The organism is Streptomyces violaceorubidus (assembly GCF_000717995.1).
GTDB classification, from domain to species: Bacteria; Actinomycetota; Actinomycetes; order Streptomycetales; family Streptomycetaceae; genus Streptomyces; species Streptomyces violaceorubidus.
In genome coordinates, this window is record NZ_JODM01000028.1 from 1 (window position 1) to 55,312 (window position 55,312).

Annotated in this window: 53 protein-coding genes and 5 pseudogenes; 26 read left to right on the top strand and 32 right to left on the bottom strand. The window is 73.6% G+C overall.

Annotated elements, in window-relative coordinates; all coding sequences use genetic code 11:
- A pseudogene (locus IE94_RS39535) lies at positions 1–113 on the top strand (IS5/IS1182 family transposase); the annotation flags it as partial.
- Positions 114–1,086: 973 nt separating this feature from the next.
- On the opposite strand, the gene IE94_RS0127015 reads toward IE94_RS39535, so the two are convergent.
- Both IE94_RS0127015 and IE94_RS0127020 read right to left on the bottom strand, forming a co-directional pair.
- Positions 1,087–1,584: a hypothetical protein gene (locus IE94_RS0127015; protein WP_030189245.1), complete on the bottom strand. Its 498-nt coding sequence runs from the start codon at positions 1,582–1,584 to the stop codon at positions 1,087–1,089.
- A 75-nt stretch (positions 1,585–1,659) separates the two neighbouring features.
- Entirely contained in the window at positions 1,660–3,279 is a 1,620-nt protein-coding gene (locus tag IE94_RS0127020; protein ID WP_030189248.1) for a recombinase family protein, read from the bottom strand.
- A gap of 26 nt (positions 3,280–3,305) precedes the next feature.
- On the opposite strand from IE94_RS0127020, the pseudogene IE94_RS36105 reads away from it, so the two are divergent.
- From IE94_RS36105 to IE94_RS0127040, 4 genes and pseudogenes are all read left to right on the top strand, one after another.
- Positions 3,306–4,194 (top strand): annotated as a pseudogene (locus IE94_RS36105) (alkaline phosphatase D family protein); the annotation flags it as partial.
- A gap of 151 nt (positions 4,195–4,345) precedes the next feature.
- Positions 4,346–5,749, top strand: a complete 1,404-nt coding sequence (locus tag IE94_RS0127030) for an SWIM zinc finger family protein (protein WP_030189253.1) — start codon at positions 4,346–4,348, stop codon at positions 5,747–5,749.
- A complete protein-coding gene (locus IE94_RS0127035) occupies positions 5,746–8,454 on the top strand; it encodes a DUF7825 domain-containing protein (protein ID WP_030189256.1) in 2,709 nt (902 codons plus the stop codon). Before IE94_RS0127030 ends, IE94_RS0127035 begins: the two co-directional genes overlap by 4 nt.
- 117 nt (positions 8,455–8,571) lie before the next feature.
- Positions 8,572–9,915, top strand: a complete 1,344-nt coding sequence (locus IE94_RS0127040; RefSeq protein ID WP_030189257.1) for a GNAT family N-acetyltransferase — start codon at positions 8,572–8,574, stop codon at positions 9,913–9,915.
- Between the two features lie 24 nt (positions 9,916–9,939).
- On the opposite strand, the gene IE94_RS0127045 is transcribed toward IE94_RS0127040, so the two are convergent.
- Positions 9,940–11,163, bottom strand: a complete 1,224-nt coding sequence (locus IE94_RS0127045; RefSeq protein WP_030189258.1) for a trans-sulfuration enzyme family protein — start codon at positions 11,161–11,163, stop codon at positions 9,940–9,942.
- A gap of 59 nt (positions 11,164–11,222) precedes the next feature.
- Between IE94_RS0127045 and IE94_RS0127050 the strand changes: the two genes are divergently transcribed.
- Positions 11,223–11,750 (top strand): Lrp/AsnC family transcriptional regulator, encoded by a 528-nt coding sequence (locus IE94_RS0127050; protein ID WP_037923657.1) that lies wholly within the window; start codon positions 11,223–11,225, stop codon positions 11,748–11,750.
- A 78-nt stretch (positions 11,751–11,828) separates the two neighbouring features.
- Positions 11,829–13,517 (top strand): DUF885 domain-containing protein, encoded by a 1,689-nt coding sequence (locus IE94_RS0127055; protein WP_030189261.1) that lies wholly within the window; start codon positions 11,829–11,831, stop codon positions 13,515–13,517.
- A gap of 22 nt (positions 13,518–13,539) precedes the next feature.
- On the opposite strand, the pseudogene IE94_RS36110 reads toward IE94_RS0127055, so the two are convergent.
- The 3 genes and pseudogenes from IE94_RS36110 to IE94_RS0127070 all read right to left on the bottom strand — a co-directional run.
- Positions 13,540–13,737, bottom strand: a pseudogene (locus IE94_RS36110) (SDR family oxidoreductase); the annotation flags it as partial.
- A 185-nt stretch (positions 13,738–13,922) separates the two neighbouring features.
- Positions 13,923–14,441 (bottom strand): immunity 21 family protein, encoded by a 519-nt coding sequence (locus IE94_RS0127065; RefSeq protein ID WP_030189265.1) that lies wholly within the window; start codon positions 14,439–14,441, stop codon positions 13,923–13,925.
- Positions 14,442–14,462: 21 nt separating this feature from the next.
- Entirely contained in the window at positions 14,463–14,954 is a 492-nt protein-coding gene (locus IE94_RS0127070) for a rhodanese-like domain-containing protein (protein ID WP_030189267.1), read from the bottom strand.
- 121 nt (positions 14,955–15,075) lie between these two features.
- On the opposite strand from IE94_RS0127070, the gene IE94_RS0127075 reads away from it, so the two are divergent.
- Complete coding sequence (locus tag IE94_RS0127075; RefSeq protein WP_030189269.1) at positions 15,076–15,522, top strand: Lrp/AsnC family transcriptional regulator; 447 nt, start codon at positions 15,076–15,078, stop codon at positions 15,520–15,522.
- A gap of 28 nt (positions 15,523–15,550) precedes the next feature.
- On the opposite strand, the gene IE94_RS0127080 is transcribed toward IE94_RS0127075, so the two are convergent.
- The 4 genes from IE94_RS0127080 to IE94_RS0127095 all read right to left on the bottom strand — a co-directional run bounded on the left by IE94_RS0127080 (position 15,551) and on the right by IE94_RS0127095 (position 21,242).
- On the bottom strand, positions 15,551–18,547 hold the full coding sequence (locus IE94_RS0127080; protein WP_030189270.1) for an AAA family ATPase: 2,997 nt from the start codon (positions 18,545–18,547) through the stop codon (positions 15,551–15,553).
- On the bottom strand, positions 18,544–19,707 hold the full coding sequence (locus tag IE94_RS0127085) for an exonuclease SbcCD subunit D (RefSeq protein ID WP_030189271.1): 1,164 nt from the start codon (positions 19,705–19,707) through the stop codon (positions 18,544–18,546). The genes IE94_RS0127080 and IE94_RS0127085 overlap by 4 nt, the downstream gene beginning before the upstream one ends.
- 105 nt (positions 19,708–19,812) lie before the next feature.
- Entirely contained in the window at positions 19,813–20,439 is a 627-nt protein-coding gene (locus IE94_RS0127090; RefSeq protein WP_030189272.1) for a YigZ family protein, read from the bottom strand.
- Between the two features lie 71 nt (positions 20,440–20,510).
- Positions 20,511–21,242, bottom strand: a complete 732-nt coding sequence (locus IE94_RS0127095) for a hypothetical protein (RefSeq protein WP_030189279.1) — start codon at positions 21,240–21,242, stop codon at positions 20,511–20,513.
- Positions 21,243–21,393: 151 nt separating this feature from the next.
- Here IE94_RS0127095 and IE94_RS0127100 point away from each other — a divergent pair, with 151 nt between their 5' ends.
- Together IE94_RS0127100 and IE94_RS36115 are read left to right on the top strand one after the other, a co-directional pair.
- Complete coding sequence (locus IE94_RS0127100; protein WP_030189281.1) at positions 21,394–21,801, top strand: CoA-binding protein; 408 nt, start codon at positions 21,394–21,396, stop codon at positions 21,799–21,801.
- A 32-nt stretch (positions 21,802–21,833) separates the two neighbouring features.
- Positions 21,834–22,866 (top strand): annotated as a pseudogene (locus IE94_RS36115) (4-hydroxybenzoate 3-monooxygenase); the annotation flags it as partial.
- Positions 22,867–22,896: 30 nt separating this feature from the next.
- Here the strand turns inward: IE94_RS36115 and IE94_RS0127110 are convergent.
- On the bottom strand, positions 22,897–23,256 hold the full coding sequence (locus IE94_RS0127110; protein WP_037923662.1) for an ArsR/SmtB family transcription factor: 360 nt from the start codon (positions 23,254–23,256) through the stop codon (positions 22,897–22,899).
- Between the two features lie 100 nt (positions 23,257–23,356).
- Here IE94_RS0127110 and IE94_RS0127115 point away from each other — a divergent pair, with 100 nt between their 5' ends.
- Complete coding sequence (locus IE94_RS0127115) at positions 23,357–24,424, top strand: cation diffusion facilitator family transporter (protein WP_030189286.1); 1,068 nt, start codon at positions 23,357–23,359, stop codon at positions 24,422–24,424.
- 25 nt (positions 24,425–24,449) lie between these two features.
- Here IE94_RS0127115 and IE94_RS0127120 read toward each other — a convergent pair whose 3' ends face one another.
- From IE94_RS0127120 to IE94_RS0127130, 3 genes are all read right to left on the bottom strand, one after another.
- Positions 24,450–25,007 (bottom strand): YbaK/EbsC family protein, encoded by a 558-nt coding sequence (locus tag IE94_RS0127120; protein WP_030189288.1) that lies wholly within the window; start codon positions 25,005–25,007, stop codon positions 24,450–24,452.
- A 43-nt stretch (positions 25,008–25,050) separates the two neighbouring features.
- Positions 25,051–25,623, bottom strand: coding sequence for a helix-turn-helix domain-containing protein (locus tag IE94_RS0127125; protein WP_030189290.1), 573 nt, complete (start codon positions 25,621–25,623; stop codon positions 25,051–25,053).
- Between the two features lie 154 nt (positions 25,624–25,777).
- Positions 25,778–26,584, bottom strand: coding sequence for an acyltransferase (locus tag IE94_RS0127130; RefSeq protein ID WP_030189292.1), 807 nt, complete (start codon positions 26,582–26,584; stop codon positions 25,778–25,780).
- 107 nt (positions 26,585–26,691) lie between these two features.
- Between IE94_RS0127130 and IE94_RS0127135 the strand changes: the two genes are divergently transcribed.
- On the top strand, positions 26,692–27,228 hold the full coding sequence (locus tag IE94_RS0127135; RefSeq protein ID WP_030189295.1) for a gamma carbonic anhydrase family protein: 537 nt from the start codon (positions 26,692–26,694) through the stop codon (positions 27,226–27,228).
- A gap of 78 nt (positions 27,229–27,306) precedes the next feature.
- Here the strand turns inward: IE94_RS0127135 and IE94_RS0127140 are convergent, their stop codons facing one another.
- Together IE94_RS0127140 and IE94_RS0127145 are read right to left on the bottom strand one after the other, a co-directional pair.
- Positions 27,307–27,930 carry a DedA family protein gene (locus tag IE94_RS0127140; RefSeq protein ID WP_030189297.1) on the bottom strand — a complete coding sequence of 208 codons (624 nt, stop codon included), beginning with the start codon at positions 27,928–27,930 and terminating at the stop codon, positions 27,307–27,309.
- A gap of 82 nt (positions 27,931–28,012) precedes the next feature.
- Positions 28,013–28,450, bottom strand: coding sequence for a DUF4442 domain-containing protein (locus IE94_RS0127145; RefSeq protein WP_030189303.1), 438 nt, complete (start codon positions 28,448–28,450; stop codon positions 28,013–28,015).
- A gap of 206 nt (positions 28,451–28,656) precedes the next feature.
- On the opposite strand from IE94_RS0127145, the gene IE94_RS0127150 reads away from it, so the two are divergent.
- On the top strand, positions 28,657–29,691 hold the full coding sequence (locus IE94_RS0127150) for a DUF8017 domain-containing protein (RefSeq protein WP_030189305.1): 1,035 nt from the start codon (positions 28,657–28,659) through the stop codon (positions 29,689–29,691).
- A 29-nt stretch (positions 29,692–29,720) separates the two neighbouring features.
- Here IE94_RS0127150 and IE94_RS0127155 read toward each other — a convergent pair whose 3' ends face one another.
- The 3 genes from IE94_RS0127155 to IE94_RS0127170 all read right to left on the bottom strand — a co-directional run bounded on the left by IE94_RS0127155 (position 29,721) and on the right by IE94_RS0127170 (position 32,781).
- The gene (locus IE94_RS0127155) at positions 29,721–30,566 is read right to left on the bottom strand and encodes a spermidine synthase (protein ID WP_030189308.1); all 846 of its coding nucleotides are present in this window, start codon (positions 30,564–30,566) and stop codon (positions 29,721–29,723) included.
- A gap of 31 nt (positions 30,567–30,597) precedes the next feature.
- Entirely contained in the window at positions 30,598–31,767 is a 1,170-nt protein-coding gene (gene tuf, locus IE94_RS0127160) for an elongation factor Tu (protein WP_030189310.1), read from the bottom strand.
- Positions 31,768–32,058: 291 nt separating this feature from the next.
- Entirely contained in the window at positions 32,059–32,781 is a 723-nt protein-coding gene (locus IE94_RS0127170; protein ID WP_030189312.1) for a DNA alkylation repair protein, read from the bottom strand.
- 49 nt (positions 32,782–32,830) lie between these two features.
- Here IE94_RS0127170 and IE94_RS0127175 point away from each other — a divergent pair, with 49 nt between their 5' ends.
- The 3 genes from IE94_RS0127175 to IE94_RS0127185 all read left to right on the top strand — a co-directional run bounded on the left by IE94_RS0127175 (position 32,831) and on the right by IE94_RS0127185 (position 35,000).
- Positions 32,831–33,628, top strand: a complete 798-nt coding sequence (locus IE94_RS0127175) for a TVP38/TMEM64 family protein (protein ID WP_030189314.1) — start codon at positions 32,831–32,833, stop codon at positions 33,626–33,628.
- Positions 33,629–33,866: 238 nt separating this feature from the next.
- Positions 33,867–34,742 carry an undecaprenyl-diphosphate phosphatase gene (locus tag IE94_RS0127180; RefSeq protein ID WP_030189321.1) on the top strand — a complete coding sequence of 292 codons (876 nt, stop codon included), beginning with the start codon at positions 33,867–33,869 and terminating at the stop codon, positions 34,740–34,742.
- A gap of 63 nt (positions 34,743–34,805) precedes the next feature.
- Complete coding sequence (locus tag IE94_RS0127185; RefSeq protein ID WP_030189324.1) at positions 34,806–35,000, top strand: hypothetical protein; 195 nt, start codon at positions 34,806–34,808, stop codon at positions 34,998–35,000.
- Between the two features lie 216 nt (positions 35,001–35,216).
- Here IE94_RS0127185 and IE94_RS0127190 read toward each other — a convergent pair whose 3' ends face one another.
- Entirely contained in the window at positions 35,217–35,957 is a 741-nt protein-coding gene (locus IE94_RS0127190) for an SDR family oxidoreductase (RefSeq protein WP_030189326.1), read from the bottom strand.
- A 172-nt stretch (positions 35,958–36,129) separates the two neighbouring features.
- On the opposite strand from IE94_RS0127190, the gene lnt reads away from it, so the two are divergent.
- A complete protein-coding gene (lnt, locus tag IE94_RS0127195; RefSeq protein WP_030189328.1) occupies positions 36,130–37,704 on the top strand; it encodes an apolipoprotein N-acyltransferase in 1,575 nt (524 codons plus the stop codon).
- On the opposite strand, the gene IE94_RS0127200 is transcribed toward lnt, so the two are convergent.
- Both IE94_RS0127200 and IE94_RS36120 read right to left on the bottom strand, forming a co-directional pair.
- Positions 37,628–38,533 carry a Gfo/Idh/MocA family protein gene (locus tag IE94_RS0127200; RefSeq protein WP_030189330.1) on the bottom strand — a complete coding sequence of 302 codons (906 nt, stop codon included), beginning with the start codon at positions 38,531–38,533 and terminating at the stop codon, positions 37,628–37,630. The two genes, lnt and IE94_RS0127200, sit on opposite strands and share 77 nt — an antisense overlap.
- Before the next feature lie 13 nt (positions 38,534–38,546).
- Positions 38,547–38,807, bottom strand: a pseudogene (locus IE94_RS36120) (monooxygenase); the annotation flags it as partial.
- Positions 38,808–38,897: 90 nt separating this feature from the next.
- On the opposite strand from IE94_RS36120, the gene IE94_RS38450 reads away from it, so the two are divergent.
- The 3 genes from IE94_RS38450 to IE94_RS0127220 all read left to right on the top strand — a co-directional run bounded on the left by IE94_RS38450 (position 38,898) and on the right by IE94_RS0127220 (position 40,208).
- A complete protein-coding gene (locus tag IE94_RS38450) occupies positions 38,898–39,044 on the top strand; it encodes a hypothetical protein (protein WP_425337985.1) in 147 nt (48 codons plus the stop codon).
- Between the two features lie 41 nt (positions 39,045–39,085).
- Positions 39,086–39,598 carry a DinB family protein gene (locus IE94_RS0127215; RefSeq protein WP_030189333.1) on the top strand — a complete coding sequence of 171 codons (513 nt, stop codon included), beginning with the start codon at positions 39,086–39,088 and terminating at the stop codon, positions 39,596–39,598.
- 145 nt (positions 39,599–39,743) lie between these two features.
- Positions 39,744–40,208: a hypothetical protein gene (locus IE94_RS0127220; protein WP_245235321.1), complete on the top strand. Its 465-nt coding sequence runs from the start codon at positions 39,744–39,746 to the stop codon at positions 40,206–40,208.
- Between the two features lie 44 nt (positions 40,209–40,252).
- Here IE94_RS0127220 and IE94_RS0127225 read toward each other — a convergent pair whose 3' ends face one another.
- The 5 genes from IE94_RS0127225 to fabG form a co-directional block, all read right to left on the bottom strand.
- Complete coding sequence (locus tag IE94_RS0127225) at positions 40,253–40,795, bottom strand: hypothetical protein (RefSeq protein WP_030189337.1); 543 nt, start codon at positions 40,793–40,795, stop codon at positions 40,253–40,255.
- Between the two features lie 84 nt (positions 40,796–40,879).
- On the bottom strand, positions 40,880–41,563 hold the full coding sequence (gene ung / locus IE94_RS0127230) for a uracil-DNA glycosylase (protein ID WP_030189339.1): 684 nt from the start codon (positions 41,561–41,563) through the stop codon (positions 40,880–40,882).
- 74 nt (positions 41,564–41,637) lie between these two features.
- Positions 41,638–43,224, bottom strand: coding sequence for an ABC transporter substrate-binding protein (locus IE94_RS0127235; protein ID WP_030189341.1), 1,587 nt, complete (start codon positions 43,222–43,224; stop codon positions 41,638–41,640).
- 208 nt (positions 43,225–43,432) lie between these two features.
- A complete protein-coding gene (locus IE94_RS0127240) occupies positions 43,433–44,194 on the bottom strand; it encodes an SDR family oxidoreductase (protein ID WP_030189342.1) in 762 nt (253 codons plus the stop codon).
- A 43-nt stretch (positions 44,195–44,237) separates the two neighbouring features.
- Complete coding sequence (fabG, locus tag IE94_RS0127245; RefSeq protein ID WP_030189348.1) at positions 44,238–44,999, bottom strand: 3-oxoacyl-ACP reductase FabG; 762 nt, start codon at positions 44,997–44,999, stop codon at positions 44,238–44,240.
- A gap of 265 nt (positions 45,000–45,264) precedes the next feature.
- Here fabG and IE94_RS0127250 point away from each other — a divergent pair, with 265 nt between their 5' ends.
- The gene (locus IE94_RS0127250) at positions 45,265–46,029 is read left to right on the top strand and encodes a hypothetical protein (RefSeq protein WP_030189352.1); all 765 of its coding nucleotides are present in this window, start codon (positions 45,265–45,267) and stop codon (positions 46,027–46,029) included.
- Positions 46,030–46,078: 49 nt separating this feature from the next.
- Here IE94_RS0127250 and IE94_RS0127255 read toward each other — a convergent pair whose 3' ends face one another.
- The 3 genes from IE94_RS0127255 to IE94_RS0127265 form a co-directional block, all read right to left on the bottom strand.
- Entirely contained in the window at positions 46,079–46,462 is a 384-nt protein-coding gene (locus IE94_RS0127255) for a DUF3037 domain-containing protein (protein ID WP_030189354.1), read from the bottom strand.
- Positions 46,459–47,214, bottom strand: coding sequence for a HipA family kinase (locus tag IE94_RS0127260; RefSeq protein WP_030189355.1), 756 nt, complete (start codon positions 47,212–47,214; stop codon positions 46,459–46,461). Before IE94_RS0127260 ends, IE94_RS0127255 begins: the two co-directional genes overlap by 4 nt.
- Before the next feature lie 178 nt (positions 47,215–47,392).
- The gene (locus IE94_RS0127265) at positions 47,393–48,805 is read right to left on the bottom strand and encodes an aminopeptidase P family protein (protein ID WP_030189357.1); all 1,413 of its coding nucleotides are present in this window, start codon (positions 48,803–48,805) and stop codon (positions 47,393–47,395) included.
- 173 nt (positions 48,806–48,978) lie between these two features.
- On the opposite strand from IE94_RS0127265, the gene IE94_RS0127270 reads away from it, so the two are divergent.
- The 3 genes from IE94_RS0127270 (at position 48,979) to IE94_RS0127280 (ending at position 51,182) form a co-directional block, all read left to right on the top strand.
- Positions 48,979–49,962, top strand: a complete 984-nt coding sequence (locus tag IE94_RS0127270) for a helix-turn-helix transcriptional regulator (RefSeq protein ID WP_030189359.1) — start codon at positions 48,979–48,981, stop codon at positions 49,960–49,962.
- A gap of 261 nt (positions 49,963–50,223) precedes the next feature.
- On the top strand, positions 50,224–50,718 hold the full coding sequence (locus IE94_RS0127275; protein ID WP_030189361.1) for a Rieske (2Fe-2S) protein: 495 nt from the start codon (positions 50,224–50,226) through the stop codon (positions 50,716–50,718).
- Positions 50,715–51,182, top strand: a complete 468-nt coding sequence (locus tag IE94_RS0127280; RefSeq protein WP_030189363.1) for a pyridoxamine 5'-phosphate oxidase family protein — start codon at positions 50,715–50,717, stop codon at positions 51,180–51,182. The genes IE94_RS0127275 and IE94_RS0127280 overlap by 4 nt, the downstream gene beginning before the upstream one ends.
- A 22-nt stretch (positions 51,183–51,204) precedes the next feature.
- On the opposite strand, the gene IE94_RS0127285 is transcribed toward IE94_RS0127280, so the two are convergent.
- Complete coding sequence (locus IE94_RS0127285; protein WP_030189365.1) at positions 51,205–52,116, bottom strand: LysR family transcriptional regulator; 912 nt, start codon at positions 52,114–52,116, stop codon at positions 51,205–51,207.
- 74 nt (positions 52,117–52,190) lie between these two features.
- Between IE94_RS0127285 and IE94_RS0127290 the strand changes: the two genes are divergently transcribed.
- The gene (locus IE94_RS0127290; protein ID WP_037923671.1) at positions 52,191–53,180 is read left to right on the top strand and encodes a DMT family transporter; all 990 of its coding nucleotides are present in this window, start codon (positions 52,191–52,193) and stop codon (positions 53,178–53,180) included.
- Positions 53,181–53,199: 19 nt separating this feature from the next.
- Here the strand turns inward: IE94_RS0127290 and IE94_RS0127295 are convergent, their stop codons facing one another.
- On the bottom strand, positions 53,200–54,537 hold the full coding sequence (locus IE94_RS0127295) for an aminotransferase class I/II-fold pyridoxal phosphate-dependent enzyme (protein ID WP_030189369.1): 1,338 nt from the start codon (positions 54,535–54,537) through the stop codon (positions 53,200–53,202).
- Between the two features lie 35 nt (positions 54,538–54,572).
- On the opposite strand from IE94_RS0127295, the gene IE94_RS0127300 reads away from it, so the two are divergent.
- Positions 54,573–55,259 carry a pyridoxamine 5'-phosphate oxidase family protein gene (locus tag IE94_RS0127300; protein WP_030189371.1) on the top strand — a complete coding sequence of 229 codons (687 nt, stop codon included), beginning with the start codon at positions 54,573–54,575 and terminating at the stop codon, positions 55,257–55,259.
- Positions 55,260–55,312 lie beyond the last annotated feature (53 nt).

Below are 55,312 nucleotides of genomic sequence, written 5' to 3' on the forward strand. Positions count from 1 at the left end.
AACGAGGCATGGCACGGCTGAAGTCCTGGCAGACCTTCCGCAGATCCCGCGTCAGCCCCAACCGCATGAGCGTCATCACCAAAGCCGTCCTCACCCTGGAGAAGCAACGCTGAAAATGCTCAGTGACGCTCACCTCCCCGACGTACGGAGGCTCTACGTCGGCCGCGCGTCCGGGACGCCGACGCTCCGGGCGCTCCTCCGGATTCTCTGAGAGATCGTGCCACTCGTCGAAGAGCCGCTCACCACGCTCGAAGGGGTCTTCCTCTTCGAGAGGATCCCTCGAAGAGAGCCCTCTCCACGGCGTGGTGTAGCCGGGCGAGACGTACGCCCCGCCCTCTTCCAGCTCTTCGACGAACGCCTCCTCCTCCAGCTCCTCGTAGCTGCGGCGGGTAGGACGGCACGCCGGTCCGCTGAACTCGTCGTAGGTCACAGTGATCCCCAATCGTCGGTGAACCGCGGAATGCGGTCACACCTTTGTTATGGGGCGTGGAGCGCGGGATGTTTGGCCAAGAGGCCGACGGATGTGGGGAGCGACATCGAGGAGGGGCGGGGACCTGGTTTTGGTGACTGTGTGTGATAATCGCCAGTTCGACCCCTCGATAGGGGCTCCGGAGACCCAAAACGCCGTAGCGGCCCCTGGTGCCCCTCAGGGGCGAACGAGGGTCTGGTGAGCCTGGGGGGGGGGACCCGAAGCGACTGCAAGACCCTCAGGTGGGCACACAGCCCCTTCGTGAGCCTCCATCGCCTCCACTGCCCCCGTCAGGTGGACGCCTCCGCCTCCCGTGGTCAGAGTCGGGGTCAAAGTGTCGAACTAAACGGCATTTTCCTTTTACTCCCTACGCGCTAAGGAAGAATTGAGAAGTACCCCCAATTTCGTCCAGTCTGGAATCCTTGCAGGTCAGAGGCGGTGGCAAACTGGCCAGTTTGGAGGAGGTTTGTCGACGGGGAGGACGCACCTCGGCGTGAACAAGCCAAGGTGACTGGAACAAGCCCCTTCGGATGCCGCCGAGCTGGCTCCGGCGAACGCGACGAACCCCGCTCCCGGAGTGTCCGGGGCGGGGTTTCCGTCACGCAGAGTGAAGATCGTCAGGCGGCGACGGGGAGGACGCCGCGGACGCAGCCGACGTGAACGGGGAGCCACGTCTCACCCCGCTCGACGATCTCCGTCGACGTGTCGGCGCCGTCACCGCACCACGCGCACACAGCCTCACCCCGGCACGTCGCGCACGTCATGTCGCCGTACTCGTCGGTGACGGTGCGGATCGTCTGGCGCTGCCCGCAGTCGTCGCAGCGTCCCGCAGCCTGCGGCCCCTGGGGCTCCAGGACGGGCACGCCGGCCGCCAGCGCCTCCCCCACGAGAACGAGCGTCGGAGCGTCGCGCAGCTCCGTGACGGAGCCGAGGACGAACACGGCGGCGAAGTCGGTGACGGAGTGGTCGGTGTGCGTGGCGTAGGTAGCGGAGGCGCCCATCTGCTGCGCGACGTCGAAGGCGTAGCCGCGGAGGTTGTCGACGTTGTCCTCCGTCGCGACGGGGCCGACGACGAGGAAGGCGGGGGTGATGGAAGCGGGGGTGTTGGCGTACATTGGTCTCTCCTCTGTTGAGGACGAGAGCCCCGTGATCTGTCCAGGATGCTGCGGGGCTTTCGCCATGTATCGGGTCTAGGCGTTCGGCTGAGCTGTGATCCACTGCGGTTTGACGCGCTCCAGGACTGGAGTCCTGTCGCCGCGATACTTGGCCGGCACGGCTCGCAGCCGTTCGACCGTCAGGGCCAGGAGGAGCCGCTTCGTAGCCAGGTCGGCGGCGTCCCACGCCTCCGCCAGTTCCTCCGGCTCCAGGAGGGGCGTCAGGTCGGCGTCGCGCGAGAGACCTTCGATCTCCGCCCGGAGTGACGCCAACTGGCCGTCAAGGGCCGCCTTCAGGGTCTGGTATCGCCGCTCCCCGTCGTCACCCGGGAACGACCCTGTGACGTAGTAGGCCGTGTCCAGCTTGTCGCGACGTTCGGCGATGCCCTCGATGGCTGCCTTGGCCTCCTGGAGGCGCAGGCGTCGCGACGGGTCCTGATGGCCGTACCACTCGCGGGCAATCTTCATAAGTACGTCGACGTCGTACGGGTCATCCGGGTCGAGGGCGGTAACCCATGACTGCCACAGGTAGGTCACGGCATCGTCGGCGTCCGCGGAATCGATGTACATGCCCTGACACGCCTCCGGACCGCTCTCCGCTCGACGGAGGCACCGGTACTGCTTGCCGCCGCGCACCATGGGACCGTCACATCGTCCGCACTTGACGATCCCCGTCAGGAGGGATTGCGCCTGGCGGGACCCGCGGCGCTTGCCCGCCGTGCCGGCGTTCGTGAACCCTGGCGTCACCTCCCGGGTCCGTGACCGCAGGATGGAGACGATGCGGAGTCGCTCCTCCGGCGTCACCACTCCTTCGCCGACGCGCACGGGGGTGCCGTCGAGGCCAAGGACGACGTCACCCGTCACCCGCCAGTACTCGCGCCCCGTTGCGGGGTCCTCGACACGCTCCTTGCGATGCATGAGTCCCGCAGTCCCCGGGGTCCGCGCCCATGCGGCAACGGTAGTCGCTCGCCACCGCTTCCCACGCCGGGTGAGGTTCCCCGCCGTCGTCAGCCACACTGCGACGCTGAGAGCCGACTCGCCGGCCAGGAGCCGATCCGCCATTTCCCGTGCGATGGGGTATTCGTCGGGGTGGCGCACGAGCTGTGCGGCACGGCGACGGGAGTCGTCGGGATAGAGACGCTGGGATTTCAGGCCATACGGCGCGGGACCGCCCGGCCAGTGCCCCAGGGGTCGATGCGCCTCCTTACCGATGCGGGTGCGTACTCCGATGTTGATCGCTTCAGAGCGTGCCTGCTCTGCCGCCACGGCGAAGATGATCCGGTGATTCGGATTGCGGGAGTCCAGTCCGTCGACCTGCGCCCGGAGAGCCGCGCCGATCCGCTCGAAGTCGTCGAGGACGATGCCGACGTGTCCCATCCCGCGCCGGCTCAGGCGGTCCAGTTTGTACACCCACAGGGAGCCGGTCTCACGGGCGAGCACTGCGGCAATGGCGGCATCGAACTCTTCACGCTTGACCCCGCGCTTCGACGCGCTGACCTCCTCCCGCCAGACCTTACGGACGGTCTTGCCCTCTGCTTCAATCGCTTTGCGGAGAACGCCCTCGTGAGCGTCGAGTGTCGCCTTGTCGTCCATCAGCGTGGAGCGCCGAAGGAAGATGTCGGCAAGCCCCGACGGGTCCGCCGTCGTCGTTGTCATGTAGAGAACCGTAGTCGAACGGGTTCGTTGACGAGAACCTGCGGCGCTTCAACGCGGGTTCCGTCGGTCGTCCAGTGGGACGACCACGAGGTGCGCAACAACTGGTACCCGGGCCAGGCGATCGCGGACACGGACGACCGGTACACGGAGAAGAGCGTCGACGTACTGGCCGCCCGCGCCCGGCGCGCGTTCGGCGAGTACTTCCCGATCTTCACGCTGCGCCCCGGCGCACGCGAGGGGCGGGTGCACCGGGTGCTGCGCCAGGGCCCGTTGCTCGACGTGTTCGTCCTGGACATGCGGACCTACCGCAACGCCAACTCCCCCGGCGGACAGACCGTGGACCCGCAGGGCATCCTGGGCCGCGAGCAGTTGGAGTGGCTCAAGCGGGAGCTGGCGCGCTCGCGTGCGGTGTGGAAGGTCATCGCGGCGGACATGCCAATCGGTCTCGTCGTGCCGGACGCCACCGAGGGCGCCCCCAACATCGAGGCCATCGCGCAGGGCGACCCCGGCGCACCCCTGGGGCGCGAGCTGCAGATCGCCGAGCTGCTGCGCTTCGTCAAGCACCGCCGGATCACCGGCACGGTGTGGCTCACGGCCGACGTGCACCACACCTCGGCCCAGCACTACCAGCCTTCGCGGGCCGCGTTCGGTGACTTCGAGCCCTTCTGGGAGTTCGTGTCCGGGCCGCTCAACGCGGGCGCGTTCCCCGCCAGTGCGCTGGACGACACCTTCGGTCCCGAGCGGGTCTTCGTGAAGGCGCCCACCGCCTCGAACGTGTCCCCGGCGGTCGGCTACCAGTTCTTCGGCGAGGTCGACATCGACGGCGACAGCGCCGACATGACGGTCCGGCTGCGAGAGCAGGACGGCACGGTGCTGTTCACGAAGGTGCTGCGACCGGGCCGGGTCGGACAGTAGTCCCGTAGCCTGTCGGGTGTGCCGCGCATCGGCGTCATCCCCCGGTGCGCGGCCCCTGCGTCCTGGTGCGGCGCATGCTGCGACTTCCCCGCCTTCATGGCCGTTTCCCCAGGTCAGGGCGATTGTCAGTGGTCGCCTCTACGGTTTTTCCATGACGCGATCCTTGCAGGCCGTGGCCTATCGACGACCCTCCGTGCTGGAGTCCGCAGCGGGCGGACGGCACCTGGGGCTGGAGACGTCCCACGGTGCGACGCCCGCCGGTGCCGTGGACCATCCGCGCTTCTTCGCGGGGTTTTTGACGGCACCGCAGAAGGCGTCCGCGGCGCTGCTCGCGGTGGCCGACGTGGCCGCCGCCCGGTACTACCAGCCGCAGTTGCGCGCCTCGCTCGACCCGGTGGTGACGGGCAGCGGCGACCGGCTCCGTTTCGAGTCCTTCTCCGGCTGCGGCGGGGTCTACGCCCGACTGGACGTGCTGGCGGCGGGCCTCGACGGCGGCGAGGTCGGGCGCGGCACGACGAACGTCGACGTCAACGACCCCTTGCGCGAGGCCCTGTCCCGGATCGGCGCCGACGATCCGCTGCACCTTCGGGTCGGCCCCGAGGAGCTGACCGTGACCACGCTCGACGGCCCGGTCGTGGAGAAGAAGGTGCCGCTGCCGGACCGGTGGCTGCGCGGCTTCGCCGAGGCCCAGGTCATAGCGGCCGGCTTCGATCTGCGGGCCGAACTGGACGCGGTCGAGGCGGTGCGCTTCTTGCGTGCGCTGCCGCGCGGCGGCGGGAGCGGGGCAGCCGGCCCCCGGTGGGTCGTGCCGTCCGGGCGTTCGCTGCGGCCGACGACGCGTGCGGTGCCGGGCGCGGTGTGCCTGCCCGGTCCGGAGCGGCTGGCCGCGATGCGGCGCGTCCTGCGGCACGCGACGGCCCTGCGCGTCTACGGACCGGCCATCGCCCCGGGAGCCGCCGCCACGGCCTCCGCGTGGGAGGTGCTGCTGCCGGGTATGCGCCTCACCCTCACCCTGTCCCCCGACGCGGCGCGCGGGTTCTCCGGGGAGGGCGGTGTCCTCGAAGCGCTCGCCGCCGACGAGGCCGCCGAGGACGCCGAGCTGGTCTCGGTGCTCCTCGCCTGGGAGCCGCGGATCGACATCGCCGACCTGGCCGCCGCCTCGGGGCTGACCGCGGAGCGGGTGCGTGCCGCTCTGGTCCGTCTCGGCACGTCGGGGCGCGTCGGGTACGACACCGCGGAGGCGGCGTACTTCCACCGCGAGCTGCCGTACGACGCGGAGCGCGTGGAGCGCCACAATCCGCGGCTGCGTGCGGCCCGCGCCCTGGTGGCGGCGGGCGCGGTCGCCCTGGACGGTCCGATCGGGACGGTCACGGCCGAGGACGGTCATGTGCACCGGGTGCGCGAGGAGGCCGGGGTGCTCTCGTGCAGCTGCCTGTGGTGGGCCAAGTACCGGGGCGGGCGCGGTCCCTGCAAGCACGCGCTGGCGGTACGCATGGAGCGGCGGGGCGCGCGACGGGCGCAGGGGACGGTTCGGACCGACGGAGGTGCGCGATGACGACGACGACGGCGACTACGACTGCGACTGCGGAAGCGACAACGCTGCTGGTCGAGGCGGTGCGAGCGGGTCGGACGGCCGAGGTGGTGTCGCTGCTCGACGGCATGACCGACGCGGAGCGGCGCGCCTGTTTCCCCCGGCTGAAAGCCGTCCGCCAGGAGCTGAGGGCGGAGCGCTGGTCCGCCGAGTCCCGGCGGGCCCACCCGGCACTGCACGCGGCCGGAGCGGCGTGCCAGACCGGGGCTGCGGCCGTGGCCGACTGGCTGGCGGCCGTCGACATGCGCTGGTCGCAGGCGTCGCCCGCGGTCCTGCTGCATGTGCTGGGCGACCGGGATCCAGCGTGGCTGGCCGACGTGGTGCACCGGCTCGCCCGGCGGCCGTCCGGTTCCAACGTGTCGTACGAGCTGATGGCCGGCCTGGTGCGGCTGGCCGGGTGCCCGGTGCCGACGACGGAGGCGTACCTCCGGGGCTGGCTGAACGACGTCAGTGGCGGCTGGCAGCGCGGTGGCACGGTCTGCGACCGCCTGCGCCGCGATCCGCACCTGGCGGAGCTGGTCGCCGCCCTCTTCCGTACCGAAGGCATCGGCGCCCAGTTGGGATGGCTGTCCGCAGACGGACCGGACGGCTGGACCGGCGCACTGGCACGTCTGACCGCCGAGGGCGCGCTCGACCGGCGGGCGATGGTCGACGCGTGTGTGGCGCGGCTGCTGCGCGGTGGCGCGCCGGCCGAGCTGCGGGTGTTCCTGCGCCTGCTGCACGACCTGGCGCTCACCCCCGAGGAGGAGCGCCTGCGGACGGCCGACTGGACGGCACTCGCCTCGGACGGGGTGCCGACGGTGGCGTCCCACGCCCAGTCGGTGCTGGGCACCCTGGCCCTGGCGGGAGAGCTGGCGCCACGTCGGTTGGCGGAGGCGACGGACGCGGTCCTGTTCCGCACGGAGAAGAAGCTCGTCCGGGCGCAGCTCGTGCTGCTCGGCAAGGTGCTCGCCCGGGACCCCGCCGCGGCCGGCGACCTGCTTCCGGCCGCCGCCGGCGCGTTCGGGCACGAGGACTCCGACGTGCAGGAGCGGGCCTTGAAGCTGGTCGAGCGGCACGTCGGCAAGGTCAACGACCCGGAAGTCCGCGAGGAACTGGCGGGGGCAGCCGAGCAGTTGATCCCCGCCCTGCGCTCACGGGCCGTCCGCACCCTGGGCGCGACGCCGCCGGAGGCTCGGCCCGTGGTCCACGAGGAGGTGCTGCCTCCCCCGCCGCTGCCGGTGCGCCTGACCCCCGCTCCGGCGACGGCGGTCGAAGTCGCCGAGGAGATCAGCGCGTTGCTCGCCTCCGGAAGTGACGTGGCCGCGTTCGAGCGCACCCTGGACGGACTGGTCCGGCAGGCCCACCGGGACCGGGAGGCCCTGCTGGAAGCCCTCGCACCGGTGGTCGCCCGCCGCTGGTGGGCCGACCCGGAGCTGCGGCAGGGCCACCCGTCGGACGGTTTCTTCGCCCGCCGTCATGAACTGTTCGACAGCACCCGCGCCTTCGACCTCCTCCTGGCGACCTTGTACGGGGAAGTTCGGACGGACACCCTGCACCGGGTGGTCCGGGAGGGAGTGCCGAACTCCGGCTGTGCGCACAACTCGCTGGCCCGCCCCTTCGAGGCCCGGATGTGGGAGGCGGCCCACCGGCTGCGCACCGACCCGCAGCCGTTCCTGCTGGCCACCCCCACCTGGGACACGGGCCTGCTCGAAGCCGACGAGCTGGTGGACCGTCTGGACGCCTGCCGACGCGCGGGCTCCCGCGTCGCGCCGGTCGACTTCGGCCAGGCGCTGCTCCGGGTGCGTCGGGACGACCGCACGGCGGCGGTGGCGGCCGCGGAGCGCGCGGCAGCGCTGGGGACCGAGGAGGGGGAGCGGCTCGCGCGCCTGCTGACGGCCGAGCGGACCGCCCCTTCCGTCACCCGGCGGACGGCGGACACCCGCATCCTGGTGGAGCTCGGCGAGGTCCCCGACCTCCAGGGGGAGGAGTTCCCCGCCGCCCTGCGGCTGTTGGGGCGCCCGGTGAGCCCGTACTCGGACCGGTGGTACTGCGGTCACTGGAGCGACGGGATACGCCGGCACTGGTTCGCCGTACTGCCCGACCGGCCGGAGCTGGTCGCCGCGCGGCTGCTGCGGGACGTGTCCGGGGTGGCCGTGGACGACCAGCGGGGCGCCGCCGCCGCGGTGCTGCCCCGGCTCGCCGAGGCGGACGGCGAGGCGGGTGAGGCCGCGCACCTGTGCCTGGCGTACGGGCTGGGCGCACGGCATGCCGAGGACCGGCTCGCCGCCGTGGACGCCCTGCTGGTGCTGGCGGCGCGGGGGCGGCTCGACGCGGACCGGCTGGGCGCGGACCTCGGGCAGTTGGTGCGGCGCGGCGCGGTGAAGGCGGCACGGCTCGCCGACGCGGTGCGCACCGCCGCGGCGACGGGCGCGAACGCCACCGTGTGGGCGGTCCTGCGTCAGGTGCTGCCCGTGCTGCTCGCCGACCTCGCCACCGGCGCGAGGACGGCATCGGCCCGCGGGCTCGGGGAGTTGCTGGCCGTGGCGGCCGAGTGTGCCGAGCGGACGGGCGCCCGCGGTGGTCTGCCGCACCTGTCCTCGGTGGCGGACCGGCGCGGCGCCTCACGGCTGGTGACGCAGGCGCGGCGGCTGCGGGCGGCGCTGGCGGCGGATTCGGCCGCCGCCTGACCACCACACCCTCCCGAACGGGCAAAAAGCGTCCCAGAAGCCTTCTTTACCCATCGGTCACAGAGCGTTCGTGATCACGCAACACCGTTCCTTCACAGTGGGTGCATGAGTCGAGACATGTCTGATGTGACGGATGCCGTGGCGCACTTCGTCGAGCACGGCACCGCGGTGCCCGCCCTGGTGCTGGCCTCGCTGGCGGCGCTGATCGCCACGGCGGGTTTCCACACCCGGTGGTCACGACGCCACGGGCAGGCACCGCCGGCGCACGATACCGGCACCCGGCCACCGACCCCCGAGCGGCCGGCCGGGTCCGAGCAGGGCATGGCCGGACCGGGCGGGTCCGGGCCGGGCGGTGACGGCGCGCTGTGGCGGATGCGCACGACGGTGCGGGACGCGCCGGGGTCGCTGGCCGTGCTCTGCGCGGCCCTCGCCGACCGGCGGATCGACATCCTGAGCCTGCAGACGCATCCGCTGGCCGAGGGCACGGTGGACGAGTTCCTGCTCCGTACCCCGGGTGAGCTGAGCGGGACGGAGCTGGCCGAGGTGGTGACGGCGGCGGGCGGCACCCGGACCTGGACCGAGCGGGCGGACGCCCATGACCTGGTGGACGCGCCGACCCGGGTGCTGGGCCTGGCCACCCGTACGGCCCTGGACACAGCGGAGCTGCCGCTGGCTCTGCGGCAGTTGCTGGGCCGGTGCACCATCCGCTCGCTGCCCGGGACCGTCGACGCCCGGACGGGGGCGGGAGCGGAAGAGTCCGTGCCGCCGGAGGGCACGCTGGAGGAGACGGTGCTGCGGCTGCGCGCCCCGGAGGGCGGGGTGATCAGCGTGGAGCGCCCCCATCTGCCGTTCACCCCCGCCGAGTTCGCCCGGGCCCGGGCGCTGGTCGAGCTGGACGCCCGGCTCGGTCCCCGGGTCCCGCGGGGCCGGGACGTGCTGACGCTGCCCGAGGGGAGCGACATCACGGTCCGCCGGGCCGACACGCGTGACGTTCCAGCCGCGAAGGCGATGCACGAACGCTGCTCGGCGCGGACGCTCGGGATGCGGTACCACGGTCCGGTGGGCGACGCCGACCGGTATCTGGGCCATCTGCTCAGCCCTCGCTTCGGCCGCACCCTGGCCGTGCAGACCGCCTCGGGGCGGATCGTCGGGCTCGGCCACCTGCTGTGGGACGGCGACGAGACGGAGGTCGCGCTGCTCGTCGAGGACGATTGGCAGCGCCGGGGCATCGGCGGCGAACTCCTCGCCCGGCTCGTGGCGATGGCGGCGGAGGCGGGCTGCGAGAGCGTGTACGCCCTCACGCAGGCGTCCAACACCGGCATGGTCGCCGCGATGCGCGGCCTGGGCCTCCCCCTCGACTACCAGATCGAGGAGGGGACCCTGGTCGTCACGGCCCGTCTGGAACCGTCGGCCCGTTCCGCCGCGCCTCTGCCGCACGGGGAGCCGATCGGCCGGGAGTGACGGGCGCCCGGCGCGGTGGTGCGCTCACGCCGTCCGCGCCGGCGCCTCCCGCAGCGGGACGGCCCCGGCCGCCCGCTTCCCCAGCGCCCGGTCCAGGTCGGCCCACAGGTCGTCGACGTCCTCCAGGCCGACCGACAGCCGCAGCAGCCGGTCGGACACCCCGGCGCTCCGCCGGTCGTCCGCGTCCACGATGCGGTGGCTGATGGACGCCGGGTGCTGGATGAGCGTGTCGACGCTGCCGAGGCTCACGGCCGGGGTGATCAGCCGGACGCCGCCGATGACCTCGTGCGGGTCGCCGTGGACCTCGAAGGAGACCATCGCGCCGCCGATGCGCGGATAGTGGACGCGGGCCACCCGCGGGTCGGCGGCCAGCCGCCCGGCCAGTTCGGCGGCGCCCGCGGAGGCGGCCCTCACCCGGACGGGCAGGGTGGACAGTCCCCGCAGCAGCAGATATCCGGCCAGCGGGTGCAGCACTCCGCCCGTGGCGAAGCGCACCTGTCGCAGCCGCCCGGCGAACTCCTCGTCGCAGGCGACCACACCGGCCAGTACGTCCCCGTGCCCACCGAGGTACTTGGTGGCGCTGTGCAGCACCAGCCGGGCGCCGTGTTCGGCGGGGCGCTGGAGCACGGGTGTGGCGAAGGTGTTGTCCACGAGCAGGGGCACCGACCCGCAGGCGTGTGCGACGGCCCGCAGATCGACCTCGGCCAGCGTCGGGTTGGCCGGGGACTCCACGAGCACCAGGCCGGTGTCCGGGCGCAGCGCGTCCTCGACGCCCGCCGGGTCGGTCCAGGTGACCTCGGACCCGAGCAGCCCGGCGGTCAGCAGGTGGTCGCTGCAGCCGTACAGGGGCCGTACGGCGACGACGTGCCGCAGCCCCATCGCGCCGCGGGCCAGCAGGACCGCGCTCAGCGCCGCCATGCCGCTGGCGAAGGCGACGGCGGCCTCGGTGCCCTCCAGCCGGGCCAGCGCTGTCTCGAAACGGGCGACGGTCGGGTTGCCGAGGCGGGCGTAGACCGGCGGCCCGTCCGGCTCGGCGCCGGTCGCGGCGAACGCGTCGATGCGGGCGGCCTCGCCGCGGCTGTCGTACGACGGGTAGGTCGTGGACAGGTCGATGGGCGGGGCGTGCAGTCCCCGGGCGGCGAGGTCGTCGCGGCCGGCGTGCACGGCTTCGGTGGCCAGTGCCCTGCCCGTGGGTGCGGTGGAGCGTACGTCGTCGGGTGGTGACGTGTGCGTGCGCGCTGAGTCCATGGCCGAAGGGTGAACACCGGCCGGTCCGACGGGGGCGTACTCCGTGCTACGTTCGGGCCATGGCCGATTCCGTCGTACTGGATCCGGTGGATCTCCATCTGCTGCGGTTGCTGCAGAACGACGCCCGGACCACCTACCGCGATCTCGCCGCCCAGGTCGGAGTCGCGCCCTCGACCTGTCTGGACCGGGTGGCCCGGTTGCGGCGGGCCGGCGTGATCCTCGGCCACCGGCTCGAGCTGGATCCGGCGAAGCTGGGGCGCGGTCTTCAGGCGCTGCTGTCGGTGCAGGTGCGCCCGCACCGGCGGGAGCTGGTCGGGCCGTTCGTGGAGCGGATCCGGGCCCTGCCGGAGTCGCGCACCGTCTTCCACCTCACCGGCCCGGACGACTACCTCGTGCACGTGGCGGTCGCGGACATGACGGACCTGCAGCGGCTGGTCCTGGACGAGTTCACGTCCCGGCGGGAGGTTGCCCGCGTCGAGACCAGGCTGATCTTCCAGCAGTGGGAGTGCGGCCCCCTGCTGCCCCCGGCCGCGGCCGCACCCGCGCCGGCGGGGGCGTCGGCTGCCGCTCCCGCGGCCACGCCCTGAGCGAAATCCGGCCGCCCGCGCGGTCGGGCCCGGTCCACCGGGCTGACGCGGCACCGGTATCCGTACGAGGATGTCCGCATGTCAGAGACCAAGAGCCCGCTGCCCCGCGAGGTCGCCGACGCCTACGTCGACGAGCTCATCGCCCTCGACCCCGTCACCGGTACCTACCTCGGTGTCGCGGAGAGTTCCAGTCGTCTGCCCGACTTCTCACCCGCCGGGCAGGAGGCCCTCGCTCAGCTGGCCCGCACCACGCTGACCCTGCTGGACGAGGCGGAGCGCCGGCCGGGCGGGGACAGCGACGTGGAGCGGCGCTGCGCGCGGCTGCTGCGTGAGCGCCTCACCGCCGAACTCGCGGTGCACGAGGCCGACGAGGGGCTGCGCTCGGTCGGCAACATGGGCACCGCCGCCCATTCGGTGCGCGAGGTGTTCGCCCTCACCCCGACGCAGACCGACGAGGACTGGGCCCGGATCGCCGAGCGGCTGCGCGCGGTGCCGGCGGCGTTCGCGGGCTACCGGGAGTCCCTGTCCCTAGGTCTGGAGCGCGAGCTGTACGCGGCACCGCGGCCGACCGCGACGTTCGTCGAGCAGCTCGGCGAGTGGGCGGACACGGGTGAGGGGCGGGGCTGGTTCGAGGACTTCGCCGCCGACGGCCCCGAGGCGCTGCGCGCGGAGCTGGACGAGGCCGCCCGGGGTGCGACCGCGGCGGTGGTCGAGCTGCGGGACTGGATGCGCGACGTGTACGCCCCGGCCATCGAGGGCGCCCCGAACACGGTCGGCCGGGAGCGCTACGCCCGCTGGTCGCGCTACTACAACGGCACGGACCTGGACCTGGACGAGGCGTACGCCTACGGCTGGTCCGAATACCACCGTCTGCTGGCCGAGATGAAGGCGGAGGCCGAGAAGATCCTGCCGGGCGCCGAGACGCCGTGGGTGGCGCTGGCCCACCTGGACGAGCACGGCAAGCACATCGAGGGCGTCGACGAGGTGCGCGACTGGCTCCAGGGCCTGATGGACCAGGCGATCGAGCAGTTGGACGGCACGCACTTCGAACTCGCCGAGCGGGTGCGGAGGGTAGAGTCGCGCATCGCCCCGCCCGGCAGCGCGGCGGCGCCCTACTACACCTCGCCGTCGGAGGACTTCTCCCGTCCCGGCCGCACCTGGCTGCCGACGATGGGGCAGACCCGATTCCCCGTGTACGACCTGGTCTCGACCTGGTACCACGAGGGCGTCCCGGGCCACCACCTCCAGCTCGCCCAGTGGACGCACGTGGCTCAGGACCTCTCCCGCTACCAGGCGTCGGTGGGCATGGTCAGCGCCAACGCCGAGGGCTGGGCGCTGTACGCGGAGCGGCTGATGGACGAGCTGGGCTACCTCACGGACGCGGAGCAGCGCCTCGGCTACCTGGACGCGCAGATGATGCGGGCCGCCCGGGTCATCGTGGACATCGGCATGCACCTGGAGCTGGAGATCCCGGCCGACTCGCCGTTCCACCCGGGTGAGCGCTGGACGCCGAAGCTGGCGCAGGAGTTCTTCGGCGCGCACAGCAGCCGCCCGGCGGACTTCGTGGAGAGCGAGCTGACCCGGTACCTGACGATCCCGGGCCAGGCGATCGGCTACAAGCTCGGCGAACGGGCGTGGCTGCTGGGCCGGGAGAAGGCCCGCGAGCGGCACGGCGACGCGTTCGACCCGAAGGCGTGGCACATGGCGGCCCTCTCCCAGGGCTCGCTGGGCCTGGACGACCTGGTGGACGAGCTGTCCCGGCTGTGACGCCCTCACCAGGCCGTCCACCTCACCGTCTGAAGCCGCCCTCCGAGTCGATCACCTGACCGGTGATCCAGCCCGCCTCGTCCGTGGCGAGCCACGCGATGAGGCGGGCCGGGTCGTCGGGCACGCCCCACCGCCGGGCGGGGAAGCACGCGGCGACGGCGTCGTAGTCCTCGCCGGTCATGTAGTCGGTGTCCACGGGGCCGGGGTTGACCGCGTTCACCAGGTCTCCGGCCCCGGCCGCACCTCGGCCGCACGCACCGCGTACCGGCCCGGGTCCAGCTCGATCCGCACCCGGTCAACACGGCCCGACGCGACGCAGGACTTCAGCCACCGGGTGCCGAACTCGTGGCACGGGCACCCATGACGGACGCACCACCACACCCCCGCACGCCCATATCCCCGCGACTACCGCCCGGCCAGCCGCCGCAACTGCACCAGCCCCAACCAGGTCTCCGGCCCCGGCCGCACCTCGGCCGCACGCACCGCGTACCGGCCAGGGTCCAGCGCGATCCGTACCCGGTCGGCGCGGGCCGATGCCGATCCGGGCCAGGCGGCGTCGAACAGGAGGACGGGTCCAGGTACGTGCCAGGACACCTCGGGCTGCCAGTCGGCGGTGTCGAGGGCGGTGGGTACCCCGGCCAGAACCTCCTCCTCGGAGTCCGCGGCGCACCAGCGGACGAAGGTGCCGTGGTCCGGGAGGTAGGCGGTGGAGGCGGGTTCGTCGCCGAGCACCAAGGCGGTGGAGTCGCCGACCGGCAGCAGCCCGACGTGGCCGTCGACCTCGCAGGCCCGGTCGTAGTCGGAGTCCGTCTCCTCGCCGTCGGCGCCGGTCCAGAACGGCAGGACCGTCTCCGGTACCGCGATCAGCGGCCCTCCGCCCGACTCGCCCCACTCCACCGCGCCCGGCTCCGCGTATCGCACCATGCGGCAGAACCTACACGCCGCTCAGCAGCCGCAGTCGGCCGCGTCCACCGGAACGGTCAGGGGGTCGGCGGCGCGGCGCTCGACGCCCTGCCAGGTCTCGAACTCGAAGCCCTCGCGCGCCCAGTACTCGAAGCCGCCGAGCATCTCCTTGACCGGGTAGCCGAGTTCGGCCAGGGCGAGGGCCGCGCGTGCCGCGCCGTTGCAGCCGGGGCCCCAGCAGTACGTCACCACGGGCACGGCGGGGTCGAGGAGTTCCCCGGCCTGCTCGGGGACGAGGGCCGTGGGCAGGTGGACGGCGCCCGGGACGTGGCCCTGGTCCCAGGACTCGGTGGACCGGCAGTCGACGAGCACGAATCCCGGGTCCCCGCCGACCGCGAGTGCGGCGGCGACGTCGGAGACGTCGGTGTGGAAGGCGAGGCTCGCGCGAAAGTACGCGGCGGCTTCGGCGGGCGGTGCGGCGGCGGTGCGCAGGACGGGGTTGACGTGCCCGGTGGCGGGGGTGGTGACGCTCATGGTCCGGCCTCTCCTCGGTGGATCCTCCAGGCAGAAATCTATGGCCCGCACCGCCTCGCCTGAAGGGCGATTTCCCGGCCAGCAGCTTGTTCCACCGGGGTAATCCTGCTATCCATCCCTGATGACCGAGTATTCCCCGGACGCCACCGACTGGCGCATCCTCGACGTCCTCCAGCGGGACGGACGGGCCAGCTTCGCCGAGCTGGCGCGTGCCGTGTCGATGTCCGCGAGCGCGGTGACGGAGCGCGTGCGGCGGCTGGAGGAGGCCGGGATCATCCAGGGGTACGCGGCGGTCGTCGACCCCGAGCGCCTGGGGCTGCCGATCCTGGCGTTCGTACGGCTGCGCTACCCGGTCGCCAACTACAAGCCGTTCCACGACCTGGTCGCGGTCACGCCCGAGATCCTGGAGGCGCACCACGTCACGGGCGACGACTGCTTCGTGATCAAGGTCGCGGCCCGTTCGATGCGGCACCTGGAGGAGGTGTCCGGCCGGATCAGCGCCCTGGGCTCGGTCACCACGAGCATCGTCTACTCCTCACCGCTCCCCCGCCGCCCGCTCGGCCGCTGAGGTCCGCCCGGCGAGGCCGGGACGGCACTCAGCCGGCGCCCCGCTGCCGCAGTACCGACCCCGACCGCCCCTTGACGACCTCGAGTTGCGCGTGGATGCGGCGGCGCAGATCGGCGACGTGGCTGACGATGCCGACGCTGCGGTCCCGCTCGCGCAGCGCGTCCAGGACGTCCAGGACCTCGTCGAGGGTCTGGTCGTCGAGGCTGCCGAAGCCCTCGTCGATGAAGAGGGTGTCCAGGCGTACGCCGCCCGCCTCGTCGGTGACGACGTCGGCGAGGCCGAGCGCGAGGGCGAGCGACGCGAAGAAGGTCTCGCCGCCGGACAGCGTGGCCGTGTCGCGCTCGCGGCCGGTCCACGCGTCGACGACGTGCAGGCCGAGACCGCTGCGGCCGCGGCCGGTGCGGTCGTCGGAGTGGACCAGGGTGTAGCGGCCGGAGGACATGCGCAGCAGGCGGGCGGTGGCCGCGGCGGCGACCTGTTCGAGGCGGGCCGCCAGGACGTACGACTCCAGGCGCATCCGGCGTTCGTTGTCCGCCGAGGTGCCCGCGGCGAGGGAGGCGAGGCGGGCGACCCGGCTGTGCTCCTCGCGCAGCGGGGCGAGCCGGCGCACGGAGGTGGTGGCGTGCGCGGACAGCCGGTCCAGCTCGGCGCGGCACCGGGCGGCGGCGTCGCGGGCCGAGGACGCCTCGCGCAGGCGCCGGCCCGCGTCGGCCGCCGCCCGTTCCGCCGCGGCGAGGTCGGCGGGCGGTCGCCGGGCCGCGTCGGTGGTGTCGGCCTCGGCGAGGACCGCGCGGACGGCGGCGTCCTCCGACTGCCAGGCGTCGAGCCGGCGTTGCAGCTCGCGGTGGGCGGTGTCGTCGAGCAGGGCGGCGGCCGCGTCCGCGGGGGTGTCGAACCCGGCCCGGAAGGCGGCGTCGGCGAGCCGGGCGTCGGCGTCCTTGAGTCGCTGGGCGGCCTCCTCGGCGACGCGGGCGGCGTCGGCCGCCTCCGTGAGCAGCGCCGCCCGGCGCTCCAGCTGCGCCGCCCGTGCCGCCACGCTCTCGGCGGCACCCCGGGCCCGCGTCAACTCCTCGTCCAGAGAAGCCTGTTCGCGCTCCAGCCGCTCCCGCCCGGCGACCCGGGAGGCGGACCTGACGGCGGCCTGCTGCTGGGCGGCGACGCGCTGTTCGCGTTCGCCCTCGGCCCGCCGCAGCTCCTCCTGCGCGGCGTGCAGGCCGGAGGCGGTCGCCCGCGCCCGCGCGTACGCCCGCTCCACTTCCTCGGCCTCCTGGGCCAGCCGGTCGGTGGGCGCGTCCCCGGCTTCCGCCGTGGCGGCGGCGAGCGCCTCCCGTACGGTGCCCAGGTGCCGCTCGGCCCGCGCGCGGCGCTCGTCGGCGGCCTGGTAGGCGGTGAGCGCGCGCTCCTCCGCGTCGCGGTCGACGTGTCCGGCCCCCTTGCGGGCGGGGGCGGGGTGCTCGGTGGCACCGCACACCGCGCACGGAGTGCCGTCGGTGAGGTTCGCGGCGAGTTCGGCGGCGATGCCGTGCAGCCGCTGTTCCTTGAGGTCGAGCCAGTGGGCGCGGGCCGCGACGGCGTCCTCCGCCGAGGCGAGCGCCCGCCGCCGCGCCTGTTCGGTGTCGTCGGTGAGCCGGTCCCGCTGCCGGGCGGCCGCCAGCCTGCGCTGCGCCGGATCGCGCTGGACGGCGAGCTGTTCGGCGCGGGTGGCGGCCTCCTGCGCGGAGTCGAGGCGGCTCTGCAGTCGGGTTCGGGTGGCCTCCCAGTCGGCGAGCCAGCTTTCCGCCTCCTGCCGGACCTCGTCGTCGGCGCGTTCCTGGCGCTGGAGGCCGGCCCGCTCCTCGACGAGTTCGGCGAGGCGTCGTTCGGCGCGCCGGGCCGACTCGAGGCCGCCCAGTTCCTCGGCGGCCCGGCGGGCGGCGGCGGCGAGTCCGGCGGCTCCCGCGTCGGCGAGGGCCCGCGGCAGCCGGGCACGGGCGCGCGCCTCCGCGTCCGCCGCCCTCCGGTGCTCGCCGTCGGCGGCGTCCCGCAGCTCCAGGGCGGGGGCCACCGCCCCGGCCTTGCGGGCCCGTTCCATGCGCTCCTGGGCAGCGCGGTGGGCGTCGGCCCGCTCCGCCAGCCGTGCGGCCCGCTCCCGTGCCTCGGCGAACCGGCGTTGCAGCCGGTCGAGTTCGCGGACGTCGGTCAGCCGTCGTCCGGCGGCGGCCTGGGCGGACTCGGCGTCCGCGAGCCGGCGGTCGGCGATGGTGAGCAGCTCGCGGGCGGTGCAGCGGGCGACGGCGGCGGCGCTGAGGACGGCCTCGGCCAGACCCGGCTCGCCCGGTGCCAGTTCCGGCAGCTCCATGGCGTCACCGGCGGCCTGCTGCATCCGGTGTGCGTCGGCCAGTAGGCCGGCGTCGCCCTCGCGGACCTGGGCCTCGGTGGTGCGGCGCCGTTCGGCGAGGCGCTTCTCGACCTCGGCGAACCGCCGGGTGTCGAAGAGCCGGCCGAGGAGCTTGCCGCGCGCTTCCGCGTCGGCGCGCAGGAAGCGCGCGAAGTCGCCCTGGGGCAGCAGCACGACCTGGCAGAACTGCTCGCGGCTCATTCCGAGCAGCTGGGTGATCTCCTCGCCGATCTCCTGGTGCGAGCGGCTGAGGTCCTTCCAGGCGCGGGTCGTCGCGTCGTACTCGCGCAGCCAGGTCTGCGCCTTGTCGACGGTCGTGCCCCGGCCGCGGAGCTTCGGCCGTTCCCAGGGCGGCTGGCGGGTGATCTCCAACCGGCGCCCCGCCACGGTCAGTTCCAGGCGCACCTCGGTGCGGGTGCCGACGGCCGCGTGGTCGCTGCGCAGCGTCATGCCCTGGCCGCCGCCCTGCCGGGCGCCCGGTACCGAGCCGTACAGGGCGTAGCAGACGGCGTCGAGGACGGAGGTCTTGCCGGCGCCGGTGGGGCCGTGCAGCAGGAACAGCCCGGCGGCCGACAGGTCGTCGAAGTCGACGCTCTGCGAGGCTCCGAAGGGCCCGAAGGCGGTGATGTCCAGCCGGTGCAGCCTCACCGGGCCACCTCCCGCGCGGTGTCGTCCGCGCGCACGGCGTCGAAGGCGTCCCGCAGCACGTCCTGTTCCCGGTCGTCGGGTCCGGCGCCGCGCACGTGGGTCACGAAGTCCTCCGCGATCTGCTGGTCGCTGCGGTCGGCGAGGCGCCGGGCGTAGGACACGCCGGGTTCCTCGGGCCCGCGCTCGGGGTCGAAGACGAGGCTGAGCGTGTGCGGGAACCGCTCCGTGAGCCGGGCCATGGGCTCGTCCGGGCGGACCGGGTCCGTGAGGGTCGCCTCGACCCACGCGTCCTCGTGCGGGGTCAGCTCAGGGTCGGCGAGCAGGTCCTCCAGGGTGCCGCGCAGCCGGGCCAGCGCGCGCGGCACCGGGCAGTCGAGGCGCTCGGCGCTGACCGACCCGTCGGCGTCGAGATCGACGAGCCACATGCTCTTGCGGTGCCGGTGCTCCGAGAAGGAGTACGGCAGCGGGGAGCCGGAGTAGCGGACGCGCTCGGTGAGGGTCTGGCAACCGTGCAGGTGCCCCAGCGCCACGTAGTCCACGCCGTCGAAGACGCCCGAGGGCACGGCTGCGACCCCGCCGACGGTGATGTCCCGCTCGCTGTCGCTCTGCTCGCCGCCGGTGACGAAGGCGTGCGCGAGGACGACGGAACGGGTGCCCGGAGCACGCGCGGCGAGGTCGGCGCGCACCCGGTCCACGGCGGCGGCGAGCACGGCCTCGTGCCCCGCCTTCTCGACGCCGAACTCGGCCTTCACCAGCGCCGGTTCGAGATACGGCAGCCCGTAGAACGCCACGTCCCCGTGGGCGTCGCCCAGCACCACCGGGGTGCCGCAGCCGGCCGGGTCGGTGCGCAGGTGGATGCCGGCCCGGTCGATGAGCCCGGCGCCGACCCCGAGACGGCGGGCCGAGTCGTGGTTGCCGGAGATCATCACCGTGGGCACGCCGAGGGCGGCGAGGCGGTGCAGTGCGTCGTCGAACAGCTCGACGGCGGCGAGCGGCGGCACCGCGCGGTCGTACACGTCTCCCGACACGACCACGACGTCGACGGCGTGCTCGCGCACGGTCTCGACGAGGTGGCCGATGAACCCCGCCTGGGCGCCGAGCATGTTCACCCGGTGGAACGCCCGGCCGAGGTGCCAGTCGGAAGTGTGCAGCAGTCGCATGATCCCCGAGACTAACGGGAGGGTCCGACAGCCCGGTCGGTAACTCCCGTTTCGCCCCTCCCCCGCACGCCCTCACCGCCCGCTTCAACCCGGATGTCCGCCTTGTCAGACGTCTCCGTAGGCCTCGCCGCCCAGTGCGAACCCGGCCGATCCCGCGGTGGCGTCCGCGAGCCAGGAGCGGAAGGCGTCCAGGTCCGCCTCCGGCAGACCGACCTCGATGGTGACCGCCTCGCCGTACCGCACGTCGCGCACCGCGCGGCCGGCGGTGCGCAGGTCGTTCTGGAGCTTCCCGGCCCGCTGGTGGTCGACGGTCACCGTGGCCACGCGGAACCTGCGCCGGGTGAGGGTGCCGAGGTCGTCGAGGGCTTCGCCGACCGCGCCGCCGTAGGCGCGGATGAGCCCGCCCGCGCCGAGCTTGACGCCACCGTAGTAGCGGGTGACGACGGCGACGACGTACCGCATGTCGCGGCGCAGCAGCATCTGGAGCATCGGGACGCCCGCGGTGCCGCCCGGCTCCCCGTCGTCGCTCGCCTTCTGGACGGCGGCGTCGGCGCCGATGACGTACGCCCAGCAGTTGTGGGTGGCGTCCGCGTGCTCCTTGCGCACGCCCGCCACGAACGCCTGCGCGTCCTGTTCGGTGGCGGCCGGTGCGAGGGCGCACAGGAAGCGCGAGCGGTTGATCTCGGTTTCGTGCACACCCGCGCGGGCGACCGTGCGGTACTCGTCCTGCATCCGGCCAGCCTATGCGCTCGTCCCACCGCGCCCCTCGGCGCCGTGGTCGCGGTCCCTGGCGGTACCCGGGGTCACCGCGGGGCGCCGACGTCGCGGGTGAGGTGGAGGCCGAGGAACCGGTCGGCGTACGCGCAGATCTCGAACCGGGCCCCCTCGGCGAGGTCGGGGCCGGTCTCGACGCGGCGCAGCAGACGCAGTACTGCGGGGGCGTCCAGGTCGTCCTCCCAGGCGGCCCGCAGCCGGTCGCGCACCTCGCCCGGGACGGGACGCGAGGGGTGCAGGGCCCAGTCGGCGACCGCGCGGCGCAGGCGGGCGAGGGTGCTTCGGGCCTCGTCCAGCGCGGCCTCGTCCAGTTCCACGCGCGCGTGGTGGTGCCGCTCCAGCAGGGCGAGGCGCACGGCGTCGGGGTCGTCGAGCCCGCTTTCGGCCGGGTGCACCGGGGCGACGGCGACCGTCGTCGTGTCAAAGGCGCTCCCGGCCCCGCGCCGGTCCGCCCCTGCGCCCACGACGCGGACGCGCTGCCCGGTGCCCGGTCCGTGCCCGGCGGCGCCGTCCTCGAAGGGCCGGATGCCGAGGGCGGCGGCGTCCTCCCGCAGCCGGTCCCGCTCCGCCGCCCCGGTCAGCACCGGCCACACGGGTGTGCCGTCGAGTTCCAGGGCCCGCACCAGGAGGTCCGCGACCAGCAGGACGCGCAGCGTGGTGGCGTCGCGCTCCGGCACGTGCGCCTCGACACGGGTCGGAGCCCGGCGGACGGGCGCGGCGGGGGCGGGTTCTCCGGTACGGGCGTCGATGATGCGCAGCACGAGGCGAGCGTAGGCGGGACGGCGCGGCGGCGCACCGGGGCGCGCTCGCCGCGGCCCGCCCGGCACACCGGGAATCCCGGCACGCCGCCGTCCGTTGTCGCGGGCGGGCGGCCCGACCCGCGGGTCGTCCGGGAGTACGAGGAGGCCGCCGGTGTACGGCGACGAGGCAACCGTCCGCAAGATCCTCACCGAGCTGGGCGACACCTGGGCCGTGGTGGGCCTGTCGAACAACCGGCAGCGCCCGGCGTACGGCGTCGCCGAGGTGCTGCAGCGCTTCGGCAAGCGTGTCGTGCCCGTGCATCCCAAGGCGGAGACGGTGCACGGAGAGCAGGGGTACGCCTCGTTCGCCGACATCCCCTTCGACGTGGACGTGGTGGACGTCTTCGTCAACAGTGACCTGGCCGGACCGGTCGCCGACGAGGCCGTCGCCAAGGGTGCCGGGGCGGTCTGGTTCCAGCTCGGCGTGGTCGACGAGGCGGCATACGCGCGGACCCGGAACGCGGGTCTGGAGATGGTCATGGACCGCTGCCCCGCGATCGAGATCCCTCGCCTGGGCTGATCGGGCCGGGGCTCATCCGCCCGCGCCCGGACGGGGCCGTGCGCGGGCTGGAGCGGCGGGGCTGGCCCGGACCCTGCTGGAGCGGGCGCAGACCCACACCGAGTGCGAGTTCCGTTTCGCCGGGGAGCGCTACCGCTTCGCGTACACCGCGCTGACGGGACATCACCACTTCATCCATCCGCAGCAGTTCCTGGTGACGGACCTGGTGCGGGAGTACGCGGACGTACGGGGCGGAGAGATCCGGTTCGGCGTGCGGGACGTACGCCTGCACGGCGCCGGGTCCGGGCGGCCTTCCGTGTCGTACGTGTGCCCCGACACCGGCGAACGCCGGGTGGTGACGGCCGACTTCGTCGCGGGCTGCGACGGCGCGCGCGGGGTGACCCGGGCGTCGCTGCCCCCCGAGCGGGTGCGCCTGGCCCGTCACGACTACGGGGTCGGCTGGCTGGCGCTGCCGGCCCAGGCGCCGCCGTCCTCGGACTGCGTGGTGTTCGGCATGCATCCGCGGGGGTTCGCCGGGCACATGGCTCGCAGCCCCGAGGTGACCCGCTACTACGTGCAGTGCCGGCCGGGCGACGACCCGGCGAACTGGCCGCACGAGCGGGTCTGGGCAGAGCTGCGGGAGCGGCTGGGCGCGGCCGGCGCACCGCCGCTCAAGGAGGGGCGGCTGATCGAGAAGCGGGTGCTCGACATGCACAGCTACGTGGTCGAGCCGATGTCCTTCGGGCGGCTCTTCCTGGCCGGGGACGCGGCGCACCTGACCGCGCCCATCGCCGCCAAGGGGCTGAACCTCGCCCTGCACGACGCCTTCCTGCTCGGCGACGGGCTGGTCGCGTCCTGACGCGGGGCGACGGCTCCGGACTGACCGGCTACTCGGACGCGTGCCTCGCCCGGGTGTGGGACTACGAGGAGTTCTCCCAGTGGCTCGCGGAGATGTACCACGGCACGGCGTCGGGCGATCCGTACCGCGCGGGCGCCGCGCTGGCCCGGCTGCGCCGCCTCTTCGACTCGCCGGTCGCGGCGGCGGAGTTCGCCGAGCGGTACCTCGGCGTGCGCACCACCGGCTGAGGGTCGGGCAGCAGGCGGCCGACGGGTCGCTCAATCGTGCAGCGGCCGGTCGCCGAGCCGGTGGTCGGCCACGTTCAGCGCCTCGTCGACCAGGCGGCGCAGATGCCCGTCGCGCAGCGCGTACACCACCCGGCGTCCCTCCTTGCGGGTACTGACCAGCCCCGCCAGCCGCAGCCGGGCCAGATGCTGGCTGACCGCCGGACGGGCCGCCCCGCAGACCTCGGTGAGGGTGGTGACGTCGGCCTCGCCGCCGGCCAGGGCGTGCAGCAGGGTCAGGCGGGTGCGGTCGCCGAGCAGGGCGAGGATCTCGGCGGCGAGTGCGAACTGCTCCTCGCCCGGGGTGCGCGGGTGCGCATCGTCCGCAGATGAGAGGTGCATGCGTGCGCTCATACGCACATAATGGCGTCATGGACGCCTGACGTCCACCCACCGCACCGGCGGACGGAACACCGGAACACCGGAACACCGGAACACACCGGAAGGGGCACCCATGAGCGACCCGCACCGGCACCACCCCGATCACCACCGGCACGAGCACCCGCGCCCCGGCCCCTCCCCCGCCGCCCGGTGGCGCCGGGGCGCGCACCGTCTCGCCCACCGGCTCACCCCTCATTCCCACGAGAGCGCCGAGAAGCTGGACCCGGCCCTGGAGTCCTCGGCCCGGGGCCTGCGCGCGCTGTGGGTGTCGCTGGCGGTGCTGGGCGCGACGGCGCTCGTGCAGGCGGCCGTGGTGGTGGTCTCCGGATCGGTGGCGCTGCTCGGCGACACGGTGCACAACACCGCGGACGCGCTGACCGCCGTCCCCCTGGGCATCGCCTTCATCCTGGGTCGGCGCGCGGCCACCCGGCGCTTCACCTACGGCTACGGCCGGGCGGAGGACCTGGCCGGCGTCGCGATCGTGCTGACGATCACGGCCTCCGCGGTGCTCGCGGCGTGGACGGCGGTGGACCGGCTGCTCGACCCGCGCCCGGTCGCGCACGCACCGGCCGTCGCCGCAGCCGCCCTGGTCGGCTTCGCGGGCAACGAGTGGGTGGCCCGGTACCGGATCCGCGTGGGCCGGGAGATCGGCTCCGCCGCACTGGTGGCCGACGGGCTGCACGCCCGCACCGACGGCTGGACCTCGCTGGCGGTGCTACTGGGCGCCGGTGGCGCGGCGCTCGGCTGGCGGCTGGCCGACCCGGTCGTGGGGCTGGCGATCACGGCCGCGATCGTCCTGGTCCTGCGGGACGCGGCGCGCGAGGTGTTCCGGCGGCTGATGGACGCGGTCGACCCGGCGCTGGTGGACCGGGCCGAGGACGCCCTGGGCGGGGTCCCCGGCGTGCGCGGGGTGGGCGAGCTGCGGCTGCGCTGGATCGGGCACCGGCTGCGGGCCGAGGTCGCGCTGGTGGTGGACGGCGAGGCGACGGTCCGCGAGGCCCACCGCATCGCCGTAGCGGCCGAGCACGCCCTGCTGCACGCGGTGCCGCGGCTCACCGCCGCCCTGGTCCACGCCGACCCGGCACCGTCACCGGGCGAGGCGGATCCGCATCTGGCCCTCGCCCACCACGCCACCGCGTGACGGGTGCCGGCTGCCGGCTGCCGGGTCACGCCACGCCGAGCCCTTCCAGGACCTCGGCGCCGGGCAGCTCCGCGAAGGCCTTGCCCGGCACGAGGAGCTTGCCGCGCCGGCGTCCGCTGCCGACGAGGACGTACGGCAGGTCGACGACGGCCGAGTCCACCAGCACCGGCCAGTCGCCGGGCAGGCCGACCGGGGTGATGCCGCCGTACTCCATGCCGGTCTCCCCGGTGGCCGTGTCCATCGGCGCGAAGGAGGCCTTGCGCGCCCCTAGGCGACGGCGTACGACGCCGTTGACGTCGACCCGGGTGGTGGAGAGCACCACGCAGGCGGCCAGTGTCGTGCCGCCGCCCCGCTTGCCGGAAACCACGACGCAGTTGGCGGACTGTTCGAGCAGCTCACGGCCGTAGTGCTCGACGAAGGTGGCGGTGTCGGCCCACTCCGGCTCGGTGTCGACGTAGAGAATCTGGTCGGCGGGTACGGTGCCGCTCCAGTGGCGTACGGCGTCGGCGACCGGGCGGGTCAGTTCGTCGAGGCGGTCCGGGGCGGGTGCGGCGCTGTCGAAGTTCCCGATGGGTGCGTGCATGGCGGCACGCTAACAACCGCCGGGGCACCGGCGGACGGCCGTCTCAGCGGACGGGCGGCACCGAAACCGCCATGATCATCTCCATCGGGTCGTCGCCCTCGTTGCCGTACGTGTGCGGGGTGTCGGACTCGAAGGAGGCGCTCGCGCCCGCCGGTACGCGGTGGGTCACCCCGTCGACGGTGAGGGCGAGTTCGCCCGACGTGACGTGCACCAGCTCGACCGTGCCGGTGGGGTGCGGGTCGGAGGGGCTGTGCTCGCCCGGCATCAGCCGCCACTCCCACATCTCCAGCGGGCCGGGCGCCTCCACTCCGGCAAGGAGCCGGCTGAAGCTGCCGGCGTCGGTGTGCCACAGGCGTACGGCCTGTTCGGCGGGGACGACGCGGACCGTGGGGCCCTGCTCCCAGTCGAGCAGCGTGGTGATGCTGACGCCCAGCGCGTCGCCAATCTTCACGACGGTGCCGAGGCTGGGGTTGGTGCGCGCCTGCTCGATCTGGATGAGCATGCCGCGGCTGACCCCGGCGCGCGCCGCGAGCGCCTCCAGGGTGAAGCCGCGCTCGGTGCGCCAGCGCTTGACGTTGCGCGCCAGGGACTGGGTCAGCAGGTCGAGGTCCGCCACGTTCCGTCCAGGGACTCGTACAGGTGCGTGCATGGTTCCGGATGACGGTGCGGCGGACCGGACTACGGTCTGCTGCACCCGAAGGTCCACCGAACTGTACTGCGGCGCGACCGGATCGTGACAGCGCGCTCGGCCGCCGCCCCGGGCGGTTCCCTCAGCCCTCGGCGGCCGGTTCCGCGAGTCTGCCCGGCGCGCGCTCCGGCTCCTCGTCCAGCGCGGCGAGACGGGCCACCGCCTCGTCGTCCAGCTGCGACAGCTCCCGCAGCTGCCCCGGCGTGATCCCGTCGGGGATCGGCACCGGCGCCGGGGTCCGCAGCGGCGGCTGCCAGCCCTCGGCGGGCGTCCAGCGCCGTACGACGCGGGCGGGGGCGCCCGCCACCACGGCGTGGTCGGGGACCGCGCCCCGGACCACGGCACCTGCGGCCACGACCACGTTCCGCCCGATGCGCGCGCCGGGCAGGATCACCGCGCCGGTGCCGATCCAGCAGCCGGGGCCGATCTCCACCGCGTCCATCCGCGGCCACTGCTTTCCGATGGGCTGGTGCGGGTCGTCGTAGGAGTGGTTGGTGGAGGTGACGTAGACGTAGGGGCCGACGTAGCAGTCGCTGCCGATGGTGACGGTGGTGTCCGCGATGACGTGGCTGCCGCGGCCGAGGACGACCCCGTCGCCGATGCGCAGGATCGGCTCCGGGCCGAGGTCCAGGTCGGGCATGAGCCCGGCGGTCAGCGTGACCTGCTCGCCGATGATGCAGTGGGCGCCGAGGTGGATCCAGGGCTCGCCGAAGACCGTGCCGAGCGGGAAGGCCAGCCGGGTGCCCGTGCCCAGCGCGCCGAAGCGGAACCGCCCCGGGTGGGCGGCCGTGACGGAACCGGTGCGCTGCACCCAGGCCCAGCCCGCGTGGACGGCCCGCTGGGCGAGGCGGCTCCGCCAGGACGAGAACGTGTTCTTGCGGTGGGGCACCCGCTCACGGTAGTCCGCGCGCGCCGGGGCCAGGACCGCACCGTGCTGTGATCTTCACCCCACCGGGTGGCGTACGGTGCCGTACAACACCCGAGCAGGAGGCGAAGATGACGCAGAAGGCGCTGATCAAGGGAATCGGCGGCAAGGACCCGCAGCTGGACGCGGAGGCCTTCGTGGCGCCGACGGCCTCGGTCATCGGGGACGTGACGCTGCACGCCGGGGCGAGCGTCTGGTACGGCGCGGTGCTGCGCGGCGACGTCGAGCGGATCTCCGTCGGCGCGAGCAGCAACGTCCAGGACAACTGCACGCTCCACGCCGACCCCGGTTTCCCCGTCACCGTCGGAGAGCGCGTCTCCATCGGGCACAACGCCGTGGTGCACGGCGCCACCGTCGAGGACGACTGCCTGATCGGCATGGGCGCCACGGTCCTCAACGGCGCGGTGATCGGCGCCGGGTCGCTGGTGGCGGCCCAGGCCCTGGTCCCGCAGGGGATGCGGGTGCCGCCGGGATCGCTGGTCGCGGGGGTGCCGGCGAAGGTGAGGCGGGAGCTGACGGAGGAGGAGCGTCAGGGGGTCACGCTGAACGGCACGGTGTACGCGGCGCTGGCCGGGCAGCACCGGGAGGCGCTGGGGCACGATCTGTGATCGGCCGTCCACGGCTCGGTCGGGGTCGCGCGGGCTCTTCCCCGCGTCCCTTCGGGGCGCGCTCCTTCGGGGCGCGCTTCACTCCTCGGCAGTGATCGGCCGGGCCTTGCCCGCCCTGCGCTTGACGATCAGCATGGAAGCGACGCCGATCAGGACGGCCACGACCAGGCCCAGCCACGAGAAGCGCTTGAGCCAGTCCTCCGCGACGACGCCGACGTAGTAGATGACGGCGGTGGTGCCGCCCGCCCAGACGATGCCGCCGAGGACGTTGGCGATCAGGAACTTCCAGTACGGCATCCGCAGCACACCGGCCAGCGGGCCCGCGAAGATGCGCAGCAGGGCGACGAAGCGGCCGAAGAACACGGCCCACATGCCCCACTTCTGGAAGGACCGTTCGGCGGTGGCGACGTGGCCCTCGCTGAAGTGCTTGGGGAACTTCCCGCCCAGCCAGGCCAGCAGGGGCCGGCCGCCCTTGCGGCCGATGGCGTAGCCGATGGAGTCGCCGATCACCGCGCCCGCGCTGGCGCAGGCGCCGAGGACGAACGGATCGATCCCGCCGTGCTGCGACGACAGCAGGGCCGCCGACACCAGGATGATCTCGCCGGGCAGCGGAATGCCCAGGCTCTCCAGACCGATGACCAGCGCGACGACGGCGTAGACGGCCACCGCGGGAACCGTGTCGAGCCATTCCTGGACGTGCAACGCCCCACCCTCCGCTTCGCGTACCTGCTTCCCGGTGCGCCTCGATCGAGGCGCACCGGGAAGCCTACCGGGTCGGCGGAGGTCAGCTGTTGGGGCGCAGGGTCCATATGACGGTCATCTCACCGGTGACCGCTCCGTCCTCGCGCCGGATGGCGACGCTCACCGGGAACTCGGGGCGGCTGCCGGCGTCCAGTTCGGCGACGACCTCCGCGACGGGGCGGCCCAGGGTCGCGGTGGCGGTGACCGGGCCGAGGGCGATCTTCTTGAAGGCGATCTCCGCGGTGACCGGCAGCGGCACCGCCCGGGAGAGCTGGTCGCCGAAGGCGGCCAGCACGATCGCGCCGCTGGCCGACTCGCCCAGCGTGAACATGGCTCCGGCGTGCGGTCCACCGACGTGGTTGCGGTACTCGCTCTGGTCCGGGAGAGCCAGGACGGCCTTCTCCGGGGTGGTCTCCAGGTACTCGAGGTTCAGGGTCCGGACCATCGGCACCGTGGCGGCGAGCAACTCGCCGATCGACATCTGATCTGCGCTCATGACGGCAGGTTACCCGCGAGTAGCAAGGAGGGCCAGACGCCCGGGAAGATCTCCGTATGCCCGGATCCCGCCAACTCCTCACCACCGTCGGGGAGTACGCCCCGGCCCGGTTCTGAGCCCCCCATTTCGGTACGTCCCTGACAAGGCCCGGTGACCGAATCGTGTCCTGGGCGGCATTAGGGTGACTGCTCATGTGGCCAGGACAGCAGCCGCCCGGGGGCGAGCAGAACCCGCAGAACAATCCGTACCAGCAGCCGGGGTACCAGCAGCCGAATCCGTATCAGCAGCCCGGCTACCAGCAGCAGCCCGGCCCGTACGGGCAGCAGCCGTGGAGCACGCCGCAGCCGGCCACCGTTCCGCAGCCGGCGGCGGGCGGCGGTGGCGGCGGTGGCAACCGGACGAAGCTGGTCGCGATCATCGCGTCCCTCGCCGTGGTGGTGGCCGCGGGCGTCACCGGGTTCCTGGTGCTCGGCGGTGACAAGGACGACCAGGCGGACGACGGCAAGGACAAGAAGACGTCCGCGAGCCCGACCGTGGAGAAGTCCGAGTCCCCCACCGTCGACCCGTCCGGCTCCGGCTCCGGCTCCGGCTCCGAGGAGAACCCGCGCGGGGGCGAGGGGGCGAAGGCCACCATCGACGGCTGGAAGGTCGTCGCCAACCCGCGCTTCGGCACCATGTTCGACGTGCCCGCGGACTGGGAGATCGAGAGCACCGACACCAGCGTCGGCTTCGAGTGGGAAGAGGACGGCAAGACCGACCGCACCACCGTCACCGCCCCGGCGTATCTGAAGTCCGAGTGGTGCACGACGGACGAGAACAAGGACGGCCGCAAGGAGAGCACCTCGCTCGCCACCACCGGCACCCGGGGTGAGAGCGGTGCCAAGACCACCGACCAGGCGGCCGAGACACGGGTGCCGTGGTGGATCTACGGCGGTTACACGCAGCCCGACAAGAAGAGCGTGAAGTACGGCAAGCCGAAGGCGTACACGACCGCGTCCGGCATCAAGGGCAGCGTCATCACCGCGCACTCGGAGGGCACGTCCCAGAAGGGCAAGTGCGACACCGAGGGCAAGGCGATCACCTTCGCGTTCAAGAACAGCGCGGGCGACATCGTCACCTGGAACCTGTACGGCGCCAAGGGCGTCAAGGACGAGGTCCCCGAGGCGACGGTCCAGAAGATCCTCAGCACCGTCCGCCTCACCGAGGAACCGCCGACCGAGTCGTAGCGCACCCGCGCCGCGGGCACGTACGCCGCTCAGCCGATACCGAAAGCCCCGGCGGGAGGCTCGGGCGACGGTACGGCGTCCTCGTCGCGCACCGGACGGGCGTCGCCGACGAAGTCCCGCAGAGCGGGCCCGTGCTCGACCCTGGCCGGGAAGGCGTCGGCGGCGGTGCGCCGGGCCAGCGCCGCGGTGTCCAGCGGCCGGTGTGCCGCGACCAGCACCGCGTTGCCGAAGCGGCGCCCGCGCAGCACCCCCGGTTCGGCGATCAGCGCCAGCTCCTCGAAGAACGCGGCGAATCCGGCCAGTTGGCCGCGCAGGAAGGCGAACGGCGCCCCGTCGGCCAGGTTGGCCACGTACACGCCGTCGGGGCGCAGGACCCGGGCCGTCTCGCGCACGTAGCCGACGGACGTCAGGTGCGCGGGCACCCGCGAGCCGCCGAAGACGTCCGCGACCAGCACGTCGGCCGAGTCCTCGGGAGCCGCCGCGAGCCAGGCGCGGGCATCGGCGCCGTGGGCGGTGATGCCCGCGCCGGCGGGCAGCGGCAGGTGCTCGGCGACCAGGTCGAGGAGCCCCCGGTCGGCCTCCACCACGTCCTGTCGTGAGCCGGGCCGGGTCGCGGCCACGTACCGGGGCAGGGTGAACGCGCCGCCGCCCAGGTGCAGGACGTCCAGCGCCCGCCCCGGCTCGGCGACCATGTCCAGGACGTGGCCGAGCCGGCGCGTGTACTCGAACTCCAGGTGCGCCGGCTCGTCCAGGTCGACGTACGACTGCGGTGCCCCGTCGACGGTGAGCAGCCAGGCCCGTTCCCGGTCGACGTCGGGCATGAGCTTGGCGGTGCCGTGGTCGGTGACGCGGCTGACGGGTATGGCTTCGTTCACCTGCCCATTGTGCCGGTGCCCGGCGGGGCGCTCACCCCACGGCGGTCACCGTCCCCGCGCCCACCGTGCGCCCGCCCTCGCGGATCGCGAAGCCGAGCCCCGTCTCCAGCGGCACGTCCCGTCCCAGCTCGACCGTCATGGTGACGGTGTCCCCGGGCCTGGCGACGGCCACCTCGCCGAGGTCCACGTCGCCGACCACGTCCGCGGTCCGGAGGTAGAACTGCGGCCGGTAGCCGGTGGCCAGCGGTGTGGAGCGACCACCCTCGCGCGTCGACAGCACGTACACCCGCGCCGTGAAGCGCCGCGCGGGCACGACGCTGCCGGTCGCGGCGACCACGTGCCCACGGCGCACGGTGTCGCGGGCGACGCCGCGCAGCAGCAGCGCCACGTTGTCCCCGGCCTGGGCCTCCTCCATCGGCTTGCCGAAGGTCTCCAGGCCGGTGACGACCGTCTCGACGCAGGCCCCGAGCACCTCGACCCGGTCGCCGACGCGGACGGTGCCGCGCTCGACGGCGCCGGTGACCACGGTGCCGCGGCCGGTGATGGTGAGCACGTTCTCCACGGGCAGCAGGAACGGCGCGTCCAGGTACCGCTCGGGCATGGGCACATACGTGTCCACGGCGTCGAGCAGCGCCTCGACGGACGCCGTCCACCTCGGGTCGCCCTCCAGGGCCTTCAGCCCCGAGACCCGTACGACGGGCACGGCGTCGCCCCCGTAGCCGTGCGCGGTGAGCAGCTCGCGGACCTCCAGCTCGACGAGGTCGGTCAGTTCCTCGTCGCCCGCGTCGGCCTTGTTCAGCGCGACCACGATGTGGTCGACGCCCACCTGCCGCGCGAGCAGCACGTGTTCGGCGGTCTGCGGCATGATCCCGTCGAGCGCGGAGACGACGAGGATCGCCCCGTCCAGCTGGGCGGCGCCGGTGACCATGTTCTTGACGTAGTCGGCGTGGCCGGGCATGTCGATGTGCGCGTAGTGGCGGGTGTCGGTCTCGTACTCGACATGCGCGATGTTGATGGTGATGCCGCGCGCCGCCTCCTCCGGGGCGCGGTCGATGCGGTCGAACGGCACGAACGTGCCGGCCCCGCGCTCGGCGAGGACCTTGGTGATGGCGGCGGTCAGGGTGGTCTTGCCGTGGTCGACATGGCCCATCGTGCCGATGTTCAGATGCGGTTTGGTGCGGACGTACGCCGTCTTGGACATGGCGGTACCTCGAAGCCTCGTGGCGGTGGCGGGGACCCCTGGGGCCGGCCGACCCTCCCCCTGCGGGGTCCGCCGGACGATCCGGGGAGGGTCAGCTTCGGGCGCCGTCGACTGCGGCGGTGAAGTGGGCGACGGCAGCCTTCGGGGCATCCGCGACCGCGGATGCTGCGAGGTGGAAGGCGTACCGGAACATGACGCCGATCATCGCCGACGCTTCGTCCCACGTCGAATGGTTTTGGGGGGAAGGGGAGTTCGACACCTTCGTGGCCCCCCCCGTGCCGGGGGGCGGGGTTAGGGACCGATGGTCCGCAGCGCCTGCCGGACGGACAGCGGTGAGAGGCGGCCGCGGTGTTCGGCCACGAAGGCGCGCACGGCGTCCGGGTCGGTCTTGGCGTACTCGCGCAGGCACCAGCCGACGGCTTTGCGGACGAAGAAGTCGCCGTGGGCCGACTGGCGCACGCAGTAGCCGAAGAGGCGGTCGGTGTCGGTGTGTTTCCTGTAGCGCAGCTGGTGCAGGAGCGCCGCGCGGACCAGCCAGCGGTCCTCGTCCTCGATCCAGGCGTCCATGTCGGCCGTGAGGCCGCGGTCGGCGGTGACCAGGCCGCCGACCACGTGCGCGGCGAGCAGGTCGACCGTGTCCCACCAGGAGACCGTGGTGAGCAGGTGGCGGACCACGGGCAGGAAACCCGACGAGCAGTGCGTCACATACCGGCGCAGGTAGTCGACGGCGAAGTAGTGGTACTCGCGCTCGGGCAGCCGCCAGCAGCGCAGCGCGACCGCGGTGCGGTCCGCCTCGTCCGGTGGGGGCGCACCCGCCAGCACCGTGCGGGAGAGGGAGCGGCGAACGGGCGAGGTCAGGCCCAGGAAGGGGGCCACGTCCTTCATGTACGCCCGCAGCCCGGCGGCCCGCTCGGGGTCGGCCGCGGCCGGGTACTCGACGGTGAGCCGCTCCAGTACCGTGTCGGCGAGGGCGCTGGGCGGCGCATCCGGAATCGGCCGGGCTGTGACGCTCATGAGACGCACCATACGGCGATCACACACATTTGTCGGTTAGTGTCACCGGATGCTCGATGCCACCACCCGCTCTGGGGGCACCGCCACGGTCTCTCCCCGGACCGCCGCCACCGAACTCGCCGTCGCCACCACCGAACTCGCCGTCGCCACCACCGGACCGGTCGCGCCGACCGGCTTCGCCGCGCGTGCGATCAGAGTGCTGCTGTCGCCGTGGTCGCGGCTCTCCCTGCTGGTCGCCCTGCTGGCCTCGGCCGCGACGGCGGTGGTGCTGTTCCAGCCGCAGCAGTTGCTGACGGACGGCTGGCCGCCTCAGCTCGGGGGTGCCGCTGCGGCCCTCGCCTACGCGGTGGCGTACGGACTGTGCACGGTCGCCTTCGTGCCGCGCCCGCTGCTCAACCTGGCGGCCGGCGCCCTGTTCGGCTCGCAGCTGGGGCTGGCCTCCGCGCTGGCGGGGACGGTGCTGGGCGCCGGGATCGCCTTCTGCCTCGGCCGGATCCTCGGCCAGGAGGCCCTGCGGCCGCTGCTGCGGGGCAAGTGGCTCAAGGCCGCGGACGGCCAACTCAGCCGGCACGGCTTCCGCTCGATGCTGGCGGCACGGCTGTTCCCCGGGGTGCCGTTCGCCGCCGCCAACTACTGCGCCGCCGTGTCCCGCATGGGCCTGCTGCCCTTCCTGCTGGCGACGGCGCTCGGCTCGATCCCCAACACCGCCGCCTACGTCGTCGCCGGGGCCCGCGCCTCGACGCCGACCTCTCCCGCCTTCCTGATCGCGATGGCCTGCATCGCCCTGCCGGGGCTCGCGGGTGCGGTGCTGGCCTGGCGCAAGCGGCACCGGCTGCGCGGGCACTGACGGTGCGGCCACGTCGTCCGCCACGAGGACCTGACCGCCCGGCCGCAGGCTGCCGGACGGACGGTGACGGACCTCGCGGTGGTGCGGGAGCCCGCTCACCCCCGTGGTCCGGGGTTCATTTCGGGGCGCTACGCTGCCCCTCGGCACGCCAGGTCCCGATCACCACAGGCGACGGTTCGGCGTGTCCGCCGACCGTTTCTCGCCGTTCCCCGATCGCCGCTTGGACTGACGCAACGCCATGTCTTGGTTTGAATCCCTCATCCTCGGACTCGTCCAGGGGCTGACCGAGTTCCTCCCCGTGTCCTCCAGCGCGCACCTGCGGCTGACCGCGGCGTTCTCCGGCTGGCACGACCCGGGCGCGGCCTTCACGGCGATCACGCAGATCGGCACCGAGGCCGCGGTGCTCATCTACTTCCGCAAGGACATCGGGCGGATCATCGCGGCGTGGACGCGCTCGCTCACCGACAAGTCGATGCGCCACGATCCCGACGCGCGCATGGGCTGGCTGGTCATCGTGGGCTCGATCCCGATCGGTGTGCTCGGCCTGACGCTGAAGGACCAGATCGAGGGCCCGTTCCGCGACCTGCGGATCACCGCCACGATGCTGATCGTCGTCGGCGTGATCATAGGCATCGCCGACCGGATGGCCGCCCGGGACGAGAAGGGCGGCCGGCACCGCGCGCCGCAGCAGCGCAAGGAGCTGACGAACCTGGGCGTGCGGGACGGCCTGATCTACGGCCTGTGCCAGGCGGCGGCCCTCATCCCGGGCGTCTCCCGCTCGGGCGCCACCATCAGCGGCGGACTCTTCATGGGTTACCGGCGCGAGGCCGCCGCGCGGTACTCGTTCCTGCTCGCGGTCCCGGCGGTGCTCGCGTCCGGCGTGTTCGAGCTGAAGGACGCGATGGAGAGCGACCACGTCTCCTGGGGACCGACCCTCTTCGCGACGGTCATCGCCTTCGGCACCGGCTATGCGGTCATCGCGTGGTTCATGAAATTCATTTCCACCAAGAGCTTCATGCCGTTCGTCTGGTACCGCATCGCGCTCGGCATCGTCATCATCGCCCTGGTGGCGACGGGCGCCCTCAGCCCGCACGCCGCGGAGTCCTCCGGCTGAGCCGAGTCGCTTGGGTAGCCGTCCGGTAGCGCAGTGTCAGTGCTTGCCCCTAGGCTTGTCGGCATGTCCCCCGATTACGTGATGCCTGGTTCCGTGCGGTCCGCCGCGGAGCTGAACGATCAGATCCGCGCGCTGTGGCGGCGCGCGGGCGGGACCCTGTCCGCACAGGAGCGTGTGGAGTACGAGCTGCTGGTGGTCGAGTGGGCGACCGCGATCCGCGGCGAGGTCATGGAGGGCGGGGTGATCGAGGCGGCCTGACCGGCCGTCCGGCCACCGCACGACCCGGCCACCCCCGGCCGCCGCGTGCCACCCCCCAGCCGCCACGCCACGACCCGGCCGCCACGCCCCTACCGCCCCGCCACGACCCGCCGTCCGGCGCACGACCCGGCCGCCCCGGCCGCCCCGGCCGCCCCGCCACAACCCGGTCTCGCCCCTGCCGCCCCGCCTCGACCCGCTGTCCGGCGCAGGCCCCGGTCAGCGCCCGCCCGCCACCCGAAGCACCGTCCCCGTCGTGTACGACGCCTCCGGCGACAGCAGCCAGGAGATCGCCGCGGCGATCTCCTCCGCCCGGCCCGCGCGCCCCAGCGGCACCGCCGCCCCCATCCGCACCGCCCGGCCGGCATCGCCCGCCGCCGCGTGCATCTCGGTGTCGATCACCCCGGGTGCGACGGCGTTGACCCGGATCCCGTCCGGGCCGAGCTCCTTGGCCAGGCCCAGCGTCAGTGCGTCGACACCCGCCTTGCTCGCCGCGTAGTGCACGTACTCCCCCGGGCTGCCGAGGGTCGCGGCGCCCGAGGACACGTTCACGATCGCCCCGCTCCCCCGCGGCGTCATCAGCCGCGCGGCCCGCCGGGCGCAGAGCAGCACGCCGAGCAGGTTGACGTCGAGGACCCGGCGCAGGTCCGCGGTGTCGCTGTCGGCGAGCCGACCCAGCGGGCCGGTCACGGCCGCGTTGTTCACCAGCCCCGACACCGGGCCCAGCCGCTCCTCCGCCGTGTCGAAGAGCCGCTCGACGTCGGCCTCGACGGAGGTGTCCGCCCGCACCGCGACGCCGCGGCCGCCCGCTTCGCGCACCCCCGCCACGACCGCTTCGGCGGCCGCGGAGTCGCGCGCGTAGCCCACGACGACGTCATGGCCCTCCGTCGCGAGGCGCAGACAGGTCGCCGCACCGATCCCCCGGCTGCCGCCGGTGACCACCGTGATGGGCCGGGTCATTGAGTACCTCCACGTTTTTGATCGATCATCGATCATCCTAGGTCGGGCCTCACCCGCTGGACAGCCCTCGGTGTGCCCCGCACGGCCTTCGGTGTGATCAACTGAATTCGCCCTCGTCGCGTGCGCACACTGCAGGGATCGCCGGGTAGGGATCATCGGTAGGGAGGAGTCCATGAAGACGCTCGACCACTGGCTCGCCTCCCGGTGGCGGCGCTCGGCCGTCGCCGTGCTCGCCGGGGCCCTGCCCGTGCTCGCCTTTCCAGGCCCTGCGCTGTGGTGGTGGGCCTGGTTCGCGCTGATCCCCTGGATCCTGCTGGCCCGGACCGCGCCGGGCGGCAGGCGCGCGGCGTACGACGGGTGGTGCGGCGGGTTCGGCTTCGTGCTGGCCATGCACCACTGGCTGCTGCCCAACCTGCACGTGTTCACGTTCGTCATCGCCGCGCTGCTCGGCGCGCTGTGGGTCCCGTGGGGCTGGCTGGTGCACCGGACGCTGGGCGGGGCGCCGTCGGCTGGCCGGGTCGCGGCGGCCCTGGTGGTGCTGCCGTCGGGCTGGCTGCTGGCGGAGCTGGTCCGCTCCTGGCAGGGGCTCGGCGGCCCCTGGGGCATGCTCGGCGCCAGCCAGTGGCAGGTGGCCCCGGCGTTGCGGCTCGCCTCGGTGGGCGGCGTGTGGCTGCTCAGCTTCCTGGTGGTGAGCGTCAACGTCGCGCTCGCCGTCCTCGTCGCCGTGCGCCGGGCGAGGGTGCCGGCCCTGGCCGGGCTCGTCGCCACGGCCGCGGCCACCTCGGCGGCCTGGATCTGGTCACCGCGCCCCGACACCGACCAGCGGGTCGCGATCGCGGTGGTGCAGCCGGGCGTCGTCGCCGGGGCGGACAGCGCCGACCGGCGGTTCGACCGCGAGGAGCGGCTGACCCGGCAACTCACCGACCGGGACCTCGATCTGGTCGTCTGGGGCGAGAGCAGCGTCGGCTTCGACCTGGACGACCGGCCGGACCTCGCCCGGCGGCTGGCCGCGCTGTCCCGGGAGACCGGCGCGGACATCCTGGTCAACGTGGACGCGCGGCGCTCCGACAAACCCGGCATCTACAAGAGTTCGGTGCTCGTCGGCCCCGAGGGCCCGACCGGCGACCGGTACGACAAGATGCGGCTCGTCCCCTTCGGCGAGTACGTGCCCTTCCGCTCGGTGCTCGGCTGGGCCACCTCCGTGGGCAAGGCGGCGGGCGAGGACCGCAGGCGGGGCACCGAGCAGGTGGTGATGGACGTCGGCGACGGACTGCGGATCGGGCCGATGGTCTGCTTCGAGAGCGCCTTTCCCGACATGAGCCGCAGCCTCGCCGCCGACGGTGCCGAGGTGCTGGTCGCCCAGTCCTCGACCTCGACCTTCCAGCACACCTGGGCGCCCGAGCAGCACGCCTCGCTCGCCGCGCTGCGCGCCGCCGAGACCGGCCGGCCGATGGTCCACGCGACGCTGACCGGCGTCTCCGCCGTCTACGACGCGAACGGCAGGCGGATCGGCTCCTGGCTCGGCACCGGCGCGAGTACCTCACGGGTGTACGAGATCCCGCTCGCCCACGGCACCACGCCCTACGTCCGCTACGGCGACTGGACGGTGTACGCGGCGCTGCTGGTCCTCGCCGCCTGGGGCGCCGCGCAGGGCGCGGGGGCGGCGCGGCTCAGGCGGAGCGGCCGAGCACGGCCCGCACCACGCGCTCGCACAGCTCATGGGTCTCCAGCGCGTCCCGGGCACTGAGCACCTCCCCGGAGCGCACCGCGTCCAGGAAGGCGAGCACCGCCTGCTCGATGCCGCGCTGGCGGGCCACCGGCACCCAGTCGCCGCGCCGCCGCACGGTCGGCTGGCCCTTGTGGTCGATCACCTCGGCGAGGTTGACCACCTGGCGCTTGGTGTCCTGGCCCGAGACCTCCAGGATCTCCTCCGCCGAGCCGCTGAGCCGGTTCATCACGCCGAGCGCGGTGAAGCCGTCCCCGGCGAGCTGGAGCACGACGTGGTGGAGCAGGCCGTCCTCGGCACGGGCGCGCACGGTCACGTCGTCGACCGGTCCCGGCACCAGGAACCTCAGCGTGTCGACGACGTGGATGAAGTCGTCGAGGATCATCGTGCGCGGGTCCTCGGGCAGCCCGGTGCGGTTCTTCTGCATGAGGATCAGCTCGCGCGGGTGCTCCGCGCACTGCGCGTACCCGGGGGCGTGGCGCCGGTTGAAGCCGACGGCGAGGCTGGTGCCGCGCTCCTCGGCGAGGGCCACCAGGCGCTCGGAGTCGGCGAGTTCATAGGCGAGGGGCTTGTCCACGTACGTGGGGACGCCGGCGTCCAGCAGCCGGGCCACGATCTCGGGGTGGGCGGCGGTCGGCGCGTGCACGAAGACGGCGTCGAGCCCCTGGGCGAGCAGCGCGTCCAGGTCGGCGTGGCGCTGCGCCGGGGGGATGCGCAGCTTGTCCGCGACCCGGGTGAGGGTGGCCGGGGTACGGGTCTGCAGGTGCAGCTCGATCCCGGGGAGGGCGGCCAGCACCGGCAGGTAGGCCTTCTGCGCGATGTCACCGAGTCCGATGCAGCCGACCTTCACGGGCTGTGCTCCTCTACCGTTCGTTGTGCTCGCCGACCTGGGTCCGCCGGGAAGCATACGGGGGCTGCGGGGGCCGCCAGTCGGCGATGCCGTCGAAGCCGCGCAGGAACGGGGCCGGTCCGGCCCTGGACAGGGCGGACATCGCCGCGTCGCGGACGGCGGTCGAGGCGCGGTTGCCCATCAGGTCGAGGCGGGCCACCTTGACCGCCCGGTGGGCGATCGCGGTCGTGCGGAACAGCCGGGCGGCCGTGCGGGCGGCGAGGTACTGGCTGTGGCGGGTGTCGGCCGACGCCTTGGTGGCCGCGCCGGCACTGGCGACGCGCCGGGCGTCACCCGCAACCGCGCGCTGACGCCGGCCCGGCACGTGCTGTCGCCTCTGGCCCGGGCGGACGGCCTGATGTTCAGCGGTCCGACCGGGACCTTCCCCGCCGAGGTGCCGAGCCTCCACGAGGTGCGGTCGGGGGTGCGGGAGCTCCTCGGGGGCATGCCGGGCGGCGGTTCGGACAGCTGAAACCCCTGGTGGGACCGTCCGTTGTGGGCGAGGATGCCGGGATGACGACCGAACGCCGCGAACCCCCCGTCGACGCCGACGAACGCACGATGCTGGAGGGCTGGCTGGAGTACCACCGGCAGACCCTCGCCTGGAAGTGCGAGGGACTCACCGACGAGCAGTTGCGGACCGCCGCCGCGGCACCGTCGACGCTGACCCTGATGGGACTCGTCCGGCACATGGCGGAGGTGGAGCGCAGCTGGTACCGCAGGGTGCTGGCGGCCGAGGACGCGGGCCCGATCTACTACTCCGACGAGGACCCGGACGGCGAGTTCCGGCTCACCGAGTCGGACACCTTCGCCGAGGCCCACGCCACCTGGCAGGCCGAGATCGAGGCGGCCCGGCGCAACACGGCCGGGGTCCCCCTGGGCGAACCGACCCGGGGCAGGCACCTGCGCACCGGCGAGCGCTACACCCTGCGCTGGATCCACACCCACATGATCGAGGAGTACGCGCGCCACAACGGGCACGCGGACCTGATCCGCGAGCGGCTCGACGGAGCCACCGGCGACTGACGTCACCCCGGGTCACCCACGGGACTCCGTACGGGGCCGGAGATCACCCGTGCGGGGCAACCTCCGCTCGTCCGGCGCCGGTCGGGGGCCCCGAACCAGCAGAGTGGCGCGGGTGCATCGAACGACGACCACCGCAACGCTTCTGGTGACCGTGGCTGTCTCGGCCCTGACCGGCTGTACGACGGTCGGGGCCCCGTCCCCGGCCGAACCGTCGGCGGCGGGCGCGCGCTCGTTGGCGCCCCGCCCGGACGGCCCGGCGGAGCCCCGCGTCGTCCAGGCCCCGGCGCGGGAGGCCCTGGAGATGATCGAATCCTCCCCGAGCCCGGAGCGCACCGGCGGAGAACCGCGCCGCACACAGCCCTCCGCGCCCCCGTCCGCCCCGCACCGTCCCCCGGCCGCCCACGCCCCCGAACGGCGGCCCGCCCGTCCGGCGGCACCGGCGCACACCCGGGCGCCCGAGCCCTCCCGGCCCCGTGTACCGGACCTCCCCCGCGTGTCCGGCGACGGCACCGGCGGGAAGGCGGACGTGTGCTCCCTCGGCAAGCAGTACGGCGGTTGGCGGCCCGGCAGCCCCGAGGCCCGCATCTGCGAGCAGGCGTACGGCCGCTGAGCCCGGCCCGCCCAGCGCAGGGACGGGCCGGGCCGGGGCCGGAGCTAAGGGCGCTGCCGGGGCGGGCGGCCCCAGCCGTCGGGCCGGTCGGGCCCCTCGGTGTCCCGGGCGGCCCGGTCCAGGCGCTGCTCCAGCCGGTCGATCGAGGCGCGCACGCCCTCCCCGTAGCGCCCGGGCGCGAGGGACCGGGCCGCGGCGCGGGCGCGCCCCAGGTGCAGCCGGGCGGCCTCCCGGTGACCGAGCCGGTCGTAGTCCGCGGCCACGTTCAGATGGAGGGAGGGGTAGAGGGCCCGGGCGGCGGACGTGCCCTCGTGTGCGTCGGCGGGCGGGCCCTGCGTCAGTTCCTCGGCGGCCGACAGCGCCCGCAGGTCCCAGGCCAGCTCCTCCGCGGGGTCGTCCTGGGTGTCGGCCAGGTAGTGGGCCAGCGTGCAGCGGTGCAGGGCGTCGCCGTGCTCGCCGATCTCCGCCCACAGGCCGAGGAAGCGGCGCCGGGCCTCCTCGCGGTCGCCCGCGTGGTGCAGCATGGCGACCTGACCGATCCGCGTCAGCACGGCATCCGGCGCCGCCTGCTCCTGTCCCTTCGCCACCGCGTCCTCCGTGCCCTCGTCGGCTGTCCCGACGACGCTAACCGCACGCGTCCGCTTTGCCCGTCAGGCGGCACCGGGTCCGGCTCAGCCCAGGTTCGGGATGGTCCAGTCGATCGGTTCGTGGCCCTGCGCCGCGACCGCCTCGTTGATCTGGGTGAAGGGGCGGGAGCCGAAGAACTTCTTCGCGGACAGCGGGGAGGGGTGCGCTCCCTTGACCACGGCGTGCCGCGCCTCGTCGATCAGCGGCAGCTTCTTCTGCGCGTAGTTGCCCCACAGCACGAACACCGCCGGGTCGGTCCGGGCGGCCACCGCGCGGATCACCGCGTCGGTGAACAGCTCCCAGCCGCGGGACTTGTGCGAGTTCGCCTCGCCGGCGCGGACCGTGAGCACCGCGTTGAGCAGCAGGACGCCCTGCTTCGCCCACGGCATCAGATAGCCGTTGTCCGGGATCGGGGTGTCCAGCTCCGCGTGCATCTCCTTGTAGATGTTGCGCAGGGACGGCGGGACCTTCACCCCCGGCCGGACCGAGAAGCACAGCCCGTGCCCCTGGCCCTCGCCGTGATACGGGTCCTGGCCGAGGACCAGCACCTTCACCCGGTCGAACGGCGTGGCCTCCAGCGCGGCGAAGACCTCCTCCCGCGGGGGGTAGACGGGGCCGCTCGCCCGCTCCTCCTCGACGAACTCCATCAGCTCCTTGAAGTAGGACTGTTGCAGCTCGCCCCCCAGCACCTCGCGCCAGGACTCGGGCAGCATGGCGATGTCGGTCACGTCAACTTCCTTACGCTGTGCGGTCGCTTCCACTGCCCAAGAACCTACCGCCGACCACTGACAACGGGGGCCGCCTACCAGCTCGTCTTCCGTTCGAGCTGCCACATCATCATGATCGTCGACGGGTCCAGCGCCTGCTCCGCGCCCGAGATGTCCGTACTGGCGGCCACGTACTGCTTGCCCTGCCACAGCGGCAGCAGCCGCGCGTCGTCCACCATGATCTGCTGCGCCTGCTCGAACTCCCGCTCCACGTCGGCGCGGTCGCTCTCCCGGCGTGAGCGCGGCAGCAGCTCACCGGTGATCTTCGGCGAGAGGTAGGGCGTGCCGAGCGCGTTCTGCCTGCCGACGAAGGGGGCGATGAAGTTCTCCGCGTCCGGGAAGTCCGGGGACCAGCCGCGACCGAAGACCGGGTACTCGCCCTTCTGGTAGCCGGCGACGTACGTCTTCCAGGGACGGCTCTCCAGGGTGACCTCGAACAGGCCGGAGGCGTCGAGCTGCCGCTTGAGCTCCTTGAACTCCAGCGCCGTCTCGGAGCCGTAGCGGTCGGTGGTGTACCAGAGGGTGAGCGGGACCGGGTCGGTGATGCCGGCGTCCTCGAGTATCCTGCGGGCCTTGGGGACACTGGGGTCGCCGTAGTCGTCGAAGAAGCCCGTGGTGTGACCGGTGAGGCCCTTGGGGACCATCGAGAACAGCGGGTCGACGGTGTCCTGGTAGATCCGGTGGGCGATCATCGTCCGGTCGATCACCTGGGCGACGGCCTGGCGCACCTCCTTGCGTCCCGCCCAGGGGTCCTCGGGGTTGAAGACGAGGTAGCTGATCTCCGTACCGCTGCCCTCGACCAGTTGGAGGTTCTCCTCCTTGCCCTCCTGGCCCTGGAGGGCGATGACGTCGTCGGCGGCCAGGCCGCGGTAGGTCACCTGGATGTCCCCGTCGCGCAGCGCCTTCACCATGCCGGCGGAGTCCTTGAAGTAGCGGACGGTCACCGCCTTGTTGTGCCGCTCGGCGAACCCCTCGTAGCGGTCGTTGCGCACGAGCTCGGCCCGTTCGCCGTCCTCGTACGACTGCAGGGTGTACGGGCCCGAGCCCACCACACCGTTGCCTTCGCGCAGGGCGTCCGCGGGGTAGTCGCCGGGGTCGACGATCGACATGGCGGGGGTGGCGAGCACGAACGGGAAGGTGGCGTCGGGCTTGTTGAGGTGGAAGACCACCTCGCGTCCGCTCGGCGCCTGGACCCGCTCGAGGCTGCCGAGCAGGCCGGCCGGACCGCCGTTGACGTTGATGTCCTTGATCCGGTCGATCGAGTACTTGACGGCCCGGGCGTCGAGGCGGTCGCCGTTGGAGAAGGTCAGACCCTCGCGCAGCTCGCAGCGGTACACCTGGTTCGTGCTGTCGGTGAACGAGCACTGCTCGGCGGCGTCGGGCTGGGGTGCGGTGGCCCCGCTGGGGTAACTGAGCAGCGTCTGGTAGATGTTCCGGAACAGCTCCCAGGAGCCGTCCCAGGACGCGGCCGGATCGAGCGTGCTGGGGGCGCTGGTGGTCCCCACGACGATCGGCTCCTCGCTCCTGGAACTGTCGGACGACAGGATCCCGCATCCGGTGGCCAGTGACGATATGGACACGATGGCCGCGACCCGCCGCAGGCCTCGCTTCCGGTTGAACACGCGCACGCTCCTCGATCCGCCGTACCGAAGTCGGCAGACCATACCGCAGCGCCATGCCCCCGGAACCCCCTTCTGAACAGGGGTTTTGATCATTTGAGGATGACTACGTTGTCATCGTGCACCGGGTTCCGATACGCGGACACGGGCGCCGTTCTCGTCGACGGCGCCCGTGTCCGGGATCGATCGTGCGGGGTCCTGGTGGGCGAGATCAGGCCACGCCGGCGTTCAGGAAGATGCCGCCGTCGACGACGAGCGTCTGACCGGTGACCCAGGCGGACTGCTCCGAGGTGAGGAACGCGGCGGCGCCGCCGATGTCGGACGGCACACCGAGCCGGCCCAGCGGGTAGCCCGCGGCGGCCTCCTCCTCGCGGCCCTCGTACAGGGCGGCGGCGAACTTGGTCTTCACGACCGCCGGGGCGATGGCGTTGACCCGCACCCCGGGCGCGAACTCGTGCGCCAGCTGCGCGGTGAGGTTGATCAGCGCCGCCTTGCTCACGCCGTACGCGGCGATGAAGGGCGAGGGCGAAAGGCCCGCGACGGAGGCGATGTTGACGATCGCGCCGCCGTTGTCCTTCTGCCAGGCGTGCCAGGTGCGCTGGGCGAAGCCGAGCGCCGAGATCACGTTGGTCTCGAAGACCTTGCGCGCCACGTTCAGGTCGAGGTCGGCGATCGGGCCGAACACCGGGTTGGTACCGGCGTTGTTGACCAGGAAGTCGACGCGGCCGAAGGCCTCCATCACGCGCTCGACGGCGACGGCCTGGTGGGCCTCGTCGTGCGCCTTGCCGGCGACGCCGATGACCCGGTCGGAGCCGAGCTTGTCGACGGCCTCCTTCAGCGCGTCCTCGTTGCGGCCGGTGATGCAGACCCGGTCGCCGCGCGCGACGAGCGCCTCGGCGACGCCGTAGCCGATGCCCCGGCTGGCGCCCGTGACGAGCGCGACCTTGCCGGAGAGGGCGGGGAGTTCAGTCATGTCAGTGGTCCCTAATCCCGGTGTTCCCTGGTCTCCGCCCGCCCTAGTCGAGCGGTCCGCCGGCCACGTAGAGCACCTGGCCGGAGACGAAGCCGGCGGCCTCGCCGGTGAAGAAGGCGATGGCGTTGGCGATGTCCTCGGGCTCGCCGACGCGCGCGACCGGGATCTGGGTGGCGGCGGCGGCCTTGAAGTCGTCGAAGCCCATGCCGACGCGGTCGGCGGTGGCCTTGGTCATCTCGGTGGCGATGAAGCCGGGCGCGACGGCGTTGGCGGTGACGCCGAACTTGCCCAGTTCCTTGGCGAGGGTCTTGGTGAAGCCCTGGAGACCGGCCTTGGCGGCGGAGTAGTTGACCTGGCCGCGGTTGCCGAGCGCGGAGGAGGAGGACAGGTTGACGATGCGGCCGAACGTGGCGTCCACCATGTGCTTCTGGCAGGCCTTCGACATCAGGAAGGCCCCGCGCAGGTGCACGTTCATGACGGTGTCCCAGTCGGAGACGCTCATCTTGAACAGCAGGTTGTCGCGCAGCACGCCCGCGTTGTTGACGAGGATCGTCGGCGCGCCCAGCTCCTCGGCGATCCGCGCGACGGCCGCTTCGACCTGCGCCTCGTCGGAGACGTCGCAGCCCACCGCGATCGCCCTGCCGCCGGCCGCGGTGATCTTCTCCACGGTGTCCTTGCAGGCGGCCTCGTCGAGGTCGATGACGGCGACGGCACGGCCCTCGGCGGCCAGTCGTACGGCGGTGGCGGCGCCGATGCCGCGCGCGGCTCCGGTGACTACGGCGACCCGCTGCTCAGTGGTGGACATTCGCTGCTTCTCCTCGTCCTGGGGATGCGGCCCGTGCGGAGCGTGCGCCCTGGGTGAGCGACCGCTTAGTACCTTCCGCAGACGTGACGCTAGAAGCCCTGGCACCCGGTGTCAACGGGACACCGGCCCGGTGTGATCCATTACCCGGCCCCGACGGTGCGCCGCGGCGCCCCGGTCCCCCGATCGGCCCAGCGCTGCGGGCCGCCCGGGCGCCGGGCCCCTAGCGTCGAAGCGCGAGCCACTCGTGGCCGGAAAGGAGGCGTCCATGCGCCGTCGCACCGGTGCAGCAGGCATAGCCGTCGCGATCGCCGCGATTGTGCCGCTGGCCAACCCCGCACCCGCCCAGGACCTCACCTCGGACCTGGAGCCGGACTGCCGGAGCTTCACCTACCAGGAAGCGGTACCGATCGGGCTGGACGAGGATCCGGGAGCTGTGGACCCGTCGTGCCCCGACGCAATCCACGAAGACCCGTCCGAGGCGGCCCCGATCGAGGAGGGCCGACCGGACGACGGCCGGCTCGACGGGGGCGGGGTCGGCGACGGGCGACTCGACGAAGGGCGGCCCGACGACGGGGCGTCGGACGCGGGCGGCGCGGGTCAGGTCCGGCCGGACGGGAACGCCCACGGTGGAGGCGGACCCGGCCTCAACCGTCCCGACGAGGGCCGGATCGACCAGGACCGGCCCGGGCAGTCGCACGCCGCGGGCCGGGATTCCTTCGACCAGGGCGGCATCCGTGAGGTCCGGGGGGACGAAGGCGCGGGCGGCGCGGCGCGGGGGGACCGGGACCAGCCCCCGACGATCTCCGCCACCTCCCTGCCGAGGCCGGCCACCACGGTGCCCGCCCCGCCCGTGAGCACACCGGCGCCCGTGGCCTCCCCCGCCGTGACGCCGACGCTCGGCACGCAGGGCGGCCTGGGCGGCGCCTCGGGCACCGGGCCCAGCGACTGGGACATCGCCATCGGCCTGGCCTTCGTCACCGGCGCGGCGCTCGCGTCGGGCCTCGTGATCAGGCGCCGCCGACGCGCCTGAAGGCACGGCACGGTCGGCGCGTGCCCGACCGTGCGGGCGGGCCCCGGCCCTACCGCACCAGCAGGTCGAGGAGCCGTTCCGTCTCGGCCGCCGGATCGGCCGTGAGGCCGGTGTGGACGGGGCCCGGCTGGACGATGGTCGAGCGGGGCGCGATCAGCCAGCGGAACCGGCGGCCGGGATCGTCCTCGGCCGCCTGGCCCGCCGCGTCCCCTCCGGCGCACACGCCCTCCACGGCGCGCAGCGCCGCACGCACCCCGGGCAGGTCCACCCGTGGGTCCAGGGCCAGCAGTCGGCCCTCGTCGAGGTGGGTGCGGGCGCCGACGTAGGACTTGGCGCGGCAGTAGGCGAGTACGCCGGCGTTGACGCACTCCCCGCGCTCGACGCGCGGCACGACGCGCAGCAGCGCGTACTCGAAGACGTGGCGGTCGCTCACCGCACCCCCTTGACGCGTTCGTGGATCGTGGCGGCCCGGGCGAGCAGGGGCCCGGCGTAGGCCCGGCGGAGGTCGTCGGGTGTGGCGAAGCCGGGTTCGTCCCGCAGCCAGACGTCCGGGATCTCGGCGGTGACCTCGGCGAGGAGTCCCTCGGTGACCAGCGGCGCGAGGGCGGCGGCGGCCGAGCGGACGTCCGGGGCGAAACGCGCGAGGGCGTGGTCGGTGGCGTCGTAGGGGCGGGCGGCGGACGCCTCGGCGCCGGGCCAGTTGTGGTGCCAGATCATGGTGGCGCCGTGGTCGATCAGCCACGTCTCGCCGCGCAGGCGCAGCAGGTTGGGGTTGCGCCAGGAGCGGTCGACGTTGTTGACCAGCGCGTCGAACCAGACGATCCGTCCGGCCTCCTCCGCGCTCACCTCGAAGGCGAGCGGGTCGAAGCCGAGCGCGCCGGAGAGGAAGTCCATGCCGAGGTTGGTGCCGCCGCTGGACTTGAGCAGTTCCTGCACCTGCTGGTCGGGTTCGCCGAGCCCGAGCACCGGATCGAGGTCGACGGTCACCAGCCGTGGGACCCGGAAGCCCAGCCGGCGGGCGAGCTCGCCGCAGACCACCTCGGCGACGAGCGTCTTGCGGCCCTGGCCCGCGCCGGTGAACTTCAGGACGTAGGTCCCGGCGTCGTCGGCCTCGACGAGTCCCGGCAGCGAGCCGCCCTCGCGCAGCGGCGTGATGTAGCGGGTCGCGAGGACCTTACTCAACACTTGTGCGGGCCACCCGTCTCTTCAGCCTTGCCCTCCCCGCGGGGAGGCTCCCCCGGGCATGGGGTGAGCATAGTGACCGCGGGTGACCGTCGGCGAGACGGGCCCGGACCGACGTGGCCGACGTCGGCCGGGCCGGGACGAGGACTCCTCCTGGAAGCCTCGGGGGTCTTCCGCGGGCTCAGCCCGCGAAGCGGGCCATCCAGGCCTCGACCTCGTGAGCGCTGCGGGGCAGGCCCGCCGAGAGGTTCTCGTGGCCGTCGTCGGTGACGACCAGGTCGTCCTCGATCCGGACGCCGATGCCACGCCACTCCTCGGGCACGGTCAGGTCGTCCGCCTGGAAGTACAGGCCCGGTTCGACGGTCAGGCACATGCCGGGCTCCAGCAGGCCGTCCACGTACTCCTCGGTGCGGGCCCGCGCGCAGTCGTGGACGTCCAGGCCGAGCATGTGACCGGTGCCGGCCATGGTGAAGCGGCGCTGCAGACCCAGTTCGTACGCCCGCTCGACCGGCCCCTCGATGAAGCCCCACTCCACCAGCCGCGCCGTCAGGTGGCGTTGGGCCGCCTCGTGGAAGTCGCGGTAAGCGGCGCCCGGCTTGACCGTCGCGATCCCCGCCTCCTGTGCCTCGTACACCGCGTCGTAGACCTCGCGCTGCAAGGGCGTGAAGGTGCCGCTGATCGGCAGGGTGCGGGTGACGTCGGCGGTGTAGAGCGACCGCGTCTCGACCCCGGCGTCCAGGAGCAGCAGGTCCCCGGGGCGGACCGGGCCGTCGTTGTCGGTCCAGTGCATGATCGTGGCGTGCTCGCCGGCGGCGCAGATGGTGCCGTACCCCACCGCGTTGCCCTCCAGGCGGGCCCGGCGGAAGAAGGTGCCCTCCAGCCACCGCTCCGAGGAGGCGACCGCGCGGGACAGTTCGCCCACGACGTCGGTGAAGCCGCGCACGGTGGAGTCCACCGCCTTGCGCATCTCTCCGAGTTCCCAGGCGTCCTTGACCAGGCGCAGGTCGCTCAGCGCGTCCTCCAGTTCGGCGTCGCGCTCGGCGTCGGTGGTGACGGCCGCCTCCAGGGCGGGGTCGATCCCGCGCACGATCCGGGTCCGCGCGTCCGGGGCGGCGGCCAGGTCGGCGGCGGCGGTGCGCACGTCGCGGCAGGGCAGGCCGAGGACGCGCTCCGACTCGGCCAGCGAGCGGCGCCGGCCGGTCCACAGTTCGGCGTGGGCGCCGGTCCAGAACTCGTCGTCGTCCCGGCTGTCCCGGGGCAGTTGGTAGCAGTAGGCGTCGTGTCCGCCGTCCGCGCGGGGTTCGAGCACCAGGGCTCCGTCGCGCACCTGGTCGCCGCTCATGTGCACGTATCCGGAGTACGGCCGGAACGGGTAGGTGTCGTCGTTCGAGCGGGTCTTGAGGTTGCCCGAGGGGACCACGAGCCGTTCGCCGGGGAACCGCGCGGAGAGCGCCGCACGGCGTCGGGCGGCGTACGGGGCCTGTGCGGCGGGCGTGAGGTCGTGCCGCTCCGTGTCCGCCCAGCCCGTGCGCATCACGGCGGACAGCTCCGCCGAGAGCTTCGGGTACAGGCTGTTCTTCCGACGGTTCGCCACGTCGTGCACCTTCTTCCGCTGGGCTGCCGGGGAGCCGTTGCGAGGGCTCCGCCGCCGCGGGTCGGTACCCCGCGGCGGCGGGGACGGTACCGCCTCCGGGAGGGCGCCGGGGCGCAGGAGTGCCAGTGGCACTGATCGGCCACCACCGGGCCGGTGGGACCGATAATCGCCTCATGGCGAACGAGAAACTCGGCGAGTCCCTGCGCGTCCTGGGGCTCGACCCCACGGCCTGCCGGGTCTATCTGTCCCTCCTGGAGCTGTCCCCGGCACCGCTGGCGGCGATCGGCGCGGCGACCGGTCTGGGCGGGGCGCGGCTCACGGCGGCGTACGCCGCCCTGGCGGACATCGGTCTGGCCAGCGCCGCGGCCGGGGACGAGGACGTGGTGGCCCCGGTGCCTCCCGCGGCGGGCCTGGAGGTGCTCGCCCGGCACCGGGCGGCCGAGCTGGAGGAGTCGCGCGTCGCCGTCGGGGGCGCGTTCGAGTCCTTCCGGCGCCGGCGGCTCGCCGCGTACAACGACGACCTCGTCGAGGTCGTCACCGGGGAGGACATCGGCCCGAGGATGCGTCAGGCGTGGGCCAGCGCGCGCGAGCAGATCCGCCAGTTCGAATCCCCGCCCTACGTCCATCTGCCCGGCGCGACCGACGACGCGCTCGCGACGCTGGCCCGCGGGGTGACCCAGCGCGTCGTCTACGCGCGCGAGGCGCTGGAGCGGCCCGGCCAGCTCAAGGACGTCATCGAACCCTGTATCGAGGCGGGCGAGCAGGCCAGGGTGCTGCCCTCGGTGCCGGTCAAGCTGCTGATCATCGACGAGGCCTACGCGCTGGTGTCGTTGTCGATCAAGGATGTCGACGTGCACAACACCATGCTGGTGGTGCAGCCCTGCGGCCTGCTCTTCGCGCTGACGGCCCTGTTCGAGCAGACCTGGCGCGACGCCGTCCCGCTGCACGGTCTCGCGGCCCGCCCCGCGGGGCTGGCGCCGACCGACCGGCGCCTGCTGCGGCTGCTGGCCGGCGGTGCGACCGACGAGGTCGCCGCCCGTGAGCTGGGCATCAGCCGCCGTACGCTGTTCCGCCGCCTCCAGATCCTGATGGCCCGTCTCGGCGCCGCGAACCGCTTCCAGCTGGCCCTCCAGGCCCAGCGTGCGGGCTGGCTGTGAGCCCGCCCCGGGCCCGGCGACGGCCGTGCCGTGTGTTCCCGAGGGCGGCCATCGGCTTGACTTCGGCCCGGTCGCGGACAACGGTCGTCCACATGGTCGTCGGCGCGCCTGCCGACGGGCGGCCGGTGCGACGGGCGGAGTCGCGCACGGAGTCGCCCGCGGGCCGGTCGGTGACGGAGGGCCGCCGGCTCTGAACAACAGGTGCCGCGGGACCGTACCTGACGGCAGATCATCAGGCATCCACCCCGAAGGGACCCCAGCATGACCAGCGCATCCTTTCATCCCGCGGCGGGACCGGCCCGTCGTACCGTCGTGGCGGCGGCCGGGGCGGCGGGGCTCACCGCCGTGCTGGCCGCCTGCTCGGGCTCGGACGACGCGTCCGGCGACACCGGCACCGTTCCCTCCGGCAGCCCCTCCCAGGAGGCGGGCGGCAGCGGTTCGGGCGGCGGCGAGAACGCGGGGGCCGGGGCCGCCCTCGCGGCGACGGCCGACATCCCCGAGGGCGGCGGGAAGGTCTTCCCCGACCAGAAGGTGGTGGTGACCCAGCCCGCGGCGGGCGACTTCAAGGCCTTCTCCGCCACCTGCACCCATCAGGGCTGCGCCGTGAAGAGCGTGGCCGACGGTCTCATCAACTGCCCCTGCCACAACAGCAGCTTCTCGATCACCGACGGCAGCGTGCAGGCAGGTCCCGCGCCCAAGCCGCTGCCCGCCGTGCAGATCACGGTCAGCGGGGACTCGATCCGGCTGGCCGGATGACCGTGCCGCAGCGCCGGGGGCGCAGGATCATGATGAGCCCCGGCGAGTTGGACTCGTTCCTCACCGGCGGGCGCACCTGCCGGGTCGCCACCGTCTCGGCCGACGGCGCCCCGCACGTGAGCACGCTGTGGTACGTGTGGGACGGTGCCTCGATGTGGCTGTACTCGGTCGTGCGCAGCCGGCGCTGGACGGACCTGCGGCACGATCCCCGGGTGGCGGTCGTCGTCGACGCCGGTGAGGAGTACGCCGAGTTGCGGGGCGCGGAGCTGTCCGGCCGGGTGGAGTTCGTGGGCGAGGCGCCGCGCACCGGTGCGCTGTGCGCCGAACTCGACCTCCCGGAGACGCTGTTCGCCCGCAAGCACTTCGGCCTCCGGGAGATGCCGCACGACGGCCGGCACGCCTGGCTGCGGTTGACGCCGGAGAAGGTCGTCTCCTGGGACTTCCGCAAGCTGGCGCCCGGTTAGGCGGTCGCCCCCTCCCCGCGGCTCACCCCTCCTGTGCCACGTTCCGCGCCGCCGCCCGCAGCGCGTCCACCGCCGCCCGGATCGACGGGCGGCGGTCGGCGTCCGCCCGCCACACCACGTACACGTGCCGCCGCACCCGCTGCCTCAGCGGCACGGTGACGACCTCGGCGGGCATCGGGTGGCGTCCGAGCAGCGGGGCGATGCACACACCGAGCCCCGCGGCGACCAGCCCGAGCTGGGTGTGGGTCTCGGCGGCGCGGTGACCGACGATCGGCTCGATGCCCTTCGAGCGCAGGGTGAACATCAGCCACTCGTGGCAGAACTCGCCCTCGCCCCACGTGATCCACTCGTCCTCGGCGAACTCGGCGAGGTCCACCTCGTCGCGGCCGGCGAGCCGGTGGCCGACCGGCAGGGCCACGTCGGCGGGGTCGTCCAGGAGCGGCGCCTTGACCAGGCCGTCGGGCAGCGGCATCGGCTTGTTGTACCAGTCGAGCACGACGGCCAGGTCCAGGTCGCCGCGCACCACGCCGTTGATGCCGCGCTCCGGCTCGAGTTCCGAGGAGCGGACGCGCAGCACCGGGTGCTCGGCGCGCAGGGTGGCCAGCGCGGCGGGGAAGAGACCGCGGGCAGCCGTCGGGAACGCCGACAGCCGCAGCTCGCCCGCCACCTGGCCGCGCTGCGCCTCCAGGTCGGCCTGGGCCAGCTCGACCTGGGAGAGGATGCGGGCGGCGTGCTCGGCGAGCAGCCGGCCGGCGTCCGTGAGACGCACGCCCCGCCCGTTCTTCGCGAGGAGCCGCTGACCGGCCTCGCGCTCCAGCTTGGCCATCTGCTGGGAGACGGCCGAGGTGGTGATGTGCAGTCCGGCCGCGGCCCCGCTGACCGATCCGTGCCGGGCGAGGGCGTCGAGGGTCCGCAGGCGCTCCAGGTTCAACATGTAAGCGATGCTACGAGATACCCGGTGCGAAATCTCGATTGTGCTACGAGGACGGCTGCTCCATCGTTGCCTGCATGAGCAGCAGCGTCCCCTCCACCCCCGCCCCGGTCCGCCGCGTCCTCGACTGGCGGCTGCGCTTCGGACTCCTCTCCCTCGTCTGGGGTTTCAGCTTCCTCTTCATGAAGGTGGGCACCGAGAGCTTCGCCCCGTTCCAGGTCACGCTCGGCCGGCTGGCGTTCGGCACGGCGGTGGTCGCCGCGGCGATGGCGGTGAAGCGGGAACGGCTGCCGCGCGGGGCGTGGACGTGGGTTCACCTGGCGGTCGCCGGATTCCTCCTCAACGCGCTGCCGTTCTCGCTGTTCGCCTTCTCGGAGCTGACGATCCCGTCGTCGCTCGCCGGCATCTGCAACGCGACCTCGCCGCTGTGGGGCATGGCCCTGTCGCTGGTCGCCCTGTCCGAGGACCGGCCCACGCGCCGCCGGGTGGCCGGCCTCGGGATCGGATTCCTCGGCGTCCTGACGGTGCTCGGCGTCTGGCAGGGCTTCCACGGCCTCGACGTCACGGGCACGGCGCTCGCCCTGCTGGCCTCGTTCAGCTACCCGGTCGGGTGGATCTACGTCCGCCGCACCCTGGCCGCGTCCCGCCACTCCCACCTCTCGCTGACCGGCGCCCAGCTGGGGCTGGCCACGCTGCAACTGGCCGTGGTGACACCGGTGTTCACGTCGGTGCCGTCCGGTTTCCCGCTGCTCCCCGTGCTGGCGGTCGCGGCCCTCGGTGTCCTCGGCACCGGGCTCGCCTTCCTGGTCCAGTACGACCTGGTCGCCGAGGTCGGCCCGACGACGGCCCAGATGGTCACGTACTTCACCCCGGTCATCGCCACGGCCGCGGGCGTCGCGCTCCTCGGCGAGTCGCTGTCCTGGTCGACACCCCTCGGCGCGGCCGTCGTCCTCGCCGGCGCGGCACTGACCCAGTCCCGCCCCAGGGCCGGCCGGGGCGGTGGCGCACCAGCGGCCGCACCGTCGCCCCAGGCGTCGCCGGGGGTACGCCAGGGCTCACGGGTCTGAGGTCCGAGGGGCGGGCCGCTCAGACGCGGCTCCGGTTCGCTCCCGCGCCCGGCCCCACCGCCGCCGCGACCGCCTCCGCCAGCGGCACGACGTCCTCCTCCCCCAGCGTCGAGACGGTGATCCTGATGCCGGGCGGCGCGCCCAGGCGGAAGCGGGCGCCGGGGGCCACGGCCCAGCCGGCGTGCAGGAGCCGGGCGACGGCGCCGGTCTCGTCCGGCACCGGGATCCACACGTTCATGCCGCTGCGGCCGTGTCCGGCGACCCCGTGCTCGGCCAGCGCGCCGAGGAGCGCGTCCCTGCGCCGCCCGTACACCCCGGCCACCGCGCGGGCGTCCACCGCATCCTCGGCCCACAGCCGGGCCACGGCCCGCTGGGTGATGCGGCTGACCCAGCCGGGGCCGAGCCGCTGCCGCCCCCGTACCCGGTCGAGCGTGACGGGGTCCCCGGTGAGCACGGCGAGCCGCAGGTCGGGGCCGCAGGCCTTGGCCGCCGAGCGGACGAGGGCCCAGCTGCGGGTTGTACCGGCGAGGGGGTGCAGCGGGAGGTCGACGATGCCGTGGCCGTGGTCGTCCTCGATGAGGAGGGTCCCGGGGTGCTCGCGCAGGACGGACCGCAGGGCACGCGCGCGGGCCGGCCCCACCGCGGCGCCCGTCGGGTTCTGCGCGCGGTCCGTGACCACCAGGGCGCGGGCGCCGGCCGCGAGGACCCGGCGCACGTCCTCGGGCAGCGGTCCCTGGTCGTCGACCCCGACGGGGACCGTGCGCAGGCCGAGCGCGGGCACCAGGTCCAGGAGGCTGCCCCAGCCGGGGTCCTCGACGGCGACGGCGTCACCGGGCTTGAGATGGGCGGCGAGGACCCGCTCCATCGCGTCCAGGGAGCCGGACGTCACCTCCACGGGCCCGTCCGGCACACCGTCGGCGTCCAGTGCGGCCCGGGCGACGCGGGCCAGCTCCGGGTCCACGGGCGCGTGCCCGTACAGCACCGGTTCGCGGTCGCCCTGTCCGGCCGCCGCGGCGAAGACCGGGCCGAGCGCGGGCAGCAGCGCCGGGTCGGGATTGCCGTCGGACACGTCGCGCACACCGGCGGGCACGTCGACGCGGATGAACTCGCGCCCGGTGGTGGCCGGCCGCGCGCGCACCCGGCTGCCCCGCCGCCCGGCCGTCTCGATGACCCCGCGCTCGCGCAGGGTGCGGTAGGCGGCGGCCACGGTGTTCGGATTCACCCCGAGCCGCTGCGCCAACTCCCGCATCGGCGGCAGGGGTTGACCCGGTGACAGCTCCCCCGAGCCCACCGCACGCTCGACGCTCGCGGAAATCTCCGCTGCGCCCCGCCCTGTGATCCGATACTCTCCTAGCACAAAGGCAATTGTGCACTAGTGCATTGGAGACCGCCATGCAGGGGACCACGGGGACACCGCCGCAGCCCACGGACACCTATCCGCCCACCGACCGCACCGTCCCCACCCGCTCCCCCGACCGGGCCGCGTACGACAAGGAACTGGTGCACTCGATACTCGACGAGGGCTACGTCTGCCACCTCGGCTTCGTCCGCGACGGCGCCCCCGTGGTCCTGCCGACGCTGTACGGCCGGGTGGGCGAGCGGCTCTACGTGCACGGCTCGACGGGCTCGCGCCCCCTGCGGATGACGGGCGCGGCCGACCCGGGGCTGCCGGTCTGCCTGACGGTGACGCACGTGGACGCGCTGGTGCTGGCCCGCTCGGCCTTCCACCACTCGATCAACTACCGGTCGGTGGTGGTGCACGGCACGGCGTACGAGGTGACGGACCCCGAGGAGCGGCGCACGGCCCTGGACGCGCTGGTCGACCACGTCGTCCCGGGCCGTTCCCGCGATGCGCGGCCGGCCGACAAGAAGGAGCTGGCCGCCACCGCCGTGATCCGGCTCGACCTGGACGAGGTCTCCGCCAAGCTCCGCACCGGCGGGGTGAGCGACGAACCGGAGGACCTCGGCCTCCCGCACTGGGCCGGTCTCGTCCCGTTGCGCAAGGGGTACGAGGCTCCGGTCGCCGATCCGGCGCTGGCGCCCGGCATCGCGCTGCCCGACTACCTGTCGGCCGGGTGACACCGTCCCGCGCGTCAGGCCCCGGCCCTCGGACCCGGGTCCCGCGGGAGGGC

Coding starts and splice junctions, on each gene's coding strand:
- IE94_RS0127015 (WP_030189245.1), bottom strand. CDS start 1,584: ATGTACGCCAACACCCCCGCTTCCATCACCCCCGCCTTCCTCGTCGTC.
- IE94_RS0127020 (WP_030189248.1), bottom strand. CDS start 3,279: ATGACAACGACGACGGCGGACCCGTCGGGGCTTGCCGACATCTTCCTT.
- IE94_RS0127030 (WP_030189253.1), top strand. CDS start 4,346: ATGACGCGATCCTTGCAGGCCGTGGCCTATCGACGACCCTCCGTGCTG.
- IE94_RS0127035 (WP_030189256.1), top strand. CDS start 5,746: ATGACGACGACGACGGCGACTACGACTGCGACTGCGGAAGCGACAACG.
- IE94_RS0127040 (WP_030189257.1), top strand. CDS start 8,572: ATGTCTGATGTGACGGATGCCGTGGCGCACTTCGTCGAGCACGGCACC.
- IE94_RS0127045 (WP_030189258.1), bottom strand. CDS start 11,163: ATGGACTCAGCGCGCACGCACACGTCACCACCCGACGACGTACGCTCC.
- IE94_RS0127050 (WP_037923657.1), top strand. CDS start 11,223: ATGGCCGATTCCGTCGTACTGGATCCGGTGGATCTCCATCTGCTGCGG.
- IE94_RS0127055 (WP_030189261.1), top strand. CDS start 11,829: ATGTCAGAGACCAAGAGCCCGCTGCCCCGCGAGGTCGCCGACGCCTAC.
- IE94_RS0127065 (WP_030189265.1), bottom strand. CDS start 14,441: ATGGTGCGATACGCGGAGCCGGGCGCGGTGGAGTGGGGCGAGTCGGGC.
- IE94_RS0127070 (WP_030189267.1), bottom strand. CDS start 14,954: ATGAGCGTCACCACCCCCGCCACCGGGCACGTCAACCCCGTCCTGCGC.
- IE94_RS0127075 (WP_030189269.1), top strand. CDS start 15,076: ATGACCGAGTATTCCCCGGACGCCACCGACTGGCGCATCCTCGACGTC.
- IE94_RS0127085 (WP_030189271.1), bottom strand. CDS start 19,707: ATGCGACTGCTGCACACTTCCGACTGGCACCTCGGCCGGGCGTTCCAC.
- IE94_RS0127090 (WP_030189272.1), bottom strand. CDS start 20,439: ATGCAGGACGAGTACCGCACGGTCGCCCGCGCGGGTGTGCACGAAACC.
- IE94_RS0127110 (WP_037923662.1), bottom strand. CDS start 23,256: ATGAGCGCACGCATGCACCTCTCATCTGCGGACGATGCGCACCCGCGC.
- IE94_RS0127115 (WP_030189286.1), top strand. CDS start 23,357: ATGAGCGACCCGCACCGGCACCACCCCGATCACCACCGGCACGAGCAC.
- IE94_RS0127120 (WP_030189288.1), bottom strand. CDS start 25,007: ATGCACGCACCCATCGGGAACTTCGACAGCGCCGCACCCGCCCCGGAC.
- IE94_RS0127135 (WP_030189295.1), top strand. CDS start 26,692: ATGACGCAGAAGGCGCTGATCAAGGGAATCGGCGGCAAGGACCCGCAG.
- IE94_RS0127145 (WP_030189303.1), bottom strand. CDS start 28,450: ATGTCGATCGGCGAGTTGCTCGCCGCCACGGTGCCGATGGTCCGGACC.
- IE94_RS0127150 (WP_030189305.1), top strand. CDS start 28,657: ATGTGGCCAGGACAGCAGCCGCCCGGGGGCGAGCAGAACCCGCAGAAC.
- tuf (WP_030189310.1), bottom strand. CDS start 31,767: ATGTCCAAGACGGCGTACGTCCGCACCAAACCGCATCTGAACATCGGC.
- IE94_RS0127170 (WP_030189312.1), bottom strand. CDS start 32,781: ATGAGCGTCACAGCCCGGCCGATTCCGGATGCGCCGCCCAGCGCCCTC.
- IE94_RS0127175 (WP_030189314.1), top strand. CDS start 32,831: ATGCTCGATGCCACCACCCGCTCTGGGGGCACCGCCACGGTCTCTCCC.
- IE94_RS0127180 (WP_030189321.1), top strand. CDS start 33,867: ATGTCTTGGTTTGAATCCCTCATCCTCGGACTCGTCCAGGGGCTGACC.
- IE94_RS0127185 (WP_030189324.1), top strand. CDS start 34,806: ATGTCCCCCGATTACGTGATGCCTGGTTCCGTGCGGTCCGCCGCGGAG.
- IE94_RS0127190 (WP_030189326.1), bottom strand. CDS start 35,957: ATGACCCGGCCCATCACGGTGGTCACCGGCGGCAGCCGGGGGATCGGT.
- lnt (WP_030189328.1), top strand. CDS start 36,130: ATGAAGACGCTCGACCACTGGCTCGCCTCCCGGTGGCGGCGCTCGGCC.
- IE94_RS0127215 (WP_030189333.1), top strand. CDS start 39,086: ATGACGACCGAACGCCGCGAACCCCCCGTCGACGCCGACGAACGCACG.
- IE94_RS0127240 (WP_030189342.1), bottom strand. CDS start 44,194: ATGACTGAACTCCCCGCCCTCTCCGGCAAGGTCGCGCTCGTCACGGGC.
- fabG (WP_030189348.1), bottom strand. CDS start 44,999: ATGTCCACCACTGAGCAGCGGGTCGCCGTAGTCACCGGAGCCGCGCGC.
- IE94_RS0127250 (WP_030189352.1), top strand. CDS start 45,265: ATGCGCCGTCGCACCGGTGCAGCAGGCATAGCCGTCGCGATCGCCGCG.
- IE94_RS0127270 (WP_030189359.1), top strand. CDS start 48,979: ATGGCGAACGAGAAACTCGGCGAGTCCCTGCGCGTCCTGGGGCTCGAC.
- IE94_RS0127275 (WP_030189361.1), top strand. CDS start 50,224: ATGACCAGCGCATCCTTTCATCCCGCGGCGGGACCGGCCCGTCGTACC.
- IE94_RS0127280 (WP_030189363.1), top strand. CDS start 50,715: ATGACCGTGCCGCAGCGCCGGGGGCGCAGGATCATGATGAGCCCCGGC.
- IE94_RS0127285 (WP_030189365.1), bottom strand. CDS start 52,116: ATGTTGAACCTGGAGCGCCTGCGGACCCTCGACGCCCTCGCCCGGCAC.
- IE94_RS0127290 (WP_037923671.1), top strand. CDS start 52,191: ATGAGCAGCAGCGTCCCCTCCACCCCCGCCCCGGTCCGCCGCGTCCTC.
- IE94_RS0127300 (WP_030189371.1), top strand. CDS start 54,573: ATGCAGGGGACCACGGGGACACCGCCGCAGCCCACGGACACCTATCCG.